Raw genomic sequence first — 55175 nt, forward strand, 5'->3', positions numbered from 1 at the left:
GCAGGAAGGTCTGCTCCAGCCGGCCGAGCACGAAATCGCGGCCGATGAAATCGGGAATGTCGGCGGGGATCTGGGCGGGCACGGCGACCACCGTGGGCGCGGTGAGCACGTCCTCGGCGGCCCGTACGGCGGGCAGGTCCAGCGACGGGTCCGCGGCGAGGAGCGCGCGGTGCAGCCGCTGGACCGGCGGCGACGGCTCGATGCCGAGCTCGTCCACCAGGGAGCGGCGGAGCCGGCCGAAGACCGCCAGCGCCTCGTGCCGGCGGCCGGACCGGTGCAGCGCCAGCATCAGCTTGGAGTGCAGGCCCTCGTGCAGCGGCTGGTTGATGATCAGGGACTTCAGCTCGCGGATCGCGTCCAGGTTCCGTCCGAGCTGCAGGTACGCGTCGATGCGCAACTCGGTGACCTGGATCTTGGTCTCCTCGAGGTGCGCCGCGTAGGACTCCAGGAACGGTCCCTTCTGGACGTCCGCGAGCGCCTGGGACCGCCACAGCGAGAGGGCGCTCTCCAGCGAGTTGGCGGCCCGCGCGTAGTCGCCATCCGCGAACGCCTTCTGGCCGGCCTGAAAGCAGCGCTCGAAGACCGGGACGTCGATGCACTCGGGGGCCACCTGGAGCTGGTAGCCCGACGGCTCGGTGAGCAGCGCGATGCCCTGCTCGTGCCCGGACTCGCCGATGCCGAGGAGCTTGCGGAGCTGGTAGATGTAGGTCTGCATGGTGGCCACGACCGTCACCGGCGGGTCCCCCAGCCATATCTCGTCGATGAACTGGCTGGTGGGAACGACCTGGTCGTGCAGTATGAGCAACATCGCCATGATGGTGCGCAGCTTGGGCGGGAGCATGATCCGCTCCTCACCGCCCGTAGAGACGTCAAGACCGCCCAACAGTCGAAACTGCATGGAATCATCATCCCCAGTTGCACTCGCCGCCCCGGTGTCCGCCACCTACGGACACCGTCCGGCACCGCAAAGAAACATCCGACCAACACAGGCGGAAACTAATTCAACTTTCTAGCAAATGCGCCGGCCGCCGTCTTTGAACCCCCTTCATCGCGTGCTGGTCGCCACGTTTACATCGCATACAACCTAGCAGTGTTCGGGTGATTTGAATCTATGTCCAGGCCCGGCGCGATTCAAGGGATCCGTTGGCCGTATCCGGCCACCGCGACCGCCGGTCCGGCAGAAACGGCGAGGCCCTCGCATATAACGTCCGCTGACGAGGCGATGAACGCCCGATACCGACGGCGGCACAAGTCACCGCGAATGCGAGTGATCATCTTCGCGGCAAATAAATGACGGAATGCAGAGCCCGCATCACGGAGGGTTGCACCGGGCGCCCAAATTACCCGGCCACCGGGCGCCCTTATCTTCCGGCGGCGCCGGTGACACGGTGCTCACCTCCGGGCCTCTTGACACGCCGGGTGACCGGGAGCCGTCACGGGCCGGCCGGCGTCCTCGCCGCGGCGGGCCCGGCCGGCAGGAGCCCGGCGATCTCGGCCGGGGCGTCCAGGTGGAAGAAGTGGCCGGCGTCGATGACGGTGAGCGCGAACCCGCCCGAGGTGAGCTCGCGCCAGGCGGCCATCGCCTCGGGCGGGGCGATCGGGTCGCGCGCGCCCGCGATGGCCGCGATGGGCACCGGGAGCTCCCTCGGCATCTCCTCCGCCGGCGGCAGCCGGTACTCCGACAGCCAGCCGACGTCGGCGCGCAGCACGCGCACCAGCCGGTCCCGCAGGCGCGGATGCCGCCGCACGACCTCCGGGGTGCCCCCGAGCGCGGTGATCTCCTCCAGCAGTTCCTCGTCCCGGAGGCCCCGCCAGCGGCCGACCCACGCGCTCTCGATGTGCGGCGGGTGGCTCGCGCCGACCACGAGCCGCTCGGGCAGCAGCTCGCCCAGCCGGATCAGCTCGCGGACCACCTCCTGGGCGAGCACCCCGCCCATGCTGTGGCCGTAGATCGCGTAGCGCAGCCCCCCAGCGCGGGCGGCCAGCGCCCGGGCCAGGTCGGCCGGGTCGAAGTCCGGCGTCTCGGCGGCCCGCGTCTCCCGTCCCGGCAGCTGGACGGGCTGCACGTGGACGGACGCGGGCAGCATCGCGCTCCAGGACTTGTAGCCGACACCGCCGCCGCCCGCGTGCGGCACGCAGAACAGGACGAGGTCCGCCTCCGCCGGGGCGGGCCCGCCGAGGAACCAGACGTCGCTCGTCGTCATCGCCGCTCACCCCCGCAGATGCCGGTCGACGAAATCGGTGTGGGTCTCCCCCGCGCGGAACACCGGGTGCTCCAGCACCCGCCGGTGGAACGGCACGGTGGTGCGCAGCCCCGGGCCCTCCACCCGCAGCTCGTCCAGCGCCGTGCGCAGCCGCCGCAGGCACGCGGGCCGGTCCTGGTCCCAGACGATCAGCTTGGCGATCATCGAGTCGTAGTACGGCGGGATCGCGGCGCCGGGCACGCAGTGCGAGTCGATCCGCACCCCGGGGCCGCCGGGCGCGCGGAACTCGGCGAGCGTCCCGGGGGTCGGCGCGAAGCCGCGGTCGGGATCCTCGGCGTTGACCCGCACCTCGATCGCGTGCCCGGTCAGCCGCACGTCGGCCTGGTCGAGGGTGAGCGGCTCCCCGGCGGCGATCCTGATCTGCTCGGTCACCAGGTCCACACCGGTGATCATCTCGGTGACCGGGTGCTCGACCTGGATGCGCGCGTTCATCTCCATGAACCAGTACCGGCCGTCGTCGTCGAGGAGGAACTCCACGGTCCCCGCGCCCCGGTAGCCGAGGGCCTTGGCGCCCCTCAACGCCGCCTCCCCCATCTCGGCGCGCAGGTCGTCGTCCAGGGCCGGCGACGGCCCCTCCTCGACGAGCTTCTGGTGGCGCCGCTGCACCGAGCAGTCGCGCTCGCCCAGGTGGACGATCCGGCCGTGCGCGTCGCCGAGCACCTGGAACTCGATGTGCCGGGCGACCGGCAGGTAGCGCTCCAGGTAGACGCGGCTGTCCCCGAAGACCGCCTGCGCCCCGCTCCGCGTCCTGGCGTACGTCTCGCGCAGCTCGGCGCGCGAGGCCGCCATGGAGATGCCCCGGCCGCCGCCGCCCGCGACCGCCTTGAGCACCACCGGGTAGCCGACGCGGTCCGCCACCTCCAGCGCGGCGTCGAGGGAGGCCACCGGCTCGGTCGTGCCGGGCAGCAGCGGCAGGCCCGCCTCCCCCATGAGGCGGCGCGCGATCGCCTTGTCCCCCGCCGACTCCATGACCTCCGGCGGCGGGCCGATGAAGGTGATGCCGTTCTGGGCGCAGATCTCGGCGAAGTACGGGTCCTCGGAGAGGAACCCGTAGCCGGGGTGGACGGCGTCCGCGCCCGTCCTGAGCGCGGCGCCGATCACGTTGGGGATGTCGAGGTAGCTCTGGCGCGGCGCCGCCGGGCCCACGCACACGGCCTCGTCGGCGAGCGCCACGTGCAGCGAGTCCGCGTCGGCGGTCGAGTAGGCGGCGACGGTGGACAGGCCGAGCCCGCGGCAGGCCCGGATGATCCGGACCGCGATCTCGCCGCGGTTGGCGATGAGCACCCTGCTGAACACGGCGTCCTCCTCAGCCCTCCGGCACCAGGTCGAACAGGGGCTGGTCGTACTCGACCATGTCGCCGTCGGCGACGTGGACCTTGGCGATCCGGCCCCGGACGGCCGCGGTGACCGCGTTGAACAGCTTCATCGCCTCGATCAGCGCGACCTGCTGGCCCTCCTCGACGACGTCGCCGACCTCGACGAACGGCGGCTCGTCCGGGGACGGCCGCCCGTAGAACGTGCCCACGAGCGGGGCGCGGACGGCCTCGCCGGCCGTGCCGTCCCCCGCCTCGGCCGCGGCGGCCGCGGGGACCGCCGGGGCCGCCGCGGCCGGAGCCGCGGCGGCGGACGTCCCGCCCTCGGGCGTGTGGAAGCTGAGGTCGACCGAGAGCTCGCCCGCCCGGACCGTCACCCGCTGGACGCGCCCGGGGAGCCCGTCGACGATCTCCCTCACGGTGCTGCTCAGGGTGCGGATCCGCTCGATGTCCCCGGCGCCCGCGCCGGTGTCAACGCTGTCCATGGTCCTGGTCCTCGGTGGTCGTGATCCCGGCCGGGTCCCCGAACCCGGCGTACCGCCGGTAGCGCGCCTCGACGAGCGGGCCGGGGCCCTCCGCGGTCAGCGCCGCCAGCGCGTCGAGCTGCTCCAGCAGCGCCGCCTTGATCCGGTCGGCGGTCGCCAGGTGGTCGGCGTGCGCGCCCTCGCCCGGCTCGCGGATCACGCCGTCCACGACGCCGAGGCGCAGCAGGTCGGGCGGCGTCAGGCGGAGCTGCTCGGCCGCGCGGGGCGCCGCGGCCGCGCTGCCGAAGAGGATCGTCGAGCAGCCCTCCGGGCTGATGACCGAGAAGTACGCGCTGTCGAGGATCAGCACCCGGTTGGCGACGGCCAGCGCCAGGGCACCGCCGCTGCCGCCCTCCCCGGTGACGACGGAGACGACGGGCACCGGCAGGTCCGACATGCGCTCCAGGCACCGGGCGATCGAGAACGCCTGCCCGTTGCTCTCCGCCTCGATCCCGGGGTACGCGCCCGGCGTGTCGACGAACGTGATGAGCGGGAACCCGAACCTGGCCGCGTACTGCATGAGCCGGTACGCCTTCTGGTAGCCCCAGGGGTGCGGCATCCCGAAGTTGCGCCGGACCATCTCCGCGACGTCGTGGCCCTTCTGGTGGCCGATGACCACGACCGTGCGGCCGTCGAGGTCGGCGAGCCCGCCGACCACGGCCGGGTCGTCGCCGCGGGCGCGGTCGCCGTGCAGCTCGACGAAGTCGCCGAACATGTAGGCGCAGTAGTCCAGCGTGGTCGGCCGCTCGACGGAACGCGCCCGCGCCACCACGTCGGCGGCGGGCCGCTCCTCCAGCGCGCCGGGGTCGGTCACCGTGGCGGCGGGCGGACGCCCCGCGTCCTCCGGCGTCCGTCTCCGCGGCCGGGGGGCGTGCAGGCGCAGCACGCGGCCGAGCATCGCGCGGAGCCCCTCGCGCGGCACGACCATGTCGATCTGGCCGTTGTCGAGCAGGTACTCCGCCGTCTGGAACCCCTGCGGCAGCTCCTGGCGGATCGTCTGCCGGATCACCTGGGGACCGGCGAACCCGATCCGCGCGCCCGGCTCGGCGATGATCACGTCGCCGAGCATCGAGAACGACGCGGTCGCGCCGCCGAACGTGGGGTTGAGGTTGAGGTTGACGACCAGGATCCCGGCCGCGTGCAGCCGGTTGAGCTCCTGGCTGGTCTTCGCCATCTGCATGAGCGAGATGGCGCCCTCCTGCATGCGGGCCCCGCCCGACGCCGAGATGATCACGAGCGGGACGCGGTCGTGCAGCGCGGTCCGGGCCGCCCGCGCGACGAGCTCGCCGACCGCGGCGCCGATGCTGCCGCCCAGGAAGGCGAAGTCCAGCGCGGCGACGACGACCGGCCGGCCCTCGACCCTCGCGTGCCCGCAGACGATGGCGGCCGGGTTGCCGGTCCGGCTGCGGTTCTCGGCCAGCCGCTGGGGATACGGCTTGGTGTCGGTGAAGCCGAGCAGGTCGGTGGAGCGGACCGTCTCGCCGAAGCGGCGCAGGCTTCCGGGGTCCAGGAGCAGCTCGAGCCGTTCCCAGACGGTCAGCCTCCCGTGGTGCCCGCAGTCCGGGCACACCTTCAGGTTGCGGTCGAACTTGCGGCCGTAGACCAGCGCGCCGCAGCCGTCGCAGCGCAGCCACGCGTCCTCGGGCGCCGCCTCCGTCCGGGTCGGGCCGGGCAGCGGCCGCCCGCCGTTGGTGATCGTCATCGCCCGCCTCCCGCCGGCGCGCCGGCCGCGCCGCCGTGCGCGAAGTCGACCGAGCAGAACACCGAGTCGATCTCCGCCAGCGCGCGGCAGCGCCTGAAGTGGTCCTGCACGCTCGGGTGGGTCTGCATCGCCTCGAACTCCTCGCGGCTGCGCCACTGCGCGTAGTTGACCACCCGGGTGCCGTCCTCGCTCAGGTGCACGTTGGCCGACACGAAGCCGGGGAAACGCCTGATGACGCCGGTGACGTCGACGATCTCGTCGTACATGCGGCGCTGGTCCTCCGGCCGCACCGTGAACATGTTGACCAGGGTGTAGTAGCCGTCCGCGACCGAAATCCGTCCCATCAGAAGGCCTCCAATCCGTGGCGGGTCATGGCCGGACCCCGCGCACCACCAGCGCGGAGTTGAAGCCGCCGAGCCCGCGCGCGATGACGAGGACGGTACGGACCGGCAGTGCGCGGGACCGCTCCAGGACCACGTCGAGCTCGTACTCGGCGGGGATGTCGCCGATGTTGACCGCGGCCGGCACCACGCCGTCGCGGATCATCAGCAGGGCGGCGACGACGTCCAGCGGGCCGCCGCCGGAGTACAGCCGCCCGGTCATCGTCTTGGGCACGGCGACGGGAACGCCCCGCGGCCCGAACACCTCGGCGATCGCCGCCGCCTCGGCCCGGTCCATCGCCGGCACGCCCATCGCGTCCGGCACGACCACGTCGACCTGGTCGGCGCGCACGCCGGCGTCGTCGAGCGCCCCGGCGATGGCCTTGGTCAGCACGGGCGGCCGCTCGGACCCCGGCGGCGGGTCGAAGGAGGCCGCGTACCCGGCGATCTCGCCGTAGACGTGCGGCGCCCCGCGCTCGCGGGCCGCGTCCTCGGCCTCCATGACGAGGATCGCGCCGCCCTCGCCGGGGACGTATCCGGCGGCGCCCCGGTCGAACGGCAGGTAGGCGCGGTGCGGGTCGGGCACCTCGCTCAGCAGGCCGTTGGGCAGCTGCGCCGTGATGCCCCAGGGGCACAGCGGCGCCTCCACCCCTCCGGTGACGGCGAGGCGGAGCGTCCCGTCGCGCAGCTTGCGGCGCGCCGCGGCGAGCGCGTCCAGGCCCCCGGCCTGCTCGGTCACCACGACGGAGCCGTGTCCGCGCGCGCCGTGCCGGATCGAGAGCTGGCCGGTGTTCACCGCGTAGAACCAGGCGAAGGACTGGTACGCGCTGACCCGCTGCGGTCCCTGGCTCCACAGCTTCTGCAGCTCGCGCTGCCCGAACTCGAACCCGCCGCAGCCGTTCGCCGTGACCACGCCGACGTCGTAGCGGCCCGCTGCGGACGGGTCCGCGGCGGCGTCCTCCAGCGCCCAGGACGCCCCGGCGAGGGCGAAGCGGGTGGTGCGGTCGGTCTGCGGGATCAGCCGTCCGGGCACGACGCCGGCCGGCTCGAACCCCGGGATCTCCCCGGCCGCCTTGAGCGGGTACGGCGACAGGTCGAGCCGCTCGGGCGCGGCGACGCCGCCGCGCCCGGCCAGGGTCGCCCTCCAGTAGTCGGCGACGCCGAGGCCGTTGGGCGCCAGCACCCCGGCCCCGGTCACCACGATCCGGCCGCTCATGCCGCCTCCGGCCTGCGCAGCACCGCCGCGCTCTGGAAGCCGCCGAACCCGCTGCCGACCGTGAGCGCCGCGCCGACCGGGTACTCGCGGGCGACGAGCGGGATGTAGTCCAGGTCGCAGTCGGGGTCGGGCTCGCGCAGGTTGGCGGTCGGCGGGACCACGCCGTGCTCGATGGCCAGCGCGCAGGCCGCGATCTCGATCGAGCCCACCGAGCCGAGCGAGTGCCCGATCATCGACTTGATCGAGCTGATCGGGGTGCGGTAGGCGGCGGCGCCGAGCGCGTCCTTGAACGCCGCCGTCTCGTGCAGGTCGTTCTGCCGGGTGCCCGACCCGTGGGCGCTGATGTAGTCGAAGCCGTCGGCGTTGATCCGCGACTGGTCCATCGCGGACCGGATCGCCTCGGCCATCTCCTTGCCGTCGGCCTTCAGGCCGGTCATGTGGTAGGCGTTGCAGCGGGTGGCGAACCCCGACAGCTCGGCGTAGACGTGCGCGCCGCGCCGGCGGGCGTGCTCGTACTCCTCCAGCACGAAGATCGCCGAGCCCTCGCCCAGCGCGAAGCCGTTGCGGGTGCGGTCGAACGGCCGGCAGGACCCCTCGGGGTCGTGGTTGTCGGGCGAGGTCGCCCGCAGCGCGTCGAAGCACGCGTAGGTGATCGGGGACAGCGGCGCGTCGGTCGCGCCGGTGATCATCAGGTCGGCGGCGCCCTCGCGGACCAGCTCCAGCGCGTGGCCGACGGCGTCCAGTCCCGACGTGCACCCGGTCGAGACCACGGTGACCGGCCCCTCGGCGCCCGCCGCCCAGGCGACCTCGCGGGCCAGCGAGGTCGGGACGAAGAAGTCGTAGAGGTTGCCGGCGGCCAGCGTGTGGTCGGTGAGCCAGTCGCGGCCGTGGGAGCTGGTCTTGGCGTACTGGCTCTCCAGCCCCATCGTGCAGCCGACGGCCGTGCCGACGCTCACCCCGATCCGGCCGGGGTCCACGCCGTCCAGCGGCAGCCCGCCGTCGGTGAGCGCCTCGGCCAGCGACACCAGCGCGAACTGGACCATCCTGTCCAGGCCCGCGGCCTGGTCGGGGCGCAGCCCCGCGGCCACGGGGTCGAAGTCCACCTCCCCGGCGATCTGGGACCGGTACCCCTCGGGGTCGAACAGGGTCACGCGCCGGGTCGCCGGGCGCCCCGAGGTGATCTGCTCCCAGAACGGCTTGGTCCCGACCCCGCCGGGCGCGACGACCCCGATTCCGGTGATGACGGCTCTGCGCATCGTGGTCACCTCGTCCGCAGGGACGGCGGGGGCGCGTCCGGGTAGGGAACGGGCTCGACCTCCACGTGGCCCTGCTCGGGGGTCGGGGCCAGCGGCGCCATCTGGAAGACCAGCAGCGCCGGCGACGCCGAGGCGTTCTCGATGCGGTGCGACCGGGTCTTCGGGACCATGGCGGCCTCGTGGGTGCCGAGGAGCAGCTCGTCCTCGTCGATCCGCAGCAGCACGCTGCCCTCGGCGACGAAGATGAACTCCTCGGAGAACGGGTGGTAGTGCGCGGCGACGAAGTCGCCGCGGTCGAGCGACATGGTGCCGAGGAAGCCCGCGGTCGCCCCGACCGACGTGGGGCTGAGCAGCGGGCGGATGCCGCCGCCGAGCCGCCGGCTGGGGCTGACGTCCTCCATCGACACCTTGGTCAGACCGGACATGGAAGGCCCTTCCGTCATGCTTGCCAGCGGTAGAACTGCTCGGCTCGGGTGTCTTTCAGGTTCCGGAACTCCGGCAGGTACGGCTCGAGATGGGCGGCCAGGCGGTCGCGCGTGTCGACGAACGCCGGATCCGTGCGGGCCGCGAAGATCCGCTCGGTGAGGTCGCCGGGCAGGTCGTCGCGCGCCTCCACCATGTGGACGTAGAGGCCGTGGAAGCGGTAGAGCGTCCGGTTGACGACGCCGATCCGCTCGGGCAGCCCGGTGCCGTCGTGCTCGGTCCAGATCCTGGCGACGGCCGGCGCGTCCTCGGGCCGCATCCGGTCGATGAACAGCACTCGCTGCATCTCAGTGCTCCCTGTCTTCGGCGATGGAGTCGGCGATGGTGCGGCGGTCGACCTTGCCGTTGCCGTTCAGCGGCAACGTCTCCCAGTGCGTGAGCGAGCGCGGCATCATGTGGGGCGGCAGCCGCCGCGCGAGCGCCGCCTTCAGCTCCTCTTGGCCGAGCCGCTCGCCGGTGTGGACGGCGTGCAGCGCCATCGCGCCGTCGCCCTGCGAGACCGCCACGACGATGGCGTCCTGGACGCCGGGCTGGTCGCGCAGCACCGACTCGATCTCCCCGAGCTCGACCCGGTAGCCCTGCACCTTGACCTGGTGGTCGGTGCGGCCGAGATGGACCAGGCCGCCGGCCTCGCGCCGGACGAGGTCGCCCGTCCGGTACCAGAGTTCGGGCCCCGGCGAGCCGGGACCGTCCCACGCGGTGGCGCGTCCGGCCTCGAACGCGACGAAGCGCCCGGCGTTGTCGGCGGGGTCCAGGTAGCCGGCGAAGCGCTGCGGGCCGCGCACGCACAGCTCGCCGGCGGGCGCGGGGGCCCCGTCCTCGCCGATCACCAGGATGTCGTGGCCGGGATAGGGGTCGCCGATGGGCACGGTGCCGTTGAGCGGCGTGAGGCCCTCGGTGTAGCGGTGCTGCGTGCAGCTCAGCGTCAGCTCGGTCGGCCCGTAGAGGTTCTCCAGGACGCCGTTCGGGGCGGCGTCCCGCCAGGCCCGCGCCTGCGACACGGTGAGCTGCTCGCCGCAGAACAGGCTCCATCGCAGGTCCGGCATCGAGGCCGGGGTGAGGCGGCCGAGCCGCCGCGCCACCGAGATGAGCGACGGCACCGAGAACCAGTGGGTGATCCCCCGCCCGGTGACGAAGCGGGCCGGGTTCATCAGCTCGCCGCGGCGCGGGACGACGACGGCGGCGCCGGACGCCCAGGAGGCGAACAGGTCGAAGACGGACAGGTCGAAGGTGAGGTCGAAGGTCTGCGACACCCGGGAGCCGGGGCCGAGCCCGTAGCGCGGGACGACGTGGTCCAGGTAGGCCGACAGGTTGTCATGGCCGACCGGCACGCCCTTGGGGACCCCGGTCGATCCCGAGGTGAACAGGATGTAGGCGGTGTCCCCCGCCGGTCCCGCCGGCGCCGGCCGCTCGCCCGCGAGCTCGCCGGGGAACGACGGGCCCAGCCCGATGACGGGTACGGCGGCCGCGAACCCGGGGTCCTGCGAGACCACCGCCTCGACCCGTCCGGCCGTGATGACCCGCTCGTTGCGCTCCGCCGGGAAGGACGGGTTGAGCGGTACGGTCACCGCGCCGAGCCGCTGGATCGCCAGGTAGCCCGCGTACGCGGCGAGGGTGCGCGAGGCGTGCAGGCCGACGGCGCGGGGCGCGCCGCCGCACCGCGCGGCGATCCGGCCGGCGACGCGGCCCGCCAGCTCGTCGAGCTCGCGGTAGGTGAAGCGGTCGCCGGCCAGTTCGAGGGCGACGGCGTCCGGATGCCGGGCGGCCGAGTCGGCGAACCGGGAGTGCAGGGTCCGTTGTGGCATGGCTGTCTCCTCGAGACGGCCCGCGGGCGCGCCCTGCGGGCGCGCGGGCGGGCCGTCCGGTCACGTGCGGCCGATCTCGGCCCCGCCGAGCGCGATGCGCTCGATCTTCTCCTTGATCACCGCCTGCTGGATCGCGGTGTTGTCGTTGAGGCGCTTGGTGATCTCCTCGTCGGTGAACGGCGCCGTGGGCTTGGCCTCGAACTCCTGCCGCCACCGCATGAGGGTCCCCTCGCCCTCGGTGCGGAAGTCCCAGTAGATCCGCATGTACTCGAAGGGCCCGGTCTCGACCCGGTGCGCCCGCGAGGTCCTGGTCTCGTCGTCCCAGGTGCGCTCGCTGACCCAGCTCCACACCGTCCCGTCGGGGTCGGGGACCATGGTGAGGCGGAACCGGACCGTGGTGCCCTCCTCGTGCAGCACCTCGATGGAGGCGTACTCGGTGAACAGGCTCGGCCAGCGGCGGACGTCGTTCATCGTCCGCCAGACCAGCTCGATCGGCGCGTCGACGTGGATGGAGTTGTCGGTGGAGCTCGCCATCAGTTCTCACTCCCCGGAGCGGCGTTGATGTGGGCGTGGATCTCGGCGATGGTCATCGCCTGCGACTCGTCGGGCAGGCTGATCCCGTAGTCGTCCTGCAGGACCTTCTCCAGCTCGATGACGCCGATCGAGTCGATGCCGAGCTCGGCGAGGGACAGCCCGTCGTCGATCTGCTCGGGCTCCAGGCCGATGTGCGTGGTGAGGATGTCGTGCAGCCGTTCGCGCGGCACCGCGGGCGCGGGCATGGGGTACCTCCTGGGGTTCGGTGATCACACCGGACGGCACTCGAGGAGCGTCCAGTGGTAGACGGGCTCGGAGATCAGCTCGAAGCCGGCCTCGGCGAACAGCGCGTTCCAGTCGTCGAGGGTGCGCTCCCGGCCGCCGTGCAGCACGAGCATGTCCAGGTCGAGGAACTTGCCGTGGTCCCATGCGTTGCCCGGCTCCAGCACCGAGTCCACGACCAGCAGCCGGGCGTCCCGGTCGCCGATCGCCGCGCGGACGCGGCGCAGGACCAGCCCGGCGTCCTCGTCGTTCAGGTCGTGCAGGACGGCCTTGATGAAGTAGCAGTCGCAGTCGCCGGGGACGTCCGCGGTCCGCAGGTCGCCGGCGACGACCTCGGCGCGGTCGCCCACCTGGTGCTCGGCGAGCAGCTTGGCGGCCTTCTCGGCCATCCAGGGCAGCTCGATCAGGTGGCCGGTGGTGTCGGGGAACGTCTTCAGGACGTGGGCGAGGAAGAAGCCGTCGCCGCCGCCGAGGTCGGCGATCCGGCGGAACCGCGCCAGGTCCCACTGGGCCAGCTCCTGCTCGACGAACTGCCGGCTCCAGTGCGACATGAAGCCGTCGTAGTAGGCGTCGATCTCGGGGTTCTGCTGCAGGTACTCGACGAACGTGACACCGAACGCCTTCTCGAAGGCCGGCTCGCCCGTCCGGACGCTGTGCCTCAGCTCGGCGTAGGCGCGCTGCGTGAGGTCCATGCGGTTGTACTTGGCGAGGGCGAGGACCGCGCGGGGGTTGCCGGAGCGCAGCCCGTCGGCGAGCGGGGTCAGCTCGAAGGTGCCCTTCGTCCCGGTCTCGGCGAACAGGCCGACCGACGCGGCGGTCCGCAGGATCCGGTAGAGCGAGGGGGCATGGGTGCCGGTCTGCTCGGCCAGGGTCTCGACCGGCAGCGGGCCGTCCGCGAGCCGGTCGGCGATCTCGAACTCGATCAGCAGCTCGACCAGCTGCGACAGCCGGCCCGAGCAGGCCAGCAGGATCAGGTGCTGGGCGTGGAGGTCGTCCGGGACGGGGTTGGCCGGAGTAGGGGGCATCACGCGCTCCTTCGCTTCACGTCGCCGTCGATGGCCTGGTTGATCAGGGCGAGGAGCTTGCGCAGCGTCCGGGCCGATCCGACCGCCTCGTCGGACAGGTCGACGCCGAAGCGGTGCTTGATCTCGCTGACGACCTCGAGCAGGGCCACCGAGTCGTAGCCGAGGTATTCGAAGAGCACGTCGATGACATCCCCGTCGAGCACGCCCTGCTCGGCCTCGCCGGCCTGGGCGCGGGTGATGTCGATCAACTCTTCCAGGGTCATCTGGCTCATCTGCAAGTCCTACTGTCCGCTGGATGTGCACTGCCCGATGCCAATTACCGGGCGACATCGATTCCCCATACTCGGCACGCGCATTTCTTTTCACAAGGCCACCGGACCGCAATGTCCGGATCAGGACAGAGGAAAGCGATTCTAGTGATTCACCAGCGTTTTATCAGCGCTCGGGGACGATCGCGGCCGGCCTGCCAATAACTGCGCCACATGCCATCTGACGTGGCCTTTCACAGATCCCTCAGTGAGAATCTAGAGCGATTGGTCAGCATTGCCGCAGAGTGATTTACCGCATGAGGCTGGTCGCTCATCAATGCGGCCCACGACCGAATGAGGACGCACCGTGCCCGATGTCGAGGTTCCCGTACTGATCATTGGAGGCGGGCTGACCGGCCTTGCCGCCGCCCTTTTCCTCCGGCAGAACGGCGTCGACTGCCTGCTGGTGGAACGCAACACGACGACCTCCCAGCTGCTGCGCTCCACCCACGTCAGCCCGCGGACGATGGAGCTGTTCCGCACCGTGGGCGTCCAGCAGGCCGTCTGGGACACCGCCGAGAAGGTCGTGCGCGGCGAGTACTGGGCGCGCACCGACCTGCCGCCGCACCACCTGCCGCGCGCCATCCTGCGCGCCGACTCCCTGGCCCACGTCGTGAACGAGGACGTCATCGTCATGGAGCAGGGCGTCAACCAGTTCGATGACGTCGGCCCCGTCGAGCCCGTCTGGTGCGGCCAGGACCGGGTGGAGCCGATCATGCTCCGCGAGGCCGTCGCGCGCGGCGCGCGGGCCGAGTTCAACACCGAGATGCTCTGGTTCGAGCAGGACGCCGACGGCGTCACCGCGGCGATCCGCGACCGCGCCACCGGCGCCGAGCGGACCGTGCGCGCCCGGTACATGATCGCCGCGGACGGCGCCGGCGGCCGGATCCGGACCGGGCTCGGCATCGCGCGGTCCGGCGAGGGCACCGTCGGCCACGTGCTGAACGTGCTGTTCAAGGCCGACCTGGACGCGATCCTCGGCGGCCGCCGGTTCCTCATCCTCTACCTGACCAACCGCACCGCGCCCGGCATGCTGTTCAAGCTGGACGACGAGCGGTGGATCTTCGGCCTGTTCTGCGGGCCGGAGGACATCGAGGAGGGCAGGATCTCCCACGCCGAGTGCGCGGACCTGATCCGCACGGCCACCGGCGTCCCCGACCTGTCCATCGACGTGCACATGACCATGGGCTGGTGGATGGCGCACGAGGTCGTCGACCGGTACCGGTCCGGGCGGGTCTTCCTCGCCGGCGACGCCTGCCACGTGATGCCGCCGACCGGCGGGTTCGGCGCCAACGCGGGCGTCCAGGACGCCAACAACATCGCGTGGAAGCTGGCCGCGGTCATCAACGGCTGGGCCGGCGAGGCGCTCCTCGACACCTACGAGGCCGAGCGCCGGCCCGTCGGGAAGGAGACGGCCGACCAGGCGTGGATGCGCCACATCCAGTGGAGCAACCCGAAGGAGGCCGCCAAGTACGACCAGCGCGACCAGACCACCATCACGATGGGGTACCGCTACGCGTCGCGCGCCGTCGCCGGGGAGGCGTTCACCGAGGCGCTCCCGGAAGAGCTGGACATCGACGGCCGTCCCGGCATGCGCGTGCCGCACGTCTGGCTGGAGCGCGACGGCGAGCGGGTGTCCTCGGTCGACCTGGCCGGCGACGCCTACGCGCTGCTGGCCGGGCCCGAGGGCGCGGCCTGGACGCGCGCCGCCCGGCGGGAGGCCGAGCGTTCGGGCATGCCCCTGCGGGCGTACGCCGTCGGACCCGCCATGGACCTCGACGACCCCGGCGGCGCGTTCCCGGAGGCGGCGGGGATCGGCCCCTCGGGCGCGGTGCTCGTCCGGCCCGACGGGTTCGTCGCCTGGCGCGCGGAGGAGGCGGCCGAGGACCCCGGGACGGCCCTGGCGAAGGTCCTGGACGCCGTCACCGGCCGCGCCGTGACCGCGACCTCCTGATTCTCCGACCGCCCGTTCCCGAGACCGCCAGCCACCGACGCGGAGGACCCGGCCATGGTGCACATCTCGACCGACGACGACTACTACACGACCATCACCGTCTTCACCACGACCCCGGAGAACCAGCGCCGGCTCTTCGAGGTGATCAAGGAGGGCGAGGAGCGGCTCCGCGGCTTCCCCGGCCTGGTGTCGGCCGGCCTCCACCTCAGCCACGACGGCACGCGCCTCATCGGCTACGCGCAGTGGGAGAAGAAGGAGGCCTTCGACGCGATGCGCGCCCTGCCCGACCGGCAGGAGCACTTCCGCGAGGTCCACGGCCTGGTCAGCGACGTGCAGCTCATCGCCTGCCGCGTCGCCTACACCCACGACGAGATCGCCCCCACCACGAGGTAACGACCCGCACCGCGGGCACGACTGAAAGGACGTCATCCCGATGGCACGCATTCCGGCCGACAAGGCGCACTTCACGATGGTCAACATCTTCGACACGAACCCCGAGCACCAGGAGAGGCTGTTCGAGGTGATGTCCAAGGGCGCCGACGTCATGGGCGCGCACAAGGGCAACGTCGGGGTCGCCATGCACCTGAGCCACGACGGCAAGCGCCTGATCACCATCACCGAGTGGGAGAGCAAGGAGGACTTCGAGGACATGCGCGCCCGCTCCGACCTCCAGTCCTACTTCAAGGAGGTCAGCGGGATCATCACCTCGGTGGACCCGAACCCCTGCCGGCTCGCCTACCTCCACGACCAGGCCTGAGCCGGAGAGGACGCGACGATGCGAGCAGTGGCGATGACCTCGTTCGGCGGCCCCGAGGTGCTGTCGGTGGTCGAGGTCCCCACGCCGGAGCCGGAGGCGGGCCAGGTCCGCGTCCGGGTCAAGGCGGCCACGGTCAACAACTTCGACCTGGTGGCGCGGGCCGGCTGGCTCGGCGGGATGCTCCCCCCGGGTCCGCGGTACGTCCTCGGCTGGGACGTGGCGGGCGAGATCGACGCGGTGGCGCCCGACGTCACCGGCTTCGCCCCCGGCGACGCCGTCATCGGGATGTCGGACTGGCTCGACACCAGGGCCGGCACCTACGCCGAGTACGTCGTGCTGAACGCCGCGTCGGTGACGCGGGCGCCCGCGGGCGCCACCCCGCTGCAGGCCGCGACCATCCCGGTCAACGGCCTCACGGCGCTGCGGATCCTGGAACTGCTCGACCCCGCGCCCGGCGCGACCATCGCCGTCACCGGCGCGGGCGGTGCCGTCGGCGGCTACACCGCCGAGCTGGCGCGGGGCCGGGGCCACCGGGTCCTCGCGCTCGCGTCGGCGCAGGACGAGGCGTTCCTCACCGGGCTCGGCGCGACGTTCGTGCCGCGCTCCGACGACCCGGTGGCGGCGCTGAGGGCGCACGCGCCGGACGGCGTGGACGCGCTGGTCGACGCCGCGACCATCGGGCCCGAGATGATCGCCGCGGTCCGCGACGGCGGCGCGTACGCCGGGCTGACCCCGCCGAAGACGCCCGGGCCCGAGCGCGGCATCGGCGTGCACCGCGTCCACGTGACCGCCGACGGCGCCCGGCTCGCGGAGCTGGTGTCGCTGGCCGAGCAGGGCCGCCTCACCCTCCGGGTGGCGCAGGACTTCCCGTTCGAGCAGGCACCCCAGGCGCACGCGATGCTCGCCAAGGGCGGCGTGCGCGGGCGCGTCCTGCTCACGCCCTGACGGTCCGGGTCGCGCCCCGCCGAGGAGCGCCCGCGGTGTCGGCCCACCCGCGGGCGCTCCGTCCACGTGTCCGGCGAACAGTACCGACCGATCCCCGAAAGGACCCGACATGCAGATCGGCATCGGCCTGCCGGCCAACATCCCCGGCGCCGGCCCCGAGCAGATCCTGGAATGGGCGCGCCGCGCCGAGGACGACGGGTACTCCTGCCTGTCCGCCATCGACCGGCTCGTCTTCGACAACTACGAGCCGCTGGTCGCGCTGTCGGCGGCGGCCGCGGTCACCCGCCGGATCCGGCTCGCCACCAGCGTGGTCATCGCGCCGTGCCGGCTGAACGCCGCGCTGCTCGCCAAGCAGGCGGCCTCGGTCAACAAGCTGTCCGGCGGACGGCTGGTGCTGGGCATGGCCCCGGGCGGCCGCGACGACGACTACGTCGCCTCGAACGCCCCCTACGCCGAGCGCGGCCGGGAGTTCGACCGCATGCTGGCGGAGATGACCGCGGTCTGGGCGGGCGAGGGCGGCATCGGCCCGTTCGGCCGGGCCCCCCAGATCATCATCGGCGGTTTCGCGCCCCGGTCGTTCCGCCGCGTCGCGCGCTTCGGCGACGGGTGGATCGCCGGGGCGGACGGCGCGGACTCCTTCGCCGGCGGCGCCGAGCAGGCGCGGCGGGCCTGGAAGGCGGCGGGCCGCGACGGCGCGCCCTTCCTGCAGGCGCTGGCGTACTTCTCGGTCGGGGAGGACGCCGACCGGCGCGCGCGCGAGTACCTGCGCAGCTACTACTCGTTCTCCGAGCGGGTGGCGGACCGCGTCGCCGACGCGACGCTCAAGGACGCCGAGACCCTCCGCCGCACCGTGAAGGAGTACGCGGAGGTCGGCACCGACGAGCTGATCCTGCTGCCGGTCAATCCCGACCCGTCTCAGGTGGACCTGCTGGCCGACATCGTCATGTGAGGCCCGGCGCACGATGAGAGGGGCGGTCCGAGGAATCGGACCGCCCCTCCGGCGCGTGCGGCCGGTCAGGTCGCGGCCGGCACCGACCCGCCCGGCTCCGGGTCGAAGATGGGCTGCAGCGAGTTGAGCCCGGAGATCAGGGTCACGAAGTCCTTGCGCGGGAAGAACAGCTTCCCCGGGTCGATGAGCGCCTGCGCGTACTGGTGGTACGCCTCCTGGTTGAGCCCGGCGTCGTAGAAGAAGCGGACGAACGACACGATGTTCTCCAGGAAGTCGCGGTAGGACGCCTCGTACCGCTCGAACACGTCCGTCTCGCGCGAGGGGTCCTTCAGGACGACGTCGATGCCCTTGGCCGCCGCGGCGGCGGCCAGCATCGCCAGCGTCACGCCGGTCGAGAACAGCGGGTCCACGAACGCCGCGGCGTCGCCCACCAGCACCCAGCCGGGGCCGCTCAGCCGGCCGCAGGCGTACGACCAGTCGCGGGCGTTGCGGTGGCCGCTGGTCTGGACGGCGTTCGCGAGCATGTCCTTCAGATGGGCGGTCTCGGCGATCTTGGCCTGGAACAGCTCCGGCAGCCCCTGCCCGGCACCGGTCGCCTCGGCCGCGGAGGTCACGTAGCCGACGCTGTGGGTGCCGTCGTAGATCGGGATGTACCAGAACCATCCGCCGGGGACGTGCTCGATGAAGATGTTGCCGCTCTCGTCGCCGGTCAGCGGCTCACCGCCCTGGAAGTAGGCCCAGACCGCCACGTTGCGCAGGTCCTCGGTCCACTCGACGGTGGTCAGGTGCCGGCCGAGCAGCCGCGCCTGGCCGGACGCGTCGACCACCATCGTCGCCCGCGCCTCGGTCTCCTCGCCGCCGCGCAGCTTGTAGCGGACGCCGACGACCCGGCCGTCCTCGACGATCGGGCCCTTGACCGCGGCCTCCTCGCGGACGTGCGCGCCGAGTTCCCGGGCCCGCCCGAGCACCAGCGCGTCGAAGTCGGCGCGGCGGACGTTGTAGGCGTGCGGGAATTCCGGCTCGCCCTCGGTGAATTTGAAGCCCCATCGGCCGTCCCGCCCCCACACGAGGCTCCCGCCGAACTTCTTGACGAATCCGAGCGCGTCGAGCCGCTCCCGGAGGCCGAGTTCGTCGAGAACGCCGACGCATCCGGTGATGAGCGACTCCCCGATGTGGTAACGCGGGAACTGCTCGCGTTCCAGGACGAGCACCCGGTGCCCGCGCTGGGCCAGCAGGCCGGCGGTCGACGCGCCCGCGGGGCCACCGCCGATCACGATGACGTCGTACTCGGACTTCACGCTTCCCTGGTCTGACATCGCCCTTCTTCCCTCATCCTGTGGACCGTGCCCGAAGGGCAGGTCGAACGGCTGTCCCGTCCACTTTCGCGAGCCGGCCTGAAGGAGCACTCAGGAAATGGTGGGGGCACGGACCGGCGCGCCTTCAGCCCCTCTTCAGCCAATCTCTACCGGTCTTATGAACACTCGAGAAAACCAACGACGGGAGGGAGGCAGCCAATGAGAAAGGTCCTGGACGACACGCTCGGCCGCCATTTTGACGGCATCCTGGTCCGGCCGGGCGACCCCGGGTTCGACGCGGCGCGCTCGGTGTGGAACGTCGACATCGACCGGCGGCCCGCCCTCGTCGCCCGGCCGGCCGCGCCGGAGGCGGTGGCCGTGGCGATCGCGCACGCCCGGCACCATGGCCTGCCGGTCGCGATCCGCGGCGGCGGGCACGGCCTGGCGGGGCACGGCACCGCCGACGGCGCCCTGGTCATCGATCTGTCCGGGCTGGACGGGCTCGAGGTCGACGCGCGGTCCCGGACGGTGACCACGGGCGGCGGGCTGCGCTGGGGACCGGTCGACGCGGCCGCCCAGGAGCACGGGCTCGCGGTGACCGGCGCCGACGCGCCCCAGGTCGGTGTCGCCGGCACCGCGCTCGGCGGCGGCTTCGGCTGGCTGCACCGGCTGTACGGTCTGACCTGCGACAATCTGGTCGAGGCCGAGGTGGTCACGGCGGACGGCGCGACCCACCGGGTCGACGCGGGCAGCGAGCCGGAGCTGTTCTGGGCGCTGCGCGGCGGCGGGGGGAACTTCGGCGTCGTGACGCGGATGCGGTTCGCGCTGCATCCCCTGCGCGAGCTCACCGGCGGCGTGCTGATCCATCCGATCGAGCGCGGGGCGCAGGTGCTGCGCCACTACCAGGAGGTCGCCGACGCGGCCCCCGGTCGGCTCGCGGTCCGGCTGACGCTGATGGCCGCGCCCCCGGCGCCCTTCGTCCCCGAGCCGGTGCGCGGGCGTCCCATCGTGATGGTCGGCGTCGCCGCGTTCGCCCCGCCGGACGAGGCGGAGCGGATGCTGCGGCCGCTGCGCGAGTTCGGGCCGCCGGTGGCCGACGCCGTCCGGCCGATGACCTACCTGCAGTTGCAGCAGCCGCCGAACCGCTTTCCCGAACGGCAGCGCGCCCACGGCGCGAGCCATTTCCTGGGCCGGCTCGACGACGCCGCCGTCGACGGGCTCCTGGCCGCCGCCGCGGACGCCCCCGGACGCCTCGCCATGCTGCAGATCCAGCAGCTCGGCGGCGCCATCGCCGAGACGGCGCCCGAGGACACGCCGTTCGGCTTCCGCGACGCGGCCCACCTCGTGGCCGTCAACGCCCTGGCCGAACGCGACGACACGGCCGCCGACCTCGCCGCCTGGAGCGCGAAGGCGTCGGCGGCGATCCGCCCCCACGCCACCGGCGGCCCCTACGTCAACTTCGTCTCCGCGGACGAGCCCGCGACGTACGTGCCGGGCGCGTTCGCCCCGGACGCCTACGCGCGGCTCACCGCGGTCAAGAAGGCGTACGACCCGGACAACCTGTTCCGCTTCAACGCCAACATCGCCCCCTCCGCGCCCCCGTCCGCGCCGCGACCCCAGGAGTAGACACATGGATCAGGACGCACCCGCCCGCGACGCCTTCCGCCTCGACGACAGGGTCGCGGTGGTCACCGGCGCCGGGCGCGGCATCGGCGCCGCGACCGCGATCGAGCTGGCCCGCGCGGGCGCCAACGTGGTGATCGCGGCGCGCTCGGCCGACCAGCTGGCGAAGGTCGCGGCCGAGATCGAGGCCGCGGGCCGCCGGGCCCTCGCCGTCCCCGGCGACCTGTCCGACCTCGGCCTCGCCGCCGCCCTGCCGGACCGCGCGGTCGAGGCCTTCGGCCGGCTCGACATCGTCGTCAACAACGTGGGCAGCGCCACCATCCGGCCCTTCACCGCGCTCACGCCCGACGACCTCGTGGACGCCTTCCGCTTCAACGTGGGCATCGCGCACGCCGTCACCGGCTCCGCCGTCCCGCACCTGCTGGACGCGCCGGCGAGCGGCGGCGCCGTCGTCAACATCACCTCGACGGTGGGGCGCGTCGGCGGCCGCGGCTGGCTGGCGTACGGCACCGCCAAGGGCGCCCTGGCGCAGTACACCCGGCTCGCCGCGCGGGACCTGGCGCCGCGCGTCCGGGTGAACGCCGTGACGCCGGGCGCGGTGGCGACCGCGGTGCTGGAGCCGGTGCTCGCCGACGACGCGATGCGCGACCGGCTGGAGCGGGCGACCCCGATGCGGCGGGTGGGCGTGCCCGGCGACATCGCCGCGGCCGTCCGCTACCTCGCCTCCCCCGCCGCCTCGTACGTGACCGGCAAGGTCTTCGAGATCGACGGCGGGATCGACGCCCCCAACGTCGACTTCGGCATGCCCGACGTCTGAGCCACGCCCGATCCCCGAACGCGAAAGGCCCGACATGAACGCGACGCCGCTGAGCGACCAGGCCAAGGCCATGCTCCGTGAGCCCTACTTCGCCTGGGCGACCGTCATCCGGCCCGACGGCTCGCCCCACTGCACGATCGTCTGCGTGGACGTGGACGGCGACGAGGTCGTCTTCACGACCGCGATCGGCCGGGTCAAGGAGCGCATCCTGCGCACCGACGGCCGGGTGGCCGTCAGCGTGCTGGATCCCGCGGTCCCGTTCCACTCCCTCACCGTGTCCGGCACGGGGCGCATCGAGGAGAAGGGCGCCGAGGAGATGACCGACCGGATCGCCCGCAAGTACTGGGGCGCGCCCGACTACGCGCACCGGAGCAGCGACGAGCGGCGCGTCACGGTGCGCGTCACCCCCGAGCACGTCATCTACTCCGACGCCGGAGGCGGTGGCCGGCCGTGAGCGAGGCGCCCGTGAACGACCCGCGCACCAGGCTTCCCTCGCTGACCGGGATGCGGATCCTGGCGGCGCTCCTGGTGTTCTTCTGCCACGCCACCTTCCAGTCGTTCTACGGCGACCGGGGGCCGGCGCCCTCCCTGGAGGCGCCCGCCACGGCCGCGGGCTGGCTCGGCGTGGCCTTCTTCTTCGTGCTGAGCGGCTTCGTCCTGACCTGGTCGTCGCGTCCCGGCGACGCGGCGCGCGACTTCTGGCGCCGCCGCGTCGTCAAGATCTACCCCAACCACCTGGTCACGTGGACCGCCGTGCTGCTGCTGGCGTTCCTCCCGGGCCAGGCCGCGGCCCACCGCGCCACCTGGGGCAAGACGCTGCCGAGCCTGCTGCTCGTGCACGCCTGGGTGCCCGACGCCGACGTGATGAACGCCCTGCACATCCCCAGCTGGTCGCTGAGCTGCGAGCTGCTGTTCTACCTGTGCTTCCCGCTGGTGATCCGGGCGGTCCGGGCGATCCGGCCGGAACGGCTCTGGGCCTGCGCGGCGGGCCTGGTGGCGCTGGTCGTCCTGGTTCCGGCCGCCGCCCAGTGGCTCCTGCCCGACACCCCGAAGATGCCGTGGTTCCCGATGTCGGTCTGGGACTACTGGGCGGTGTACTCGCTGCCTCCCGTCCGGCTCCTGGAGTTCACCTTGGGCGTGGTCATGGCCCGGATCGTGCTCTCGGGCCGCTGGGTCGGCCCGGGGCTCGGCCCGGCGTCCTGCCTGCTGGCCGCCGGTGTCGCCCTCCAGGTGAAGCTGGTGCCCTCCCCCTGGGCGATGGTCGCCCCGACGGTGGTCCCGCTCGCCCTGGTCATCGCGGCCGCAGCCGACCGCGACTCGCGCGGGCGCTCCTCCCTTCTGGCCGTCCCGGTCATGACCTGGCTGGGCGAGATCTCGTTCGCCCTCTACCTGGTGCACCTCCCCGTGCTCACCTACGGCCGTCTCGTCCTGGGCGGCGGCTGGAGCGCACCCGCCGCGTTCGGCGTCGAGGCCGGCCTGCTCGGCGTCGCGCTGGTCCTGGCCGCCGCGCTCCACACGTGGGTGGAACGGCCCGCGATGCGCCGCTGGAGCCGGCGGCGCCGGGAGCGGGTGGCGCCCGCCCCCCGTCCCGTGAGGGAGCCGGGCTGACCCCGCGGCCGCCCGGGCCGGCCCGCTCGGCGGTCGCGGCGGTCACGAGGCCGCGAACCGGGCGGCGACGAAGCCGACGAGGTCGTTCGCCTCCGGCTCTCCCACGGTGATGCGGGCTCCGCGGCCGGCATAGCCGTTGACCTTGACGCCGTGCTCGGCGCACATCTGGACGAACCGGTCGGTCCGCGTGCCGAGCGGGAGCCACAGGAAGTTCGCCCCGCTGGTGGGCACGTCCCAGCCCTGCGCCCGCAGCAGCCGCAGCAGCCGGTCGCGCTCCTTCACCAGGACGGCGATGCGCCGGCGCAGCTCGAACTGGTCGCGCAGCGCGGACAGCGCGGCCTTCTGCGCGACCGCGCTCACGCCGAACGGCAGCGCCGTCCGCCGGACCGCGCCGATCACCCGCGGTTGCGCGACCATGAAGCCGACCCGCAGCCCGGCCAGGCCGTACGCCTTGGAGAACGTGCGGATCACCGCGACGTTCGGGTGCTCGCGGTACAGGCGCACCCCGTCCGGCGCGGCCGGCTCGCCGACGAACTCCCGGTACTCCTCGTCGATCACCACCAGCACGTCCGGTGGGACCCGCCGGAGGAAGTTCTGCAGCGCGTGCCGGTGCACCGTGGTCCCGGTGAGGTCGCTCGGGTTGCCGACGAACACCACCCGGGTCCGTTCGGTGACCGCGCCGGCCAGCGCCCCGAGGTCCTGGTGCGCGCCGTCCAGCGGCACGCCCTCCAGCCGGGCCCCGGCGACCTGGATCAGGCCGGGGTAGCGCTCGGTCGACGGCCAGGAGCAGACGACCTCGTCGCCGTGCCGCACGGCCGCGAGCAGCACCTGCTGGATGATCGCGGTGGCGCCGGCCCCGACCGCGATGTGCGGCGCGGGGACGGAGAGCTCGTCGGAGAGCGCCTGGACGAGCTCGGAGCAGCGGTCGTCGGGGTATCGGTTGACCTCGGACATCGCTCTCCTCGCCATCGCGAGCACGCTGTCCGTGGGTGGGAAGGGGGCCTCGTTGAGGTCGGCGCCGTAGCCCCGGCCGTCGTTCGGCACCGCCGCGTGTACGGCGAGTTCCAGCAGGTCGTCCCTGAGCCGCGGACGCGTCTCCGCCATCAGTACCTCCAGGGTGGCAAGGGGGTCTCCGAGCATCTGGGCGCGCCGCCGGTGGTCCGCCGGCCCGGGCCGGCGGGCGGCCCACGGGGCAGGCCGCCCACCGCGCCGGAACGGCCTCGCACCGTTCACGGCCGCCCGTGCCCGGTGGTCACCGGGGACGGTGCCGTCAGCCCCTGTGCTCGGGCGTGCGGATCAGGAGCACGGCCAGGACCGCTCCGGCGAAGGCCACCGCGGCGACCACGAAGAAGAGCAGGTTCAGGCCGTTCACGATCCCGTGCTCGGCCGCGTCGACGACCGGCTTCCGCAGCGCGCCGGGCAGGTGGGCGGCCACCGCCTTGATCTGGCCGGCGGACGCGGCCCCGGCGATGTCGTGGATCGGCAGGTGCCTGCCCGCCAGGTCGTCGGACATCGTGTGGGTGACCTGGCGCCCGAGGACCGCGCCGTAGACGGCGATTCCCATCGCCATGGCGGTCTGGCTGACGGTGTTGTTGACGCCCGCGGCCATGCCGAGGCGCGGCCCGTCGGCCACCTCCATGGACAGCGACCCGATCGCCGGGAGGGCCATGCCGAGGCCGAAGCCCGCGATCACCATGCCCGGGGCCAGATGCGTCCACGAGGAGTCGAGCGTCAGGCCGTGCATGACGACGAGGCCGGTGCCGACGAGCACCAGCCCGAGGGTCGGCAGCACCCAGGCCGGGAGCCGGTCCATGAACGCGCCCGCCGCGGGCCCCGAGAGCAGGATCGGGATGTTGACCGCGAGGAAGCACAGGCCGGTCTTGAAGGCCGAGTAGCCGAGCTGGTTCTGGAAGTAGAGCGAGAGGTACAGCAGCAGGGCGAAGAAGCTGCCGTGGGTGGCGACCGTGGCGAGCTGCGTGCCGCTGAACGCGCGGCTGCGGAACAGCGACAGGTCCAGCATCGGCTCCCGGTGCAGCCACTCGATGATCAGGAAGACCGCCATGAAGACGGCGGCGCCGGCGAACATCGCGATGACGCGGTCGCTGGACCATCCCCAGTCCTCGCCGCGCAGCAGCGCGACCATCAGGAGCACCAGCGACGCGGTGAGCGTGAGCAGGCCGCCGGCGTCGAGGCTCTTGCCCTTGCGCAGCTCCTCGTGCCGAGGCAGCTTCACCCAGGCGATGACCAGGGTGACGGCCGCGAACGGGATGTTGATGTAGAAGACCCAGCGCCAGTCGATGCCGGCCACGAGCGCGCCGCCGAGGAGCGGGCCGAGCGCGACGGCGACGCCCGCCGCGGCGCCGCGGACGCCGAAGGCGAGGCCGCGCATCTGCCCGTGGTAGATCTGCGCGACGAGCGCGAGCGTCGTGGCGAACATGACGGCCCCCGCCAGCCCCTGCACCGCCCGGGACCAGATGAGCATGTCGGGGGTGGTGGACACGGCGCACGCCAGCGACGCCAGGCCGAACGCGGCGACGCCGATCAGGAACATCCGGCGGCGGCCGACGCGGTCGCCGAGGGACCCGGCGGTCAGCTGGAACACCGCCATGGCGAGGGTGAAGGAGTTCACGACCCACTGCAGGTCGGTGAGGTTCGCCTTGAGGTCGCGCTGGACGTCCGGGAGCGCCACGGTGACGATCGTGGCGCTCATCATGAGCATGGAGACGGCGGTGACGATCGCGACGAGCGGCCACCACCCGGCTTCTTCCCTGTTATCCCCCGTACGGCCGCCATAGACGTCCGAGACGGGCCTCTGCGCAGTCATCGGATCCGTGACCCTTCCTGACTCGACGAGTTCCCTATCATTGCTAGGTGCAGCCTAGCATCGGTAGGGGGTCCTATCAATGCTAGAGTGAATTCATCCGACCGACGCGACCTCCGGGGGTCCGATGGCAGACCGCCCCAACCGCGCCAAGCTGCGGTTGCGCCCCAATCCCGAGGGGCTGTGGAACGAGGAGAAGGGCCCCGATCCGCGCCTCAGCCGGAGCGAGATCGTCGAGGCCGCCCTCGAACTGCTGGAGAAGGACGGTTTCGAGGCGTTCAGCATGCGCGGCCTCGCGACCGCGCTGAACATCAAGTCGCCCTCGCTCTACTGGCACTTCCGGAGCAAGGACGAGCTGTTCGACCTGGTCGTGGACGCCGTGCTCGGCGAGTGCCGGCTGCCCGCCGCCGACGAGGCCGACTGGGCCGAGCGGCTGACGAGCGTGGCCCGCGAGATCCGCCGCGTGCTGCTGGCCCACCCGGCGGCGACCCGGCTGCTGACCGGCCGGGTGCCGCTCGGGCCGAACTGGCTGCGCCTGGCCGAGTACGTGATCGGCACGCTGCGCCGCGCGGGCTTCGACGACAGGCTCACCAACATCTGCTACCTGGTGCTGCTGTACTACGCGGTCGGCTTCGTGACCCAGGAGATCTCGTTCGGCACCGGCGCGGAGGCCCGCGAGCGGTTCGACCAGATGCAGGAGTTCGTGCAGCACCTGCCGCCGGAGCAGTACCCCAACCTCATCGCCGTCACCGCCGGCTTCAACGAGCGCGGTCTCGAGGACCGCTTCGAGATCGGGCTGAGCGGCGTCATCGGCGGGTTCCGCGCCGAACTGGCGAAGGCCGCCGGGCCGGCCTGACCGGCCCGGCGCGCCAGGGCGCTCACCATGGCACGGGGCCCTCGTCTCCGAAGAAGGAGCCCGTCGGGCCGTCGTCGGGCAGCGTCGCGGCGGTGACCGCGGCCCGCGCGCCCTCCGCCGGCGTGCGCACGCCCCGGCCCGCCCCCATGGCAGCGATCAGGTCGGACGCCATGTCGGTGTCGCAGAAGCCGGGATTGACGGAGTTCACCTTGATCGGCGTCTCCGCGAGCTCCTTGGCGTAGGCCACGGTCACGGCGTTGAGGGCGGCCTTGGAGGAGTTGTAGGCCAGCAGGTTCACCCGCGAGACCGGTGACGCCAGGTCGCTGGTGACCGTGAGCGATCCCAGGCGGCTGGAGACGTTGACGATGCGCCCCGCGGCCGAGCGGCGCAGCAGCGGCAGCATCGCGTCGGTCACCGCGATCACCCCCACCACGTTCGTCTCGTAGGTCCGGCGCACCACGTCGAGCGGAACCCGGCCGGGGCGCAGGTTCCAGTCCAGAATGGCGATCCCGGCGTTGTTGACCAGCGCGTCGAGTCGGCCGTACTCGCGCTCCATTCGCTTCGCGGCGCGCTCCAGTCCGGCGGCGTCGGTGACGTCGACGTGCACGTATGCGGCGTCCACCCCCTCCGCCCGCAGCGCGGCGGCCGCCTTCCGGCCGCGCTCCTCATTGCGCGCGCCCACGAGCACCTTCTGCTCGCCGAGCCCGCCGAGCTGCCGCGCGACCTCGAAACCGATTCCCTTGTTGGCGCCGGTGATGAGAGATATTCGCATGCCACCACACTGGCCCCGATCCGGATCGAAGGAAAGAGGCGCCCAGCGGCTCCCGATCATTTCCTTAGAGCTTCTCGACTGCCGTAACCGACCATACAGAAGGAGTGAAATCGGAAGACAGTTTCACCCGTTCGGACTCCGAAAGGACCATGGAATGGACTCGCCGAATCAGGAAACCGCGGACCTGGAATTCGTGATGGAGGTGGCCGGCGGCTTCTGGCGGTCGCGGGCGCTGTTCAGCGGGGTGGAGCTGGGCCTGTTCACCATGCTGGCTACCGGGCCCGCCACCCTCGAGGAGATCACCGGCAAGCTCGGCCTGCACGCGCGCGCGGCGGCGGACTTCCTCGACGCCCTGACGGCCCTGGGCCTGCTGGAGCGCCGGGACGGCCGGTACGCCAACGCGCCGGCCGCCGCCCGCCTCCTCGACCAGAACGGCGAGGGCTACGTCGGCGGCTTCCTCACCTTCATGGGGCGCGCGCTCTACCCGGCGTGGGGCCGCCTCACCGACCTGCTGAGGTCCGGGTCGCTGCAGGAGGGATTCGACTCGTTCGGCGAGTTCTACCGCGACCTCGACCGCGTCCGGGGCTTCATGAACGCGATGGACAGCGCCTCCGCGGCCGTCACCGCCTACCTGGTCGAGCGGGTCGACTGGAGCGGGCACCGGGACGTGGTCGATCTCGGCGGCGCGCGCGGCAACCTCGCCGGCTCGCTCGCGCGCGCGCACGAGCACCTGAGGACCGCCTGCTTCGACATGCCGCCGCTGCGGCCCCTGTTCGACGAGCACATGGCGGCCCTGGGAACCGCCGACCGCACCACCTTCCACGGCGGCGACTTCCTCACCGACGCGCTTCCCGAGGCCGACGCCTACATCTTCGGGCACGTGCTGCACGACTGGGACGAGGAGAGCCGCGTCGCGCTGGTGACCCGCGCGTTCGAGGCCCTGCGCCCCGGCGGCGAGCTGCTGGTCTACGACGAGCTCATCGACGACGACCGGACCGGACCCGCGCACTCCCTGCTGATGAGCCTCAACATGAAGCTCGTCCGGTCGGGCGCCGCCGAGTACACCTTCGCGGACGCGAAGCGCTGGCTCGGCGACGCGGGGTACACCGGCGTCACGGTCGAGCGCATCACCGCCACCGAGCGCCTCATCCGCGCCCGCAAGCCGGCCGCCGCCTGACCGCCGTCCCCTCCGGCCGGAGGTCCCGGGTCCCCGCCGGCCCGGGACCTCCGGCCGTTCCCGTCCGGCGTCGGGGCACTCGACGCCGGGGAACGCGTGATCGGGGAACACGAACGTCCCTCCCGGCCCGGCCGGGAGGGACGTTCGGGTCAGAGGGGCCGTCCGGCCGCCGTTCAGTCGAGCTCGACGGGGAGGAAGCGGTAGTGGTCGCCGTCCTTGCGGACCAGGCCGGCGGACGGGGCGTCGAAGTGGCTGCCGAACAGGACCGAGTCGGTCCCGGCGAGGTCGGCGAACAGCGCGCGCCGGGTCCTCGTCGCCTGCTCGGCGTCCACGTCGACGGTCGCGCACATCGCGGTGCGGGCGAACTGCACCGGGTGGTGGAGGCAGTCGGCGGAGATCACGGCGGCGCGGTCGCCGCCGTCCAGCCGGACCATGACCTGGCCCGGCGTGTGGCCGGGCGCCGGCACGATCGTCACGCCCGGGGCCACCTCGACGCCGGCGTCGGGCACGTCGACGGGGTCCAGCAGCCCGGCCTCCCGGACGGGGTCGATGGAGTCGGTGAACATCTCGCGCTGGTCCGGCTCCAGCTCGACGCCGCCCCAGTAGTCGTACTCGGCCTGGGCCGACACGTAGCGGGCGTTCGTGAACGTGGGCACCCAGCGGTCCCCGTCGAGCCGGGTGTTCCAGCCGACGTGGTCCTGGTGCAGGTGCGTGTTGATCACGACGTCGACGTTGCCGGGCGTGAAGCCCGCCTCGGCCAGCCGGTCGAGGAACGGCGTGGACAGGTGGTCCCACGCGGGGAAGGGGCGGGCCTTGCCGTTGCCCACGCCGGCGTCCACCAGCACGCGGGTGTCGCCGACCTGGACGGCGAAGGCGTGGACCGATCCGAGGAGCTGCCCGTCGTCGTCCACGTAGAAAGGGCTCAGCCATGTCGATTCCGCGACCACGTCCGGGGTCGCCTGAGGCAACAGCCACCGGCCGAACCCGCGCAGCGGGACTTCGGCTATCCGATGGACGGTCACCTTTCCGATCTGCCAGGTCTCTGCCGCCGGGCTCTTCTGGGGTGTCGTCATGGCGCCACGTTAAGGCGAGCGGGAGAATCGGCATTCGAGGATCACTAGAGATCCGCTGAAATCCGACCTCGGCGAGTCCACTAGCGGCCAGGCGGAAAACGGGTGGCCGCTCACTCGATGTGGTTTTCCGAAAAAGCACCTGATATCCATGGGTTCGCGCAATGGAGCCCTCATGGAACGGCGGCGCCTCCCGCGCGGGTCAGGTGGGGCGCCGCACCGAGGTCGTCTCGCTCGTCAGCGGCGATCCGTCCGCCGCGACGGGCAGGACGTCGGGCACGGGGACGCCGTCGCCGTCGACCAGGACCGAGTGCTCCTCCCCCGCCTCGAAGGCGTGCCGCTCGCCCCATTGCCGCAGCGCGACGATCACGGGGAAGAGGTCCTTGCCCGCGTCGGTGAGCGCGTACAGCCTGCGCCTGCCCGAAGGGGAGTCGACCTGGGCGAGCAGGCCGCGGGCGGTGAGCTTGCGGAGCCGTTCGGTCAGGATGTTGCGGGCGATGCCGGTGCGCTGCTGGAAGTCGGTGAACGAGCGGGCGCCGTCCATCGCGTCCCGGACGATGAGCAGGCTCCACCGGTCGCCGACGAGATCGACCGTGCGGGCGACCGGGCAGGTCGGGTCCGTCCACGGAGGGCTCTGCCCCTCTGCGGCATCGGGTGCCATCACCCCTCCAATGAGTTGCGGATTGAAACCATTCTGGCCTAGCCTCCGATCAGTTGCAAAATGAAACCAAACGGAGGTGCCCGGTGAACGGGAGGATGACGCCGCTGCTCGCGGCGGTGTGCGGGGTCGCGGTGGCGAGCGTCTACGCCGGGCAGCCGGTGCTGGGACCGATGGGACGCGACCTGGGCGTTCCGGTCGACGCCCTCGGCTGGTTCGTGGCCGCCGGACAGCTCGGCTACCTGGCGGGACTGGTGCTCCTGGTGCCGCTGGGCGACGTCCTCGACCGCAGGCGCCTGATCGCGGCGCACCTCGCCCTGGTGGCGGCGGGGACGGCGGTCACCGCGGCGGCCCCGGTCGCCTGGGCGGCGTTCGCCGGGCTGGCCGCGGCGGGAGTGTTCGCGGTGGTGGTGCAGACCACCGTCGCGTACGCGGCCTCGATCTCCCCGCCGGCCGAGCGCGGGCGCAACATCGGCATCGTGACCTCGGGCGTGGTGATCGGCATCCTCGGCGCGCGCGTCGTCGCGGGACTCCTCGCCGGCCTGTGGGGATGGCGCAGCGTCTACCTCGCCCTCGCGGTCCTCGCCGCCCTCCTGGCGCTGCTCGCCCTCACGCTGCTGCCCGCCGACGCCCGCCCGGACGCCTCCCGGTACGGGCAGGCCCTGCGGTCCTTCGGCAGGCTGTTCGCCCAGCCGGTGTTCCTCACCCGAGGGCTGATCGCGTTCTTCCTGTTCGCCTCGTTCGGCACCCTGTGGAGCGGCATGGCCCTGCCGCTGGCCGGTGCGCCGTGGCACCTCGGCGAAGCGCGGATCGGGCTGTTCGGAGTCGCCGGGCTGGCCGGAGCCCTCGGCGCCGCGCGGTCCGGACGCTGGGGCGACGCCGGGCACGCGCGCCGGGTCACCGGCGTCGCGCTCGCGCTCCTGCTCGTCTCCTGGGCGGCGATCGGGCAGCTCCCGTGGTCGCTGCCGCTGCTGATCGCCGGCGTGGTCCTGCTCGACTTCGCCGTTCAGGCCGTGCACGTGAGCAACCAGCACACCCTGACCGCCGCCTACCCCGGCCGCACCAGCGCCACCATCGGCGCCTACATGCTCTTCTACTCGCTCGGTTCCGCCCTCGGAGCGGCCGCGACCACGGCCGCGTTCGACGCGGCGGGCTGGACCGGCTCCACCGTCCTCGGCGCGACGTTCGCGCTCTGCGCGCTCGCCACCTGGGCGCTCAGCGGACGCGCAACGGCCGGCGCCGCCCGCCGTCCGGACACCCGGTCCCCGTCGCGCGAACGGCGTCCCTCAGCGGCGGTCCCGGACGCCGACCGCCCGCCCGCGCGCTGACCGGCCGACCATTGGGAGCCGCCCTGCGGTGGGTCACGGGTCTAGCGGTCCCGGGAAGCGGTCGTCCAGGTCGCCGGGCGTCCCGCGCCCTGGGCCGAGGGGCGGCCGTGGCTCAGGAGCGCACCTTCCCGATCACCCACTGGAGCCCGAGCAGCGCCAGCGCCGCCATGAAGGCGGCCCGTCCGTTCCCGGTGGCGATGCCGGCGCCGAGCACCACGGCCGCGAGGGTGGGGAGGATCTTGAAGCCGAACATCGGTGCCTCCATCATGACGTCGTGCGGCGGACCCGCTGCCACCCACGGTTTCCATTCTTCTCGGCGTCGCCCGCCGGCGTTAATCGCCGCCGCGGTGACAAACGCGATCAGCACCGCCGCTTGTGACCTCGAAGCCGGCGGATCGTCAGTACCGGTTCGTCGCGGCGTCCACGGCGAGGTCCGCGTCGATCGCGTCGGCGGACAGGTCCTTGAGTCCCATGTGGTCCTTGGCGATCCGCCCGAGCGTGGGCAGTGCGCCGCGGTCCGGCCATGTGCCGGGGTCCCACAGGGACGAGCGCAGGAACGCCTTCGCGCAGTGCATGTACAGCTCCTCGACGTCGACGAGGAGCGCCAGCCGCGGCCGCTTGCCCTGGACGACCAGGTCGTCGAAGAACGGCGCGTCCGACACGAGCGTCGCGCGCCCGTTCACCCGCAGCGTCTCGTTCATCCCCGGCACGAGGAAGAGCAGGCCGACGCGGGGGTTGCGCAGCACGTTGCGGAAGCTGTCGGCCCGGTGGTTGCCGGGACGGTCGGCGAGCGCCAGCCGGTGGGAGTCCAGGACCAGCACGGAGCCGGCGGGGTCCCCGCGCGGCGAGACGTCGCAGGAACCCTCCGCGTCCGCGGTCGCCAGCAGCACGAGCGGCGAGTGCGCGATGATCGTGCGCGCGTGCTCGTCGATCCTGCCGATGTCCTTGTCCCAGAGGGGCCGCGGCGGGTCCGGGACGATGTCCCGCAGCTCCGCCTCGGTCGTCACCGTCCGGATCTCAGAAGGATGCATCGGTCGAATATAAGGTAAGCCTCACCAAAGGTGCACGACCGGTCCCGGTGTCGGCCGAGCGGCAGCGCTCGCCGCTCGGCCGCGTCACCATCGTCGACCGCCGGCCGTCGTCCTTGCCCGGCCGCGTGTTCTCTCCGTGCCTGCGAAAAGACCGGCGGGGCGGGGGGCCCGGGGGCGCGCAGGTCTTCGGTCGATCAGATGGGGGGCCGGGAGGCGGCGTCCAGACGGTAGTGCGCTCGCTCGGCGTCGGGGATGGGGATGGGGAACGAGCTGTGCACCCACATCTGGTCCACGGTGCAGGCGGTCATCCGCCAGAGACCGTCCTCCTTGCGGAACCGGTCGACCCGCAGGCCCTCGCCCGCGATGACGGGCCGCTGCGGCCCGTCACCGTCCTCGCCCACGAGCACGCCGAGCAGGTAGGACAGCGCGGTCGCGGTGCCGTCCTCCTCGGCGTGCACGGTCGGGTTGAGGCTGGCATGGCGCAGCCCGTCGTTGATCGGCAGCTTCTCCCGCAGCAGCGCGATCGCCGCCTCCCGGTGCGCAAGGACGTCCGGCCGGACGAGCTGGCGGCGGCGGTCCGCACGGTCGCGGCGGGCGGCAGCGTGATCGATCCGGCGCTCGCGTCCGCGGCGCTGCTGGCGCCGGAGAGCCCGCTCACGCAGCGGGAGACGGAGGTGCTGCGCCTGTCGGCCACCGGCGCCCAGCCGATGGAGATCGCGGAGCGGCTGTTCCTGTCCTACGGGACGGTGCGGAACTACCTGACCTCAGCGGTCGGCAAGCTCGGCGCCCGCAACCGGATCGACGCCGTCCGCATCGCCACCGAGTCCGGGTGGATCTGACCGGAACTCGGCCACCACCTCGAAGCCGCCCTCCCGGCGCGGCCCCGCCGACAGCCGCCCGCCGGCGCGGGCCGCCAGGCTCTCCAGGCCCGTTCCCCCGCCGGCCGGCGCCCGGAGCCGGCCGTCGCCGTCGTCGGCGACCCGCAGCCGCACGGCGCCGTCCGATCGGGTGACCGTGATGGTGCGGGTGCGGGTGCGGCTGTGCCGAAGGACGTTGGTGACGGCTTCGCGGAGAACGGCGGCAAGGGCGGTGCCGGTCCCGTCCGGCAGCGGCCCGGTCTCCACCTCGGCGCGGACGGCGATGCCCGCGGCCTCCAGCGCCTCGATCGCCGCGTCGACCTCGTGGCGCGGCTCCAGGCGGACCCGTCCGCCCGCGATGGCGCCGAGCTCGGCGTGCGCCCGTTCGAGGACGGGGACCAGCGCCGCGAGCTCGGTGGCGGCGCGCACCGGATCGCGGTCCAGCAGGCGCAGGGCCAGCTCGCCGCGCAGCGCCACCGCCGACAGGCTGAACCCCAGGACGTCGTGCAGGTCGCGCCCGATCCGGACGCGCTCGGCGGCGACGGCGGCCGCCGCCAGCTCGTGCCGGGCCCGGTCGAGGAGGACGACCAGGTCACCGAGCCGGGACAGGCCGTAGAACAGCCACGCCAGGATGAGGGGGGAGAGCACGTTCGTCACCATGTCCGCCGGCGAGGCGACGGGAGGCGGGGTGACGCACAGCACGACCTGCAGCGCGAGGACGGCCGCGGCGATCGCCCACGATCTCGGCGGGCGCACCCAGGCCAGCGCCGCACCGATGAGCAGGCCCCACATGTTGCTGACCACCGCCAGCGTGCCCGCCGCGTAGCTCCCCGGCCAGGCCACCGGGACCAGCAGCAGCGCCAGCGCGACGAGCCGCCCGCGCGACGGCGGCGACAGCAGCAGCACCACGGCCGCCGCGAGCAGCGGGACGAGCGGGCACAGCCAGCGCGGGTCTCCGGAGAGGGCGAAGACGTTGATCAGCGGCCGCACCGCCTGGATGAGCACCACGGCGGCGAGGATGACGCGGACGAACCCCGGCGACCGGACCGGGGGCGGTGTGCGGCGGCTCCCCTCCGCACGGTACGCGCCGGCCATCGAACGGACCTCGGCCAGCGTTCGCCTCGCCGTCTCGGTCGCCTCGCGGATCACCGCACGGGCGTCTTCGGGCGGTGCCCCGTCCGCCGCCGCCAGCCTCCCGGCGATCGACCGCAGTCCGGCCCCGACGGTCCGGCGCAGCTCCGCGTCCAGGCGCAGCCGCTCCTTGAGCGTCTCGATCCCGGCCAGTTCGTCGCGCGTGGCGTGCAGGTCCGCCACCAGGCCGCTGACGGTGTGCAGGCTGAACACGATGAGCGCGTCCGTCGCCAGGGCCAGCGGCCGCCAGGCCCAGACATGGAACGGCTCCCCGGCCACCATGCCGGCGGCGGCCGTGGCCGCCAGGACGGCCCCGAGCAACGGCCACGACGCCCGCGCCGGAAGTGCGACCAGCACGCCGGCCACGACCGTCCACGGCAACCATCCCCACGCCATGCCGACCACGGCGAACGGCATCAGCGCCAGCACCGCCGAGGCCATCAGCAGCCCGATGCGGACGTCCAGCCGAAACCGCCCGGCCAGCAACGCCACCAACGGCGGATAGGGAGCCGCCGCCAGGAGCAGCCCTTCCGCGTCCACGCCGCCTCTGGCCGCGTCGAACGCCCGGATGCAGAAGAGCAGCGCCAGCGCCGTCCACAGCATCGAACGCGCGACCCGCGGCGGGAGGCGCTCGCCGTCCGGTTCCGCGCCGCTCCCCGAGATCACGCGACATTTTCCCATGCGGTGGCGGGCCGCATGGTTGGAGACAACTTTGCCTCGGGGTTCGTTCGCCTTCGGGTCCCGGGGATACAGCCAACCTGAGCGTTCTTTCGCTTGAGAAGGGTCGTGCCGGTGGGCGTGCTGGGTCTGCCGCTCCGCAAGGTGGAGCGGCTGCCGCTTCGGACGAGTTCGGCGCTGGCCGCCGCCGGGCTGACCGCTTTGGAGGCGGCGGGGACCGCCATGCTGTTCCTCCGGAAGGCGGGCCGGGACCGGGCCGTCCTGGCGCGTGAACGCGGTGAGCTGACGGTCGACCAGCTGTTCCACCAGATGCTGCGCGGGCCCCTGAGCCCCACGCTGCCGAGCCGGTTCGGGAACGCGGTCCAGGTCATCGACGCCGGCGGCCGGATCCTGGCGGCGACGGAGGGCCTCGAGAACGGCCCGCCTCTCAGCCGGGTCGTCCCGCCCCGGGCGCGGACGCAGGTCGAGCACCGGCTGCGGAGCCCGCGCCGGCCGTGGCGCACCCGGGGCTCCGGGGACAGGACGCTGCTCGCGACGCGCATTCCGGCCGAGGTCACCCACCGCCAGCGCGGCAAGGCCCCGCTGATGATCTATCTCGCCTTCCCCCGGGTGCCCTGGTACGGGTCGCGGCGGCTGGCGGCGGCCACGGCGGTGGCGACGGTGGCCGGGGCCGCGATGGTGTACGCGATCGTGCACCGCTCGGGCAGCCGCGTCCTCGCGCCCATGGCCGAGATCCGCGACGAGTTCGCCGAGATCACCGCCACCGACCTGGCGCGCCGGGTCCCCGTGCCGGAGCCCGAGGAGCTCAAGGCCATGGCCGAGACCATGAACACGACCCTCGCGCGCCTCGACACGGCCGTCAGCGATCTCCGCAACCTCACCTCGGAGGCCTCCCACGACCTGCGCGGGCCGCTGACGTCGATCCGCCTGCGGCTGGAGAACGCGCTCGCCGACCCCGAGGCGCGGTGGCCGCGCGTGGCCGCCGACGTGCTCGCCAGCGTCGAGCGCCAGGAGGCCATCGTGACCGACCTGCTCACGCTCACCCGGCTGGACACCGGGCAGCCGCTGCACCCGCAGCGCACCGATCTCAGCGCCCTCGTCGCCGCCGAGCTCCGCCGGCGCGAGGCCACCGACCGGATCCACATCATCGGGAAGCTCGCCCGGCGGGTCGTGCTGGACTGCGACCGGCTGCTCATCGACCGGCTGCTCGCCAACCTGCTCGACAACGCCCAGCGGCACGCCGACAGCCGCGTCGAGGTGACCCTCGACGTCGATCGGCCGCCGGGAGAGCAGGCGGCGGCGGTGCTGACCGTCGCCGACGACGGCGACGGCATCCCGCCCGACCGGCACGAGGAGATCTTCGAGCGGTTCACCCGCCTGGACAGCTCCCGCGAACGCGACCCCAACGGCACGGGGCTGGGCCTGCCCATCTCCCGCGACATCGCGAGCGCCCACCACGGCACCCTCACCGTGGACTCCCGCCCCGGGCACGGGGCGCGCTTCACCACCCGCCTCCCGCTCGCCGCCCCCTGACCCCGGCGCCGTGAGCGCCGCGGCGGGCCCGCCGCCCTCGGGCTGCCGGTCCGTTCCGGAGGTCGAGCGGAAGAGTGACGAATCACCGGTGGCCGCTTGGGAAGACCAGCTACGGCCCGTCCCCGACAAGAGACGAGACGATGCAGCTGATCAAGTCCAGCAAGGACCGGACGACGACCGGCCGCCTTGAGCCGCCCGCCTGGCGCCGGCGGGTGAGGATCCTGCTCAACGTGGTGGCCTGCCTGTTCCTCGGCGCCCTGTCGATCTGGCTGGCGGTGCGCGTCACCCCCATGCAGACGGTCAAGGCGGCCGGGCAGACGGTGCAGGTCGGCGCCACGTCCCCGCGCCTGTCCGGCTCGGGACCGGGCGAGGTGAACCTGTTCGGGCAGGCGATCTCGACCCGGCCGGAGTTCCGCGGCCCGATCCGCCCCCGCCTCGAGCTCACCCACATCACGATCAACGCGCAGGTCGGGCAGTTCGCCCGGGACGGCGACCACGGCACCCTCGACCTGAGCGCGCGGCTGACCGACGGCTGGCGCCGCTACCTGCTGTGGGAGACGCTGGTCTCGGCCGGCTTCTCGGCGCTGCTGCTGGCGGCGCTCGCGGGAGTGCAGCACTGGTCGGGCGCCACCCGCGTCAAGGTGCTGGCGACGGGGGTGCTGTGCGTGCTCGCCGCGAACTCGGCGTGCGTGTACCTGCTGGCCTCCAGCACGCCGGAGGCGCTGAAGAGGGTCCGCTCGGTCGAGGACCTCGTGGGACGGGCGCCGTCCTCCCCCGTTCCGCCGGCGCGGGGCCCGGCCCTCAACGACGTCAACGCCGTCGTCATCGGCGACTCCACCGCGGCGGCCATGGGCAATCCCCTCGTGGACGACCCGGACGCCCTCGACCGGGCGTGCAAGCGCAGCCGCGACTCGTACGCGGTCTACCTCGCGCAGTCCAACCGGTGGAAGGTCCTGAACCTCGCGTGCAGCGGCGCGACGGTGGCGTCCGGCCTGCTCGACGTCCAGAACGTCGGCCACCGGGTCGCTCCCCCGCAGCTGGCGGTCGCCCAGCGGGCGAGCAAGGCGTCCGTGGTCATCGTCAGCATCGGCGCGAACGACGTGCGCTGGGCCCAGCTGACCGGGCTCTGCCTGGCCGCGAAGGCCTGCGACGACCGCGCCTCCACGGCCTACTACCAGCAGCAGCTCAACACCTTCGCCAAGGACTACTACGACCTGCTCGGCCAGTTGAACCGGCTGCCGCAGCACCCGACCGTCCTCATCAACCAGTACTACGACCCGTTCGGCGAGAACGTCGACTGCCTCCGGTCGCAGGGCGTCGACCAGGCGATGGCCGACGCGCTCCGGGGACGGCTGGCGGACATGAACGCCCTGCTGGACAGGGGGGCCCGCGCCTTCGGGTTCCGCTCCGTCCCGCAGCACTTCTCCGGGCACGGCCTCTGCTCCCAGGGCCCGTTCGTCCAGGGGACGGGCGCCGAGGCGCCCCTGCACCCCACCGCCGCCGGCGAGCTGGCCATCGCGCTCGCCGACCAGCAGGCGCTGAACGCGCCCGCGCCGCAGCCCACGGTCTCGCCCAGCAGCCCGTGACCCGCACGCGGGCGTCCGGCGTCCGCCGACGGCCGGACGCCCGCGGGATCCGTGCCGCGCATGTGGCGGTTCGGGGACATGTTCCGCCAGTTTCCGGACGTTACGGTGGTGGGCGGGAACCTCGGGAGCCGCCGCACAAGAGGAGAGAGGCCGCCGATGAAGTTCGGCATCCTGTTCCGTCCGCAGGACCCGCCCGACGCGGCGAACATCGTCGGCCGCTGGCGCGAGGTCCTCGCCGCCGCCGAGGTCGCCGAGGAGGTGGGCTTCGACGGGCTGTTCATCCCCGAGCACCACATGATGCCGGACGGGTATCCGCCCTCCCCCTGGGCGGCGCTGGGGGCGCTGGCGGCGATCACCGAGCGCGTGGAGATCGGCACGACGATCCACCTGCTGCCGTTCGAGCACCCGGTCCACGTCGCCGAGCACGCGGCGATGGCCGACATCCTCGCGAACGGGCGGCTGCGGCTGGGCTGCGGGCTCGGCAACTTCCCCGCCGAGTTCGAGCTGTACGGGCTCGACCCGCGCTCCCAGGTGTCGCGCTTCGAGGAGTGCATCGAGATCGTGCAGCGGGCGTGGGCCGGCGAGGACCTGGACTTCCACGGCAGGCACTTCGACGTCCGGGGCCGGATCACGCCCCGGCCGGTGGGAGCGCGGCTGTGGCTGGGCGCGATGTCCGAGCCCGGCGTGCGCCGGGCGGCGCGCTTCGGCTGCCCGTGGCCGACCGATCCGCTGCACAACATCCACGTCATGAAGGACTGGGCCGACCTCTACCGTGCCGCGGGCAAGGAGTACGGCACGTCCGACAGGCTCGGCGTCAGCCTCCTGAGAGACGGCTGGGTGGCCGACTCGCTGGACGAGGTCGAGCGCACCTGGTGGCCGCACATCCGCGCCGACCACTGGTTCTACTTCGAGAAGGTCCCCCGCTGGGTGGCCGAGCGCGAGCCCTTCCTGCGGGACGTCACCTCCGAGGAGGACTTCCACTTCGACCGCCACCGCATCGACCGCCTGGTGGTCGGCAGCCCGGACGACTGCGTCGCCTCCATCCGCGCCTTCGAGGAGGCGATCGGCCCCGACTACCTGATCATGTCCTTCCGGATGGCGTCGGGGCCGGGCCACGAGCAGGAGCTGGAGTGCATCCGCCGCTTCGGACGCGAGGTCATCCCCGCCTTCCGGACCGCGCCGGCGCCGGGCTGAGCCCGCGCCCGCCGCCGATGATCCAGCCCATGCCGAAGGCGGAGAGCAGGCCGTTGCCGGACAGGTAGCCGTCGGAGTGGGGTCCGGCGAGGCCGCAGGCGGCGCCGCCGCCCGCGAACAGGCCGGGGATCGGCTCGCCGGCCCCGTTCAGGACGCGGCCGGACGGGTCGATGACCAGGCCGCCCTGGGTGGCGAGCAGGCCGTGGGTGACCCAGGCGAGATGGTAGGGGGCGGTGAGCCTGCGGCGGCCGGGCAGCGGGGTCAGTGCGCGTTCGGTCTCCGCGGCCGTCCGCCCCAGGCAGGCGGCGAGGTCGTCGAGGGTGGCGCAGTCGCGGACGGCGCCCGCGGCGAGGCTCTCGCGCATCATCTCCGACTCGCGGGTGGCGGCCATCGCGGCGGCGTCCCAGATCATCGCGGCGCGCTCGCCGGGCTGCCGCTGCAGGACGCCCGCCATGGACGAGTAGCCCTTCGACTCCTCGTCCACGAAGCGCTCGCCGTCGGCGTTGACCAGGACGGCGCCGTTGAACGGCAGGGCCGGGGACACGCGGGTGCCGTGGTCCACGACGACGAGGCCGGAGCGCAGGCCGGCGCCCATGTTGCGCACCTGGGCGCCGAGGCGCTCCGCCCAGGCGAGCGCATCGCCGGTCGAGGTGGAGACGCCGCCGTAGTACGGCGTGCCGAGGTGGGGCAGGTGCCGCTCGACCAGGTTCTGGTCGGCCGCGAAGCCGTCGGTGGCGAGGACGACGGCGCCGGCCCGGACGCGCTGCATCGAGCCGTTCTGCGCGATGACGACGCCGGTGACCTTTCCGCCGTCCGACATGAGGCCGACGGCGGGGGCCTCGTCGACGAAGGCGGCGTTGTCGCGGGCTTCGAGGAGGCCGCGCAGGTGCCGCATGAGGCGGGCGCCGCCGAGGCGGCCGGTGTCGGTGTGCAGGCGCAGGGCCGTCATCCCGGCGCGGGGCATGTCGGTGCCGAGCTCGATCGGGTAGCCGGTGTCGGCGATCCACTCCACGACGCGCGGGGCGGCCGCGCAGAGCGCCTCCACCACCGGGCGCCATTCCTCGTCACCGCTGGCGCGCAGGATGTCGTCGGCGTGCCGCTGCGGCGAGTCGTCGATGCCCGCGGCCTCCTGGAAGCGGGTGCCTCCGGCGGCGAGGGAGCCGGACGAGATGGCGGCGTTGCATCCCTCACGCGCGGACTTCTCGAAGACGGCGACGACGCGGCCGGGGTCGCGGGCCGCCCGCAGCGCGGTCATCACGCCGCAGGCCCCGCCGCCGACGACGGCCACGTCGACCTCGGTGTCCCAGGTCATGACAGCGTCCCGCTCGTGCCGTAGAAGTCCCGCGCGGCGTCGATCAGCGGGCGGGGCGGGCGCGCCCCGTAGAAGCCGGTCCGCGCCGGGGCGAGGCCGGTGGCCCGGTACTGCGCGGCGCGCAGCTCCGCGACGCGGACGCAGGTGCCGAGGGAGTCGAGCACCGGCACGTCGTCGACGCGGGACAGGCCCTGGTCGGCGAGGAACACGTTGAGCGGCCCCTCGCCGGGGACGATGACGTTCGCGCCGTCCGCGATCGCTTTGCGCGCGGCGCGGGTGAACGCGTCCAGCAGCGGTTCCGGGCCGGCGTACGCCGCCATGACGTCGGTGAACTCCGCCTCGACCTGCACGATGGGCCCCACGAGGCGGTCGAGCCGGTAGTCGCGCATGTTGCGGCGGAGCTGCGGTTCGAGGGCGGCGATGAAGGTGACGATCCCCACCCGGTCGCCGAGCGTTCCGGCCATGAGGACCGAGGTCTGGCCGAACGCGATGACGGGGATGTCGACGATCGTCCGGACCTCCTCGTACGCGGTGTCGGGGATGGTCGCGATCAGGAACGCGTCGTAGCCCTCGTCCTGAGCGCGCAGCGCCGCGTGCACGAACTGCTCCTTGTGCAGTCCGGCGAGGTAGGCGTAGCCGATGTGCGTCCCGGGATAGTCGGACGGGTAGGTGCCGGGCCTCATCCCGTGGAAGTCGATCTCGGTCCCGGGGGCGGCCTGCGACCGCAGGTGGCGGGCGAGCGCGTCGCGGTAGTGCGGGACGTCGTCGAGGACGGTGAAGGACTGGTGCCAGATCCGCACGGTCACACCCCCGCCGCGGCGCGGGCGGCGTTCGCGCCGGCGATCCGCCCGAACGTCGCGCCGCGCAGCACCGACGTCGAGCCGGTGTAGTCGGAGTAGTACAGCCCGGTCAGCTCCCCCGCCGCGTACAGGCCGGTCATGGGACGGCCGTCGCGGTCGACGACCTCGGCGGCGGAGGTGGTCCTGAGTCCGCCGAAGCTGAAGACGTTCGCCGCCATGATCGGGTACGCGGCGAACGGCCCCTGCTCGACGGGCCGGCTCCAGTTCGACTTCGGGACGTCCAGCCCGGTGGTCGCGAGGCCGTCGGGCGCGCCGTGGTCGAAGCCGTCGGAGGGAGGGCAGGCCGCGTTGTACGCCTCGACGGTCCGCTCGACGGTCGCGGCGGGCAGGCCGAGCGCCCGCGCCAGGTCGCCGATGGTGGGGGCGGTGACGGGCGGGACGTCGGTGCGCACGCCCGCCATCAGGTTCGGCACCGCGAGCCCCCGCTGGTCGAGGATCACCCAGGCGATCCCGTCGGTCTGGGCCTGGACGGCGCGGGTGGTCCGCTCGTACCAGGCGTCGACGGTGCCGCGCGCCTCGTCCACGAACCGCAGCCCCTCCTTGTTGACGAGGACGCCGTAGGGGAAGCAGAAGATCGCGGCCTCCGGCTCGCCGCTGCGCGGGTCGATCGGCTCGGCGTGGAAGAGAGCGAAGTTCCCGGCGGTGGCGGCGCCGAGCGCGAGCGCCATCTCCAGCCCCTCACCCTTGTTGTAGTTGCCGCCCTTGGCGACGGGGCGGCAGGTCAGCGCCCTGTCGCCGTGGTAGCGGGCCATCAGCTCGAAGTTGCCCTGGTAGCCGCCGCTGGCGAGGACGACGGCGCCCTCGAACACGGCGGGGCCGGCCGGGGTGTGCGCGAACACGCCGGTGACGCCGCGGTCGGACGAGGCGAGCCGCCGGGCCGTGGTCGCGAAGTGGAACTCCGCGCCGAGCCCGCGCGCGGCCTTGCCCATCGTCTCGACGATGGCGAGGCCGCCGCCGACCGGCGCCATCCGGGTCGTCGAGCGGGTGAGGAAGGGGGTCGGCATGAAGTCGAACCGGACGCCGTGGCCGGACATCCAGCGCAGCGTCGGCGGCGCGTTCTCCGCCAGCACGGCGACGTAGTCCGGGTCGACGGTGTGGGTGGCGCGGTACAGCGCGCCCTGCCGCCGGGGCGGGAGCGCCGCGTCGTTGACGATGGACGGGTCGGGATGGCCCATGAAGTCGTCGACGAGGGCGTCCTCGAAGCCGTCGGCGACCTCGTCGAGCGACTTCATCCGCAGGAACGCCTCGGTGTAGCGGGTGTTGCCGCCGGTCTCGGCCTCCGGGGAGCGCTCCAGCAGCGCGACGCGGGCGCCGTTCTCGGCCGCCGAGACCGCGGCCGACAGGCCCGCGACCCCGCCGCCGACCACGACGACGTCGTAGCGGTGAATCTGTTCGGTCATGACGTGGCGTCCCCTCAGAATGCGAGCTCGGCGGAGCCGGTCACGGAGCCGAACAGCGGCAGCATGTTCGTCACGGAGAACGCGTGGAATTCGGGCCGGAAGGAGGCGCACATGTCCTCGACCACGGTCACCTGGAGGCCGGAGTCGGAGGCGTGCCGGGCGGCGGACTCCACGACCAGGTTGGTGGCGACGCCGCCGAGGACGACCTCGGTGACGCCTTCGGCGGCCAGGACGTCCCGCAGCGGAGTCCCGACGAACGGGTCGACGCAGCCCTTGTCGACGACGGGCTCTCCGTCGATGGGCGCCAGCGCCTCGACGATCCGCGCCTCCGGCGAGCCGGCGAGCATCGCGCGCTGCTCCTCGTAGGGGCCGAAGCGCGGCAGCCGGTTGGTGCGGAGCCGGTAGGACGGGTCGAACGCGAGCCGGACGTGCACGACGAGCGTCCCGGCCGCGCGGGCGGCGGCCAGCACCCGCTCGGCCGTGGCGAGGACGCCGCGCTCGGCGATCTGCGCGGCGAGCGGGGGCATCCGCAGGTGCGGCCCCTCCTCGCAGAGCGCGACCTGGTAGTCGAGCATGAGCAGGGCCTTCGTGGCGGTGGTCATCAGGGATCTCCTTGGAGGGAACGGCTACCAGGCGGACCAGCCGCCGTCGACGTACACGACCTGGCCGGTCATGTACGAGGCGGCGGGGCTCGCGAGCAGGAGCAGGGGGCCGGCGAAGTCGGTGGCCGGGTCGCCGAGGCGGCCGAGCATGGTGCGCTCGCCGAACCACTTCAGGCGGTCGGGGTCGGCGCCGAGCGCGGCGGTCATCTGGGTGGGGTAGAAGACGCCGGGCGCCAGGCAGTTGACGTTGACGCCGTGCGGGCCGAGTTCGGCGGCCAGCGCCCGCGTCACGTTCACGACGCCGGCCTTGGACGAGTAGTACGCCGATTCGGGGACGGGCCCGACGCGTTCCGCGTAGACGGTGGTGAGGTTGACGATGCGGCCGCCGCTCCCCTGCCGGGTGAGGGCCTTGCCCGCCTCGCGTCCAACGAGCCATGTCCCGGTGAGGTTGACCCGGACGACCCGCTCGAACTCCTCGACCGTGGTCTCGTCGTACGGCTTGCGCAGCATGACGCCCGCGGCGTTGACGACGATGTCGAGCCGCCCGTGCGCGGCGACGACGTCCTGGATGAGCGCGGCGACGGACGCCTCGTCGGTGACGTCGACCTCGTGCGCGCTCGCCCCGAGGTCGCGTGCCGCGGCGGCGAGGCCGGCGGCGCGTGACGGCAGGTCGGCGACGGCGGTCCGCGCTCCCGCGTCCGCGAGCGCGTGCGCCGCGCGTTCACCGAGGCCGCCGGGGGCCACGCCGACGACCAGGGCGACCTGGCCGGTCAGCTGGAAGGCGGACGTCACCACTGGAGCTCGCTCTCCTCGCCGGCGGCGTTCCGGCCGGCGATCCGGCCGAAGACGCCGGACTTGCCGATGGAGGTGCCGGTCATGTAGCCGGCACCGTGGAATCCGCCGGTGATCTCACCGGCGGCGTAGAGGCGCCCGATGGGCTCGCCCCACCAGTCGAGGACCCGCATCCGGGTGTCGACGGTGAGCCCGCAGTACGTCGCGAGCACGACGGTGCCGGAGGGGTGGGCGTAGAAGGGCGGCCGGTCGATCGGCGTCCGCTCCCCCACGCCGCCGGACAGGTGGACGCGCCCGAACGCGTCCTCCCGTCCGGACGCGATCGCGGCGTTGTAGTCCGCGACGGTGCGCCGCAAGGAACCTTCGGGGAGGCCGATCTCGGCTTCCAGGCCCGCGATCGTGCCGGCTTTCAGCAGCATCCCGGCCCGCTCGCGTCCCGCGAACTCGTAGATCGGGACCTCGTCGTTGGCGAGGGCCATCGTCCGGGCGTCGAAGACCTGCCAGGTGGTCACGCCGGGCTGGGCGAGCGCGGCGTCGCCGATCTCCTTGTAGTTCCGCGACTCGTCCACGAAGCGGCGGCCTTCGCGGTTGACCGCGATCGCGCCCTTGTAGACGGCGAGGATGCCGGTGCCGTCCTCGTCGGGGTGCTCGACGTGGAAGTGCCCGTAGGTGCCCTTGATGTACGGGGTGTCGCGCACGCCGGCGCCGAGCGCCATGGCCATCTTGAGGCCGTCGCCCTGGTTGCCGGCGCCGCCCTGGCGGAGCGCGTGCTCCATCTGCGGCGCGAAGGTGGCGAGCAGGTCCGGGTTCATCGAGAACCCGCCGGTGGCGAGGACGACGGCGTCGGCCAGTACCTCGCGGCCGTCGGCGAGCCGGACGCCGGTCACGCGGGCTCCGTCGTGCAGCAGCCGGTGGGCGGGCGCGCCGAGCATGATGCGCGCGCCGAGGTCGCCGGCCGCCTTGAGCAGCAGTTCCAGCATGCGGGTGGTGTCGGCGGGGTGGCTGCGCGGCGCCGACTGGCCCGAGGCGGCGTGGATCTCCCCGTACCGGACACCGTGGTCCTTCAGCCACCGGTACGTCTCCAGCTGGTGCTCGCAGTACAGGTCGACGAGCGCCGGGTCGTTGCGGTCCTTCCCGACGTCGAGGAGGTCCTTGCGAAGCAGGCCGGCGGAGTCGGCGATGCCCTGCCCGGCCTGCTCGTCGGTGCCGGCGAACGCGGACAGGCCCGCCGACTTCACGGTGGAGCCGCCGATGTCGCCGGTCTTCTCCAGCAGCAGCGCGTACCGTCCCGCCTCGGCGGCGGCCAGCAGCGCGGCGCACCCGGCGAGGCCCGCGCCGAGGACGAGGACGCCGACGCGCTCGGGCGGCGCGGTCTCGACCGGCAGGCCGGGGAGGGATCTCACGGCGCGCTCCCCGGCTCCCGGTCCAGCGCGCGCTCGGCGGCGCTGAAGCGCGGCAGGTTGAACAGGCTCTGCCGCTGCTCCCAGCCGGCCATCCGGCCGGCGCGGGACGCGGTCTCGCCGTGCTCCTTCAGGTGCGCCAGCGCCTCCTGCCCGGCGAGGTGCATCGAGCGCATCAGGTAGTTGGCGAACAGCACGACGCCGAAGCCCAGCTCGGCGTACTCCGCCACGTCGAGCTGCGGGGTCTTCCCGCCCTCGACGACGTTGACGATCAGCGGGACGCCCGCCAGCTCGCGCCCGACCAGGGCGAGCTCGTCGACCGTCCGGGGCGCCTCGACGAACAGGACGTCGGCGCCGGCCTCGGCGTAGGCGCGGCCGCGCTCGATCGCCTCGTCGATCCCGTGCGCGGACCGGGCGTCCGTCCGGGCGACGATCACGAGCGCGTCGTCGGTGCGCGCTTCGCACGCCGCCGCGATCTTGGTCCGCATGTGCCCGGACGGGATCAGCGCGTGCGCGTCGAAGTGGCCGCACCGCTTGGGCATCTCCTGGTCCTCCAGCTGGAGGCCGGCCACCCCGGCGCGCTCCAGCAGCCGGACGGTGCGCATCGCCGCGAGCGGGCCCCCGTACCCGGTGTCGGCGTCGCAGACGAGCGGGATGCGGGTCGCCTCGGTGAGCCGTCCGGCGTGGTCGGCGACCTCGGTCTGGGAGATCAGCCCGATGTCGGGCAGGCCGAAGACGGCGTTCGCGAGCCCGGCGCCGGTGGCGTAGACGGCGGCGAAGCCGGCGTCCTCGACGAGCCGGGCGCCGAGGGCGTCGGTCGCGCCCGGCAGCACCAGCGGCTCGATTCCCGTGCCCGGCCCGTCCGCGTCCGGCCGGGGCACGGTCCTGGCCAGCGCGGCGCGCAGCGCGACCCGCTTGTCGCGGGCGCTCGGGCCGGGGCCGACACCGGTCAGGGACGCGAGCAGGCCCGGCTCCCAGGGTGGGGTGTGCGGCACAGCACCTCCTCCATGGAGTGATTACTACAGAGCTTTACCGTGACACCAGTCACCAGCCGAGCGCAACCCCGACCAGACCGGCCCGCAAGCCGGCCCCCCTCTCACCCGGCCCGATCTTGCCCGGGTTCGGCAGCCCACATGCCGAACCGGCGAGCCACCTCGGACGCCGGGGCACTGTGCGCGCGGTCACAGAATCTTGCCGCCGCCCCTTGCCATCCCTGGAGCGATCGCTCTACGGTCCATGTAGTGACTGTTACAGAGATGCCGGTCACGCTCTCACGTTCTCCCCACACCGAAGGAACGTCACCGATGACCGTCCTGGACGAGATCCGCCGGCTGGAACCGGAGCTCCGCGCCGAGGAGGACCTCTCGGCCGAGCAGCGCGCGCTGACCGGCCGGGCCTTCACGCACATGCGCGAGACCGGGCTGATGCGCGGCCTCCAGCCCAAGCGCTGGGGCGGCGCCGAGCTCACGCTGCGCGAGCACCTGACGAGCGTCTACGAACTGGGTCGGATCGCGCCGTCCGCCGGCTGGGTGGCCGGGGTCATGGGGTCGCACCCGTGGCAGCTGGCCCTCTTCCCCGAGGAGACGCAGGCCGAGATCTGGGAGTCCGACCCGGACTGGAACGCCTCGTCCTCCTACGCCCCGACCGGAAGGATCGAGCCCGTCGACGGCGGGTACCGGGTGCACGGCCGCTGGTCGTTCTCCTCCGGCTGCGACCACGCCCAGGGCGTGATCCTCGGCGGGTTCGCCGGGAAGGTCGAGGTCGCGCCGGGCGTCGAGGTGCCGAACTACGGGTCCGCGCTGCTGTACCGCGACCAGTACGCCATCGACGACACCTGGCACGTCCGCGGCTCCCGCGGCACCGGCAGCAAGGACATCGTCGTCGCCGACGCCTTCATCCCCGAACGCCGCTTCCTGTCCAGCCCGCTCTACGAGTACAACCCCGACCGTCCCGCCCCGGGCATGGAGACCAACCCGAGCGCGCTCTACAAGGTCCCGTGGGCGGTCATGTTCAACCTGGTGCTGGTCGCGCCGATGCTCGGGCTCGCCCGCCGCGTCCTCGACGACTGGACGGCCGACACCCGCGTCCGCAAGGCGAACTGGGGCGGCACCTACGCCGACGACCCGCTGATGCAGATGCACCTGGCCGAGGCCGAATGGGTGCACGACGCGGCCGTCATGAAGATGTACGACGCGATCGACACGATCACCGAGGCCGCCGAGGCCGGTGAGTTCCTGGACAAGCGGCGGCGCGCCCGGCTCCGGTGGAACGTCACCAGGGGCTGCCAGGAGACCGGCTTCGCGATCAACAGGCTGATGCGGGTCGCCTCGGGCCGCACCGTCTTCGTCGACCACCCGCTGCACCGCCTCTACCAGGACGTCATCGCCGAACTCGGCCACGCGTTCCTGGTCTCCGACGGCGTCGGCCAGTACTACGGCGCCGCGCTCCTCGACTCGTCCGCACCGGAGGTCATGCTTTGATTTCGCAACTCGCCTACCTCGGGATCGCGTCGCCGAAGGCCGGGGAGTGGCGCGACTACGCCACCCGGCTGCTCGGCGCGGTCATCGCCGGCGACGGCCCGGACGGCGCGGTCCGCGTCAAGGTCGACGACAGGGGCTACCGGATCGCCGTCCACCCGGCGGAGCGGGACGAGCTCCGCTACATCGGCTGGGACTGCGGCAACGAGACCGAGCTGCGCGCCTACGTCGCCGAGCTGCGCGGCAAGGGCGTCGAGGTGCGCGCCGGCGGCGCCGAGGAGCTCAAGGAGCGCCAGGTCGCCGAGCTGTACTGGTTCGCCGACCCGTTCGGCAACCGGCACGAGCTGGTCTGGGGGCAGTACTCGCAGCCGAACTCGTTCTTCCCCGGACGTCCCATGCGCGGCCGCTTCGTCACCGGCGACCTCGGCCTCGGCCACGTCGTGCTGATCGTGCCGGACCTGGAGCGGGCCGACGCGTTCTACGCCGGGACGCTCGGCTTCCGGCTGTCGGACCGGGTGAAGAGCGACATCTTCAACCTGCGCTTCTACCACTGCAACGGCCGCCACCACTCCCTCGCGGTCGCCGAGATCCCCGGCATGACGGGGATCAACCACCTGATGCTGGAGGTCGAGTCGTTCGACGACCTCGGCACCGCGATCGACCTGTTCACCGCCGACCCGGAGCGGGAGATCCTGCTGTCGCTCGGCCGGCACACCAACGACCTGATGACCTCCATCTACGTGCAGACCCCGTCGTCGATGCAGATCGAGTACGGGCACGGCGGGATCACCGTCGACGACCTGACGTGGGTCGCGGGCAACCACGACCTGCCGTCGATCTGGGGGCACCACCGCTCCCAGGCGTACATCGACGGGCCGCCCGGGATCTTCCGCACCGTCACCGGCGGGGAGGCGGGCGAATGACCGCCGCGATCCGTACCGAGGACGTCGCGATCGGCGGGGGCCGCCACCTGCACGTCAACCAGACCGGCACGCCGGGCGACCCCGCCCTGCTCTTCCTGCACGGCTCCGGGCCCGGAGTGACCGCTGGGTCCAACTGGCGGGAGGTCATCGAGGGACTCGGCGACACTTATCACTGCATCGCCCCCGACATCCTGGGCTTCGGCGACTCCAGCCACCCGGACCCGCAGCCGCAGGGCTTCACCGCGCAGGCCGAGGTCCGCATCGAGGCGCTGCTGGAACTCGTGGACGCGCTGGGCCTGGAGAAGGTCGTCCTCGTCGGCAACTCGATGGGCGGGATGTACTCGCTGCGCATCGCCCAGCTCCGGCCGGACCTCGTCGGCGGGCTGGTGCTGATGGGCTCGGGCGGCATGCCGGGCCTGGAGCCGACGCCGGAGCTGATCAAGCTCATCACCTACTTCGACGATCCGACCGTCGAGGCGATGGCCGACCTGCTCATCCGGTTCGTGCACGACAAGAACGCCTTCGGCGGCACGGTCGAGGCGGTCGCGGCGGAGCGGATGCCGATCGTGCGGCGGCCCTGGATCGAGGCCGGGCACCGGGCGATGTTCGGGCCGGAGATGCTCACCTTCGGGCCGGACGACCTCGCGAAGATCGACGTTCCGGCCCTGGTGGTGCACGGCCGCCAGGACGTCATCGTTCCGCTCGAATGCGGCTACTACCTCGCCGAGCACCTGCCGCAGGCGGACCTCTACGTGATCAACAAGTGCGGCCACTGGACGCAGATCGAGCAGGCCGCGCGCTTCCAGGCGATCGTGCGGACCTTCGTCGGGAACGGGACGGAATGACCATGAGCATGATCGACAAGGCGCGGGCCGCCGCGCCGGCGCTCGCCGCGGCCGACGCGGCGAGCGCGGAGCAGGGGAAGCTCACCGAGGCGGCCGTCGCGGCGCTCGAGTCGACGGGCGTGCTGCGGGCGCTGCAGCCGGCCCGCTGGGGCGGCGGCGAGGCGCACCTCGCCGAGTACGCCGACACGGTGATCGAGATCGGCCGCGCGTCGGCGTCCGCCGGCTGGGTGGCGTCCGTCGTCGGCGTCCACCCGTGGCAGATCGCCCTGTTCCCCGAGGAGACGCAGAAGGAGGTCTGGGGCGACGACCCGGGCCGCAGGATCGCCTCGTCCTACACGCCGACCGGCAGGATCGAGAAGGTCCCCGGCGGCTACCGGGTGTCGGGCCGGTGGAGCTTCTCCTCCGGCAGCGGGATCTGCTCGGGCGTCATCCTCGGCGGCATCGCCGGGCGCCGCGAGGTGAACGGCACCGAGTACCCCGACTTCACGTCCGTGATCCTCGACGAGGCGGACTACCGCATCGAGGACACCTGGAACGTCGCGGGCCTGCGCGGCACCGGCTCCAACGACATCGTCGTGGACGGCGTGCTCGTGCCCGAGCACCGCGGCCAGTCGCACGTGCACTACACGCACGGCCTCGGCACGCCGCTGCCCGGCCAGGAGCTCAACGACGGGCCGCTGTACCGGACGCCGTGGGCGGTCACCTTCAACCTGATCATCGCCGCCGGGGCGCTCGGCGCGTGCCTCGGCTTCTACGACCAGTGGGTCACCGAGACCCGCGCCCGCCGCACCAACTACGGGCAGCTGCTCCGCGAGGAGCCCGTCGTGCAGGACCATCTCGCCGAGGCGGCCTGGCAGCTCGACGCCGCCGTGCTGAAGGTCAGGAGGACGGCCTCCGAGCTGATGGAGCACGCCGAGCGCGGCGGGATTCCGTCGCCGGAGCAGCGCGCCTTCTGGCGCTGGGACGTCGCCCGGTCGGCGAACGCGGCGGTCGACACCGTCCAGGAGCTGATGCGGGTCTCGTCGGGCCGTTCCGCCTTCGTCGACCACCCGCTGCAGACGAGGTTCCAGGACGCCATCGCGGCCGGGAGCCACGCCTTCCTGTTCGACGACCCCCTCGCGAAGGCGTGGGGCGGGCGGCACCTCGGCGCCGAGAAGCTCGCGGAGGTGCACCTGTGATCGCCTCGTCCGACGTCGCCGTCAAGGTCCGCGGCGGCGAGCTGGCGTTCCGGCTGCACGAGGCGGGCGAGCGGGGCTCGGAGGCCGTGCTGTTCCTGCACGGCTCCGGTCCGGGCGCGACCGGGCTGTCCAACTGGGAGCGGATCATCACCGATCTCGGGCCCCGGTTCTGGTGCCTGGCGCCCGACCAGATCGGGTTCGGGGACTCCTCGCATCCCGTCGACGCGCCGCGCGGCATGGGCCCGTTCAACGAGCTGCGGGCCGAGGCGCTGCTGGCGCTGGTGGACGATCTCGGCCTGGAGAAGGTCCACCTGGTCGGCAACTCGATGGGCGGCCAGCTCGCCCTGCTGATGACGCTGGCACGGCCCGGCCTCGTCGGCAGGATCCTGCTGATGGGCAGCGGCGGCGCACCGGACATGCCGGTCAGCCCCGGCCTCACGCACCTGCGCGAGTTCTACGCGAGCCCGAGCGCCGAGTCCCTCAAGGGCCTCCTCAGCGAGTTCGTGTACGACCTCGACCCCCTGCGCGCCACGGTCGACCGGGTCGTGGCCGAGCGGATGGCCTACGTGGACCGCGAGGACGTCCGCCGCTCGCACGAGGCGTCGTTCGACCCGGACGGCGCCCGCCGCTTCTTCACGCCGGAGGAACTCGCGACCATCACCCACGAGGTGCTGTGCGTCCACGGCCGCGACGACCGGATCATCCCGGTCGACGCGAGCGAGTACTTCGCCGCCGCGATCCCGAACGCGAACCTGTACGTCCTCGGGCGGTGCGGCCACTGGATGCAGATCGAGCACCCCGAGACCTTCGAGCGGCTCCTGACGGGCCTCATCGACGGCCGCCTCTAAGGAGACGCGAATGCGCATCGCCAACCACGCGGGCCGGGCCGTGCTGATCGTCTCCGACGGCAAGGCCGCGGACATCGCGACCGCCTCGGACGGCCGCTTCGGCCCCGACCCGCAGAGCGTCTACGACCACTGGGACGCCTTCACCGCATGGGCGGCCACCGCCGCCCCCGCGCCCGACGTCGAGATCGACGCGTTCCGGCTGGGCTCGCCGTCCCCGGCGCCGTCCCAGGTGATCGCGATCGGGCTGAACTACGCCGACCACGCCGCGGAGACCGGCTTCGAGCCGCCGAAGGACCTGCCGCCGGTCTTCACCAAGTTCGCCTCGTCCGTCACCGGCCCCTACGGCGAGATCGCCCTGCCCGACGGCGGCCACACCGACTGGGAGGTCGAGGTCGTCGCGGTCATCGGCAGGACGGCCCACCGCGTCGCGGCCGGCGCGGCCTGGGACCACGTGGCCGGCCTCTCCGCCGGCCAGGACCTCTCGGAACGGATCCTCCAGTTCACCGGCGAGGCCCCGCAGTTCGGCTTCGCCAAGTCCCATCCGGGCTTCGCGCCGATCGGCCCCTGGCTCGTCACGCTCGACGAGATCCCCGACCGCGACGACCTCGCGCTCGGCTGCGCGATCGACGGCGAGACCGTGCAGGACGGCCGCACATCCAAGTTGATCTTCTCGATCCCCCGCACGATCGCGAAGCTGTCGCAGGTCATCACCCTGCGACCCGGCGACGTGATCTTCACCGGCACCCCCGACGGCGTCGGCCTCGGCAGGAGCCCCCAGCGCTTCCTGCGGCCCGGCGAGACGCTGCGCACCTGGGTGGAGGGCATCGGCGAGATGGAGCACACCTTCCGCTGACCCGCCCCGACCGGAGCCCCGGCCCCCGCAAGGGCCGAGGCTCCGGTTCTCAGCCCGCCTTCAGGAGGAGCGCCGGGCGGGCGGGAAGATCGCGCCGACGGCGCGGACGACGGCGGCGCGGCGCGCGCCCGGGGCCGTGTCCGCGGCGGCGCGGCGGGCGACGGCGGCCAGTTCGGCCTGGTCGAGCCAGGTGTGCGCGATCTGGGACACCACCGCCAGGACGTCGACGGGATCCCACACGGGGTCGAGGTCGCTCGACTCCTGGGCGCGGCGAATGGCCTCGATCTTGGTGAGGACCGCGTCGTGGTACGGACCGCGGTCGCCGTCAGGGACGGCGGCCAGCTCCAGGCGGCCCCAGGTGATGAACCGGTACCGGTCGGGGTGGGCGGTGAAGTAGTCGAACAGCTGCCCGGCATAGGCGGGCAGGTCGGCGGGATCCAGATGGACGGCGTCGGCCGCCGCCGCGAGTTCGGCGGCCGCGACGTGCTGGTACAGCTCCTCCTTGCTGCGGAAGTACGCGTAGACGCGTTCCTTGCTGGTGCGGGCGGCCTTCGCGATCCGGTCGACCCGGGCGCCGGCGATTCCGTGCCGGGCGAACTCGTCGCGGGCGGCGGCGACGATCCGGCCCCGGGTGGAGTCGGCGCGGGCGGACTCGGTGCTGGCCATTCCTTCACCCTAGCCAACCGAACCGTTCGGTTTGACTCGCTCGCGGAGGTGGGTACGGTGGGACCGGACCATACCGAACGGTTTGGTTCGTTCCTTGCGATTCCTTCACGGAGGGTTGGTCATGCAGCAGCGCACTCTGGGGCGGCAGGGCCTGGTCACCTCGGCCATCGGCTACGGCACGATGGGACTGACGATGGCCTACGGCCCCGGCGACGAGCAGGAGGGGATCGCCGCCATCCGCCGCGCCTTCGACCTGGGCGTCACCTTCTTCGACACCGCCGAGCTCTACGGCCTCGGCACCGGCTCCAACGAGACCCTCGTCGGCAAGGCGGTCAAGGGCTTCCGCGACGAGGTGGTCATCGCCACCAAGTTCGGCTTCGACCTGACCGGCGGGTTCACCGGCGCCCTCAACAGCCGCCCGGACAACATCCGCAAGGTCGCCGACAACAGCCTGCGCTACCTGGGCGTCGACCACATCGATGTGCTCTACCAGCACCGCGTCGACCCGGACGTGCCGATCGAGGACGTCGCCGGCACGGTCAAGGAACTGATCGACGCGGGCAAGGTGACGTACTTCGGCCTGTCCGAGGCCGGCCCTCAGACCATCCGCAAGGCCCATGCCGTCCAGCCGGTGTCGGTGCTGCAGACCGAGTACTCGCTGTTCGAACGCGATGTGGAGCAGTTGTTCCCGGTGCTGCGCGAACTCGGCATCGGGTTCGTGGCCTACTCCCCGCTGGGACGCGGCTTCATCACCGGCACCGCCAAGCCCGCCGGGTCCTACGACTCGACCGACATGCGCAACCGCGACGCCCGCTGGCAGCCCGGCAACTTCGAGAAGAACCTGAAGGCCGTCGAGCAGCTCACCGAACTGGCCGCCACCAGGAACGCGACGGTCTCCCAGCTGGCGCTCGCCTGGATCCTGGCGCAGGGCGAGGACATCGTGCCGATCCCCGGCACCCGCAGCCCCCAGCGGGTCGAAGAGAACACCACCGCCGCCGACCTCGTCCTCACCGACGACGACCTGCAGGCCATCGCCCAGATCCTGCCCACCGGCGGCTTCGGCGCCCGCTACGCCGAACGTGCCCTCCCCACCTGGGTCTGACCGGCTCTGCCTCCCGCTGAGCTCATCGAGCTGTGGGACGCGGGTGAGGGCCGTCCGGGCGAAGCCGCCCGCGCCGTGAAGCGTCATTCGCTCGGCTTCAGGAGGCCGAGGTCGCGCAGGCTTTCGGCCGACTCCACGATCGTCGTCTCGACCGGGCGCGGGCGCCAGCCGAGTTCCTGCCGGGC

The 55175-nt window shown here is 72.9% G+C and carries 57 protein-coding genes (2 of these 57 only partly in view); 23 read left to right on the forward strand and 34 right to left on the reverse strand.

Annotated elements, in window-relative coordinates; genetic code table 11:
* From J4557_RS08655 to J4557_RS08725, 15 genes are all read right to left on the reverse strand, one after another.
* A protein-coding gene (locus J4557_RS08655; RefSeq protein WP_208265920.1) for an AfsR/SARP family transcriptional regulator crosses the window boundary here: on the reverse strand, window positions 1–841 show its 5' portion. The gene continues 1043 nt to the left of window position 1, outside the view; only the first 841 of its 1884 coding nucleotides appear in the window; the start codon lies at window positions 839–841; the stop codon falls past the left edge of the window.
* A 592-nt stretch (window positions 842–1433) separates the two neighbouring features.
* Window positions 1434–2204: a thioesterase II family protein gene (locus tag J4557_RS08660; protein ID WP_208265921.1), complete on the reverse strand. Its 771-nt coding sequence runs from the start codon at window positions 2202–2204 to the stop codon at window positions 1434–1436.
* A 6-nt stretch (window positions 2205–2210) separates the two neighbouring features.
* Window positions 2211–3560: an acetyl-CoA carboxylase biotin carboxylase subunit gene (gene accC, locus J4557_RS08665; protein WP_208265922.1), complete on the reverse strand. Its 1350-nt coding sequence runs from the start codon at window positions 3558–3560 to the stop codon at window positions 2211–2213.
* A gap of 10 nt (window positions 3561–3570) precedes the next feature.
* Window positions 3571–4062 carry an acetyl-CoA carboxylase biotin carboxyl carrier protein gene (locus J4557_RS08670; protein ID WP_208265923.1) on the reverse strand — a complete coding sequence of 164 codons (492 nt, stop codon included), beginning with the start codon at window positions 4060–4062 and terminating at the stop codon, window positions 3571–3573.
* The gene (gene accA, locus J4557_RS08675) at window positions 4049–5803 is read right to left on the reverse strand and encodes an acetyl-CoA carboxylase carboxyl transferase subunit alpha (RefSeq protein WP_208265924.1); all 1755 of its coding nucleotides are present in this window, start codon (window positions 5801–5803) and stop codon (window positions 4049–4051) included. The genes J4557_RS08670 and accA overlap by 14 nt, the downstream gene beginning before the upstream one ends.
* Complete coding sequence (locus J4557_RS08680; RefSeq protein WP_208265925.1) at window positions 5800–6147, reverse strand: antibiotic biosynthesis monooxygenase family protein; 348 nt, start codon at window positions 6145–6147, stop codon at window positions 5800–5802. Before J4557_RS08680 ends, accA begins: the two co-directional genes overlap by 4 nt.
* 25 nt (window positions 6148–6172) lie before the next feature.
* Complete coding sequence (locus J4557_RS08685; protein ID WP_208265926.1) at window positions 6173–7399, reverse strand: ketosynthase chain-length factor; 1227 nt, start codon at window positions 7397–7399, stop codon at window positions 6173–6175.
* Window positions 7396–8655 (reverse strand): beta-ketoacyl-[acyl-carrier-protein] synthase family protein, encoded by a 1260-nt coding sequence (locus J4557_RS08690; RefSeq protein WP_208265927.1) that lies wholly within the window; start codon window positions 8653–8655, stop codon window positions 7396–7398. The genes J4557_RS08685 and J4557_RS08690 overlap by 4 nt, the downstream gene beginning before the upstream one ends.
* A gap of 5 nt (window positions 8656–8660) precedes the next feature.
* Entirely contained in the window at window positions 8661–9080 is a 420-nt protein-coding gene (locus tag J4557_RS08695; RefSeq protein ID WP_208265928.1) for a cupin domain-containing protein, read from the reverse strand.
* Between the two features lie 14 nt (window positions 9081–9094).
* Window positions 9095–9424, reverse strand: a complete 330-nt coding sequence (locus J4557_RS08700; protein WP_208265929.1) for a TcmI family type II polyketide cyclase — start codon at window positions 9422–9424, stop codon at window positions 9095–9097.
* Between the two features lies 1 nt (window position 9425).
* Complete coding sequence (locus J4557_RS08705; protein ID WP_208265930.1) at window positions 9426–10943, reverse strand: amino acid adenylation domain-containing protein; 1518 nt, start codon at window positions 10941–10943, stop codon at window positions 9426–9428.
* A 60-nt stretch (window positions 10944–11003) separates the two neighbouring features.
* Complete coding sequence (locus J4557_RS08710) at window positions 11004–11477, reverse strand: SRPBCC family protein (protein ID WP_208265931.1); 474 nt, start codon at window positions 11475–11477, stop codon at window positions 11004–11006.
* A complete protein-coding gene (locus J4557_RS08715) occupies window positions 11477–11722 on the reverse strand; it encodes an acyl carrier protein (protein ID WP_208265932.1) in 246 nt (81 codons plus the stop codon). Before J4557_RS08715 ends, J4557_RS08710 begins: the two co-directional genes overlap by 1 nt.
* Window positions 11723–11746: 24 nt before the next feature.
* On the reverse strand, window positions 11747–12784 hold the full coding sequence (locus J4557_RS08720) for a methyltransferase (protein ID WP_208265933.1): 1038 nt from the start codon (window positions 12782–12784) through the stop codon (window positions 11747–11749).
* Window positions 12784–13056, reverse strand: coding sequence for an acyl carrier protein (locus J4557_RS08725; RefSeq protein WP_190855288.1), 273 nt, complete (start codon window positions 13054–13056; stop codon window positions 12784–12786). The genes J4557_RS08720 and J4557_RS08725 overlap by 1 nt, the downstream gene beginning before the upstream one ends.
* A 343-nt stretch (window positions 13057–13399) precedes the next feature.
* On the opposite strand from J4557_RS08725, the gene J4557_RS08730 reads away from it, so the two are divergent.
* The 5 genes from J4557_RS08730 to J4557_RS08750 all read left to right on the forward strand — a co-directional run bounded on the left by J4557_RS08730 (window position 13400) and on the right by J4557_RS08750 (window position 17697).
* Window positions 13400–15046, forward strand: coding sequence for an FAD-dependent monooxygenase (locus J4557_RS08730; protein WP_208265934.1), 1647 nt, complete (start codon window positions 13400–13402; stop codon window positions 15044–15046).
* A 54-nt stretch (window positions 15047–15100) separates the two neighbouring features.
* The gene (locus J4557_RS08735; RefSeq protein ID WP_208265935.1) at window positions 15101–15439 is read left to right on the forward strand and encodes an antibiotic biosynthesis monooxygenase family protein; all 339 of its coding nucleotides are present in this window, start codon (window positions 15101–15103) and stop codon (window positions 15437–15439) included.
* A 40-nt stretch (window positions 15440–15479) separates the two neighbouring features.
* Window positions 15480–15803 (forward strand): antibiotic biosynthesis monooxygenase family protein, encoded by a 324-nt coding sequence (locus J4557_RS08740; protein WP_208265936.1) that lies wholly within the window; start codon window positions 15480–15482, stop codon window positions 15801–15803.
* 18 nt (window positions 15804–15821) lie between these two features.
* Complete coding sequence (locus tag J4557_RS08745; protein WP_208265937.1) at window positions 15822–16748, forward strand: NADP-dependent oxidoreductase; 927 nt, start codon at window positions 15822–15824, stop codon at window positions 16746–16748.
* Between the two features lie 109 nt (window positions 16749–16857).
* On the forward strand, window positions 16858–17697 hold the full coding sequence (locus J4557_RS08750; RefSeq protein WP_208265938.1) for an LLM class flavin-dependent oxidoreductase: 840 nt from the start codon (window positions 16858–16860) through the stop codon (window positions 17695–17697).
* Between the two features lie 65 nt (window positions 17698–17762).
* Here the strand turns inward: J4557_RS08750 and J4557_RS08755 are convergent, their stop codons facing one another.
* Window positions 17763–19013 carry an NAD(P)/FAD-dependent oxidoreductase gene (locus J4557_RS08755; RefSeq protein ID WP_208265939.1) on the reverse strand — a complete coding sequence of 417 codons (1251 nt, stop codon included), beginning with the start codon at window positions 19011–19013 and terminating at the stop codon, window positions 17763–17765.
* Window positions 19014–19211: 198 nt separating this feature from the next.
* Here J4557_RS08755 and J4557_RS08760 point away from each other — a divergent pair, with 198 nt between their 5' ends.
* Genes J4557_RS08760 through J4557_RS08775 form a run of 4 tightly spaced genes read left to right on the forward strand, consistent with a single transcriptional unit; the run spans window position 19212 to window position 23040 of the window.
* Window positions 19212–20618: an FAD-binding oxidoreductase gene (locus J4557_RS08760; RefSeq protein WP_208265940.1), complete on the forward strand. Its 1407-nt coding sequence runs from the start codon at window positions 19212–19214 to the stop codon at window positions 20616–20618.
* Window positions 20619–20622: 4 nt separating this feature from the next.
* Window positions 20623–21432 carry an SDR family oxidoreductase gene (locus tag J4557_RS08765; RefSeq protein WP_208265941.1) on the forward strand — a complete coding sequence of 270 codons (810 nt, stop codon included), beginning with the start codon at window positions 20623–20625 and terminating at the stop codon, window positions 21430–21432.
* Between the two features lie 34 nt (window positions 21433–21466).
* Entirely contained in the window at window positions 21467–21886 is a 420-nt protein-coding gene (locus tag J4557_RS08770; protein ID WP_208265942.1) for a PPOX class F420-dependent oxidoreductase, read from the forward strand.
* Complete coding sequence (locus tag J4557_RS08775; RefSeq protein ID WP_208265943.1) at window positions 21883–23040, forward strand: acyltransferase family protein; 1158 nt, start codon at window positions 21883–21885, stop codon at window positions 23038–23040. The genes J4557_RS08770 and J4557_RS08775 overlap by 4 nt, the downstream gene beginning before the upstream one ends.
* 42 nt (window positions 23041–23082) lie before the next feature.
* Here J4557_RS08775 and J4557_RS08780 read toward each other — a convergent pair whose 3' ends face one another.
* Window positions 23083–24144 carry a histidinol-phosphate transaminase gene (locus tag J4557_RS08780; protein ID WP_208265944.1) on the reverse strand — a complete coding sequence of 354 codons (1062 nt, stop codon included), beginning with the start codon at window positions 24142–24144 and terminating at the stop codon, window positions 23083–23085.
* A gap of 166 nt (window positions 24145–24310) precedes the next feature.
* The gene (locus J4557_RS08785; protein WP_208265945.1) at window positions 24311–25864 is read right to left on the reverse strand and encodes an MFS transporter; all 1554 of its coding nucleotides are present in this window, start codon (window positions 25862–25864) and stop codon (window positions 24311–24313) included.
* 124 nt (window positions 25865–25988) lie between these two features.
* On the opposite strand from J4557_RS08785, the gene J4557_RS08790 reads away from it, so the two are divergent.
* Window positions 25989–26717: a TetR/AcrR family transcriptional regulator gene (locus tag J4557_RS08790; protein WP_208265946.1), complete on the forward strand. Its 729-nt coding sequence runs from the start codon at window positions 25989–25991 to the stop codon at window positions 26715–26717.
* A 22-nt stretch (window positions 26718–26739) separates the two neighbouring features.
* Here the strand turns inward: J4557_RS08790 and J4557_RS08795 are convergent, their stop codons facing one another.
* Complete coding sequence (locus J4557_RS08795) at window positions 26740–27489, reverse strand: SDR family oxidoreductase (protein ID WP_208265947.1); 750 nt, start codon at window positions 27487–27489, stop codon at window positions 26740–26742.
* Between the two features lie 154 nt (window positions 27490–27643).
* Between J4557_RS08795 and J4557_RS08800 the strand changes: the two genes are divergently transcribed.
* Complete coding sequence (locus J4557_RS08800; protein ID WP_208265948.1) at window positions 27644–28666, forward strand: methyltransferase; 1023 nt, start codon at window positions 27644–27646, stop codon at window positions 28664–28666.
* A gap of 173 nt (window positions 28667–28839) precedes the next feature.
* Here the strand turns inward: J4557_RS08800 and J4557_RS08805 are convergent, their stop codons facing one another.
* Together J4557_RS08805 and J4557_RS08810 are read right to left on the reverse strand one after the other, a co-directional pair.
* Window positions 28840–29739 (reverse strand): MBL fold metallo-hydrolase, encoded by a 900-nt coding sequence (locus tag J4557_RS08805; RefSeq protein WP_208265949.1) that lies wholly within the window; start codon window positions 29737–29739, stop codon window positions 28840–28842.
* A 199-nt stretch (window positions 29740–29938) separates the two neighbouring features.
* Entirely contained in the window at window positions 29939–30397 is a 459-nt protein-coding gene (locus J4557_RS08810) for a winged helix-turn-helix transcriptional regulator (RefSeq protein WP_208265950.1), read from the reverse strand.
* An 83-nt stretch (window positions 30398–30480) separates the two neighbouring features.
* On the opposite strand from J4557_RS08810, the gene J4557_RS08815 reads away from it, so the two are divergent.
* On the forward strand, window positions 30481–31722 hold the full coding sequence (locus J4557_RS08815; protein WP_307799555.1) for an MFS transporter: 1242 nt from the start codon (window positions 30481–30483) through the stop codon (window positions 31720–31722).
* Between the two features lie 112 nt (window positions 31723–31834).
* On the opposite strand, the gene J4557_RS08820 is transcribed toward J4557_RS08815, so the two are convergent.
* The 3 genes from J4557_RS08820 to J4557_RS08830 form a co-directional block, all read right to left on the reverse strand.
* A complete protein-coding gene (locus tag J4557_RS08820; protein WP_208265951.1) occupies window positions 31835–32017 on the reverse strand; it encodes a hypothetical protein in 183 nt (60 codons plus the stop codon).
* A 103-nt stretch (window positions 32018–32120) separates the two neighbouring features.
* On the reverse strand, window positions 32121–32753 hold the full coding sequence (locus J4557_RS08825) for a pyridoxamine 5'-phosphate oxidase family protein (protein WP_208265952.1): 633 nt from the start codon (window positions 32751–32753) through the stop codon (window positions 32121–32123).
* 194 nt (window positions 32754–32947) lie between these two features.
* Window positions 32948–33277, reverse strand: coding sequence for a nuclear transport factor 2 family protein (locus tag J4557_RS08830; RefSeq protein WP_307799593.1), 330 nt, complete (start codon window positions 33275–33277; stop codon window positions 32948–32950).
* Between J4557_RS08830 and J4557_RS49400 the strand changes: the two genes are divergently transcribed.
* Entirely contained in the window at window positions 33230–33592 is a 363-nt protein-coding gene (locus tag J4557_RS49400; RefSeq protein ID WP_307799556.1) for a response regulator transcription factor, read from the forward strand. The two genes, J4557_RS08830 and J4557_RS49400, sit on opposite strands and share 48 nt — an antisense overlap.
* Here the strand turns inward: J4557_RS49400 and J4557_RS51585 are convergent.
* Window positions 33518–35407 (reverse strand): histidine kinase, encoded by a 1890-nt coding sequence (locus J4557_RS51585; protein WP_208265953.1) that lies wholly within the window; start codon window positions 35405–35407, stop codon window positions 33518–33520. The two genes, J4557_RS49400 and J4557_RS51585, sit on opposite strands and share 75 nt — an antisense overlap.
* A gap of 126 nt (window positions 35408–35533) precedes the next feature.
* On the opposite strand from J4557_RS51585, the gene J4557_RS08845 reads away from it, so the two are divergent.
* The 3 genes from J4557_RS08845 to J4557_RS08855 all read left to right on the forward strand — a co-directional run bounded on the left by J4557_RS08845 (window position 35534) and on the right by J4557_RS08855 (window position 39732).
* Complete coding sequence (locus J4557_RS08845; protein ID WP_208265954.1) at window positions 35534–36952, forward strand: sensor histidine kinase; 1419 nt, start codon at window positions 35534–35536, stop codon at window positions 36950–36952.
* A 140-nt stretch (window positions 36953–37092) separates the two neighbouring features.
* The gene (locus J4557_RS08850; protein ID WP_208265955.1) at window positions 37093–38538 is read left to right on the forward strand and encodes an SGNH/GDSL hydrolase family protein; all 1446 of its coding nucleotides are present in this window, start codon (window positions 37093–37095) and stop codon (window positions 38536–38538) included.
* A gap of 156 nt (window positions 38539–38694) precedes the next feature.
* Entirely contained in the window at window positions 38695–39732 is a 1038-nt protein-coding gene (locus J4557_RS08855; protein WP_208265956.1) for an LLM class flavin-dependent oxidoreductase, read from the forward strand.
* On the opposite strand, the gene J4557_RS08860 is transcribed toward J4557_RS08855, so the two are convergent.
* From J4557_RS08860 to J4557_RS08890, 7 genes are read right to left on the reverse strand one after another with little or no spacing between them, the layout of a single operon-like run.
* Window positions 39695–41044, reverse strand: coding sequence for an FAD-dependent oxidoreductase (locus J4557_RS08860; protein ID WP_208265957.1), 1350 nt, complete (start codon window positions 41042–41044; stop codon window positions 39695–39697). The two genes, J4557_RS08855 and J4557_RS08860, sit on opposite strands and share 38 nt — an antisense overlap.
* Window positions 41041–41844 carry an aspartate/glutamate racemase family protein gene (locus tag J4557_RS08865; RefSeq protein ID WP_208265958.1) on the reverse strand — a complete coding sequence of 268 codons (804 nt, stop codon included), beginning with the start codon at window positions 41842–41844 and terminating at the stop codon, window positions 41041–41043. Before J4557_RS08865 ends, J4557_RS08860 begins: the two co-directional genes overlap by 4 nt.
* A gap of 2 nt (window positions 41845–41846) precedes the next feature.
* Window positions 41847–43304 carry an FAD-dependent oxidoreductase gene (locus J4557_RS08870; RefSeq protein ID WP_208265959.1) on the reverse strand — a complete coding sequence of 486 codons (1458 nt, stop codon included), beginning with the start codon at window positions 43302–43304 and terminating at the stop codon, window positions 41847–41849.
* 14 nt (window positions 43305–43318) lie between these two features.
* Window positions 43319–43906, reverse strand: coding sequence for a cysteine hydrolase family protein (locus J4557_RS08875; RefSeq protein ID WP_208265960.1), 588 nt, complete (start codon window positions 43904–43906; stop codon window positions 43319–43321).
* 24 nt (window positions 43907–43930) lie between these two features.
* Window positions 43931–44701: an SDR family NAD(P)-dependent oxidoreductase gene (locus J4557_RS08880; protein WP_208265961.1), complete on the reverse strand. Its 771-nt coding sequence runs from the start codon at window positions 44699–44701 to the stop codon at window positions 43931–43933.
* Window positions 44695–46101, reverse strand: a complete 1407-nt coding sequence (locus J4557_RS08885) for an FAD-dependent oxidoreductase (protein ID WP_208265962.1) — start codon at window positions 46099–46101, stop codon at window positions 44695–44697. Before J4557_RS08885 ends, J4557_RS08880 begins: the two co-directional genes overlap by 7 nt.
* The gene (locus tag J4557_RS08890; RefSeq protein WP_208265963.1) at window positions 46098–47093 is read right to left on the reverse strand and encodes an isocitrate lyase/PEP mutase family protein; all 996 of its coding nucleotides are present in this window, start codon (window positions 47091–47093) and stop codon (window positions 46098–46100) included. Before J4557_RS08890 ends, J4557_RS08885 begins: the two co-directional genes overlap by 4 nt.
* Window positions 47094–47402: 309 nt before the next feature.
* On the opposite strand from J4557_RS08890, the gene J4557_RS08895 reads away from it, so the two are divergent.
* From J4557_RS08895 to J4557_RS08920, 6 genes are read left to right on the forward strand one after another with little or no spacing between them, the layout of a single operon-like run.
* Window positions 47403–48578 carry an acyl-CoA dehydrogenase family protein gene (locus J4557_RS08895; protein ID WP_208265964.1) on the forward strand — a complete coding sequence of 392 codons (1176 nt, stop codon included), beginning with the start codon at window positions 47403–47405 and terminating at the stop codon, window positions 48576–48578.
* Entirely contained in the window at window positions 48575–49498 is a 924-nt protein-coding gene (locus J4557_RS08900; protein ID WP_208265965.1) for a VOC family protein, read from the forward strand. The genes J4557_RS08895 and J4557_RS08900 overlap by 4 nt, the downstream gene beginning before the upstream one ends.
* Window positions 49495–50343 (forward strand): alpha/beta fold hydrolase, encoded by an 849-nt coding sequence (locus J4557_RS08905; protein WP_208265966.1) that lies wholly within the window; start codon window positions 49495–49497, stop codon window positions 50341–50343. The genes J4557_RS08900 and J4557_RS08905 overlap by 4 nt, the downstream gene beginning before the upstream one ends.
* Window positions 50344–50345: 2 nt before the next feature.
* Window positions 50346–51521, forward strand: a complete 1176-nt coding sequence (locus tag J4557_RS08910; RefSeq protein ID WP_208265967.1) for an acyl-CoA dehydrogenase family protein — start codon at window positions 50346–50348, stop codon at window positions 51519–51521.
* A complete protein-coding gene (locus J4557_RS08915; protein ID WP_208265968.1) occupies window positions 51518–52369 on the forward strand; it encodes an alpha/beta fold hydrolase in 852 nt (283 codons plus the stop codon). The genes J4557_RS08910 and J4557_RS08915 overlap by 4 nt, the downstream gene beginning before the upstream one ends.
* Window positions 52370–52379: 10 nt before the next feature.
* Window positions 52380–53222, forward strand: coding sequence for a fumarylacetoacetate hydrolase family protein (locus J4557_RS08920; protein WP_208265969.1), 843 nt, complete (start codon window positions 52380–52382; stop codon window positions 53220–53222).
* Window positions 53223–53282: 60 nt separating this feature from the next.
* Here J4557_RS08920 and J4557_RS08925 read toward each other — a convergent pair whose 3' ends face one another.
* Complete coding sequence (locus tag J4557_RS08925) at window positions 53283–53888, reverse strand: TetR/AcrR family transcriptional regulator (protein ID WP_208265970.1); 606 nt, start codon at window positions 53886–53888, stop codon at window positions 53283–53285.
* 121 nt (window positions 53889–54009) lie between these two features.
* Between J4557_RS08925 and J4557_RS08930 the strand changes: the two genes are divergently transcribed.
* Window positions 54010–54990: an aldo/keto reductase gene (locus tag J4557_RS08930; RefSeq protein ID WP_208265971.1), complete on the forward strand. Its 981-nt coding sequence runs from the start codon at window positions 54010–54012 to the stop codon at window positions 54988–54990.
* Between the two features lie 83 nt (window positions 54991–55073).
* On the opposite strand, the gene J4557_RS08935 is transcribed toward J4557_RS08930, so the two are convergent.
* Window positions 55074–55175: the 3' portion of an NAD-dependent epimerase/dehydratase family protein gene (locus tag J4557_RS08935; RefSeq protein ID WP_208265972.1), read on the reverse strand. Its footprint extends 876 nt past the window's final position; the window shows 102 of its 978 coding nt (coding positions 877–978); its start codon lies off the right edge, out of view; its stop codon occupies window positions 55074–55076.

This window comes from Actinomadura nitritigenes (assembly GCF_017573545.1).
Taxonomy (GTDB): domain Bacteria; phylum Actinomycetota; class Actinomycetes; order Streptosporangiales; family Streptosporangiaceae; genus Spirillospora; species Spirillospora nitritigenes.

Excerpts from the sequence above, each read along its gene's own strand:
- J4557_RS08685 (WP_208265926.1), bottom strand. The coding sequence starts at position 7,399 with ATGAGCGGCCGGATCGTGGTGACCGGGGCCGGGGTGCTGGCGCCCAAC.
- J4557_RS08870 (WP_208265959.1), bottom strand. The coding sequence starts at position 43,304 with ATGACCGAACAGATTCACCGCTACGACGTCGTCGTGGTCGGCGGCGGG.
- J4557_RS08680 (WP_208265925.1), bottom strand. The coding sequence starts at position 6,147 with ATGGGACGGATTTCGGTCGCGGACGGCTACTACACCCTGGTCAACATG.
- J4557_RS08700 (WP_208265929.1), bottom strand. The coding sequence starts at position 9,424 with ATGCAGCGAGTGCTGTTCATCGACCGGATGCGGCCCGAGGACGCGCCG.
- J4557_RS08670 (WP_208265923.1), bottom strand. The coding sequence starts at position 4,062 with ATGGACAGCGTTGACACCGGCGCGGGCGCCGGGGACATCGAGCGGATC.
- J4557_RS08760 (WP_208265940.1), top strand. The coding sequence starts at position 19,212 with ATGAGAAAGGTCCTGGACGACACGCTCGGCCGCCATTTTGACGGCATC.
- J4557_RS08725 (WP_190855288.1), bottom strand. The coding sequence starts at position 13,056 with ATGAGCCAGATGACCCTGGAAGAGTTGATCGACATCACCCGCGCCCAG.
- J4557_RS08810 (WP_208265950.1), bottom strand. The coding sequence starts at position 30,397 with ATGGCACCCGATGCCGCAGAGGGGCAGAGCCCTCCGTGGACGGACCCG.
- J4557_RS08785 (WP_208265945.1), bottom strand. The coding sequence starts at position 25,864 with ATGACTGCGCAGAGGCCCGTCTCGGACGTCTATGGCGGCCGTACGGGG.
- J4557_RS08740 (WP_208265936.1), top strand. The coding sequence starts at position 15,480 with ATGGCACGCATTCCGGCCGACAAGGCGCACTTCACGATGGTCAACATC.
- J4557_RS08755 (WP_208265939.1), bottom strand. The coding sequence starts at position 19,013 with ATGTCAGACCAGGGAAGCGTGAAGTCCGAGTACGACGTCATCGTGATC.
- J4557_RS08690 (WP_208265927.1), bottom strand. The coding sequence starts at position 8,655 with ATGCGCAGAGCCGTCATCACCGGAATCGGGGTCGTCGCGCCCGGCGGG.
- J4557_RS08925 (WP_208265970.1), bottom strand. The coding sequence starts at position 53,888 with ATGGCCAGCACCGAGTCCGCCCGCGCCGACTCCACCCGGGGCCGGATC.
- J4557_RS08710 (WP_208265931.1), bottom strand. The coding sequence starts at position 11,477 with ATGGCGAGCTCCACCGACAACTCCATCCACGTCGACGCGCCGATCGAG.
- J4557_RS08930 (WP_208265971.1), top strand. The coding sequence starts at position 54,010 with ATGCAGCAGCGCACTCTGGGGCGGCAGGGCCTGGTCACCTCGGCCATC.
- J4557_RS08735 (WP_208265935.1), top strand. The coding sequence starts at position 15,101 with ATGGTGCACATCTCGACCGACGACGACTACTACACGACCATCACCGTC.
- J4557_RS08895 (WP_208265964.1), top strand. The coding sequence starts at position 47,403 with ATGACCGTCCTGGACGAGATCCGCCGGCTGGAACCGGAGCTCCGCGCC.
- J4557_RS08825 (WP_208265952.1), bottom strand. The coding sequence starts at position 32,753 with ATGCATCCTTCTGAGATCCGGACGGTGACGACCGAGGCGGAGCTGCGG.
- J4557_RS08715 (WP_208265932.1), bottom strand. The coding sequence starts at position 11,722 with ATGCCCGCGCCCGCGGTGCCGCGCGAACGGCTGCACGACATCCTCACC.
- J4557_RS08780 (WP_208265944.1), bottom strand. The coding sequence starts at position 24,144 with ATGGCGGAGACGCGTCCGCGGCTCAGGGACGACCTGCTGGAACTCGCC.
- J4557_RS08695 (WP_208265928.1), bottom strand. The coding sequence starts at position 9,080 with ATGTCCGGTCTGACCAAGGTGTCGATGGAGGACGTCAGCCCCAGCCGG.
- J4557_RS08660 (WP_208265921.1), bottom strand. The coding sequence starts at position 2,204 with ATGACGACGAGCGACGTCTGGTTCCTCGGCGGGCCCGCCCCGGCGGAG.
- J4557_RS08910 (WP_208265967.1), top strand. The coding sequence starts at position 50,346 with ATGAGCATGATCGACAAGGCGCGGGCCGCCGCGCCGGCGCTCGCCGCG.
- J4557_RS08745 (WP_208265937.1), top strand. The coding sequence starts at position 15,822 with ATGCGAGCAGTGGCGATGACCTCGTTCGGCGGCCCCGAGGTGCTGTCG.
- J4557_RS08770 (WP_208265942.1), top strand. The coding sequence starts at position 21,467 with ATGAACGCGACGCCGCTGAGCGACCAGGCCAAGGCCATGCTCCGTGAG.
- J4557_RS08795 (WP_208265947.1), bottom strand. The coding sequence starts at position 27,489 with ATGCGAATATCTCTCATCACCGGCGCCAACAAGGGAATCGGTTTCGAG.
- J4557_RS08790 (WP_208265946.1), top strand. The coding sequence starts at position 25,989 with ATGGCAGACCGCCCCAACCGCGCCAAGCTGCGGTTGCGCCCCAATCCC.
- J4557_RS08805 (WP_208265949.1), bottom strand. The coding sequence starts at position 29,739 with ATGACGACACCCCAGAAGAGCCCGGCGGCAGAGACCTGGCAGATCGGA.
- J4557_RS08720 (WP_208265933.1), bottom strand. The coding sequence starts at position 12,784 with ATGCCCCCTACTCCGGCCAACCCCGTCCCGGACGACCTCCACGCCCAG.
- J4557_RS08850 (WP_208265955.1), top strand. The coding sequence starts at position 37,093 with ATGCAGCTGATCAAGTCCAGCAAGGACCGGACGACGACCGGCCGCCTT.
- accA (WP_208265924.1), bottom strand. The coding sequence starts at position 5,803 with ATGACGATCACCAACGGCGGGCGGCCGCTGCCCGGCCCGACCCGGACG.
- J4557_RS08875 (WP_208265960.1), bottom strand. The coding sequence starts at position 43,906 with ATGACCACCGCCACGAAGGCCCTGCTCATGCTCGACTACCAGGTCGCG.
- J4557_RS08750 (WP_208265938.1), top strand. The coding sequence starts at position 16,858 with ATGCAGATCGGCATCGGCCTGCCGGCCAACATCCCCGGCGCCGGCCCC.
- J4557_RS08705 (WP_208265930.1), bottom strand. The coding sequence starts at position 10,943 with ATGCCACAACGGACCCTGCACTCCCGGTTCGCCGACTCGGCCGCCCGG.
- J4557_RS08765 (WP_208265941.1), top strand. The coding sequence starts at position 20,623 with ATGGATCAGGACGCACCCGCCCGCGACGCCTTCCGCCTCGACGACAGG.
- J4557_RS08905 (WP_208265966.1), top strand. The coding sequence starts at position 49,495 with ATGACCGCCGCGATCCGTACCGAGGACGTCGCGATCGGCGGGGGCCGC.
- J4557_RS49400 (WP_307799556.1), top strand. The coding sequence starts at position 33,230 with ATGGCGCAGCCCGTCGTTGATCGGCAGCTTCTCCCGCAGCAGCGCGAT.
- J4557_RS08920 (WP_208265969.1), top strand. The coding sequence starts at position 52,380 with ATGCGCATCGCCAACCACGCGGGCCGGGCCGTGCTGATCGTCTCCGAC.
- J4557_RS08860 (WP_208265957.1), bottom strand. The coding sequence starts at position 41,044 with ATGACCTGGGACACCGAGGTCGACGTGGCCGTCGTCGGCGGCGGGGCC.
- J4557_RS08800 (WP_208265948.1), top strand. The coding sequence starts at position 27,644 with ATGGACTCGCCGAATCAGGAAACCGCGGACCTGGAATTCGTGATGGAG.
- J4557_RS08855 (WP_208265956.1), top strand. The coding sequence starts at position 38,695 with ATGAAGTTCGGCATCCTGTTCCGTCCGCAGGACCCGCCCGACGCGGCG.